The organism is Paenirhodobacter huangdaonensis (assembly GCF_004022465.1).
Classification (GTDB): domain Bacteria; phylum Pseudomonadota; class Alphaproteobacteria; order Rhodobacterales; family Rhodobacteraceae; genus Rhodobacter; species Rhodobacter huangdaonensis.
On record NZ_SAVA01000014.1, the window covers coordinates 1 to 55,174 of the forward strand.

General features: G+C 67.9%; 55 protein-coding genes and 1 tRNA gene (1 of these 56 cut by a window edge). 39 read left to right on the forward strand and 17 right to left on the reverse strand.

Annotation, left to right across the window (positions count from 1 at the left end):
* On the forward strand, positions 1-1,110 hold a 1,110-nt coding region (gene pobA, locus EOW66_RS17775; protein ID WP_128157689.1), incomplete at its 5' end, for a 4-hydroxybenzoate 3-monooxygenase.
* Positions 1,111-1,154: 44 nt separating this feature from the next.
* Here pobA and EOW66_RS17780 read toward each other — a convergent pair.
* Positions 1,155-1,604: an Lrp/AsnC family transcriptional regulator gene (locus EOW66_RS17780; protein WP_239017625.1), complete on the reverse strand. Its 450-nt coding sequence runs from the start codon at positions 1,602-1,604 to the stop codon at positions 1,155-1,157.
* Between the two features lie 123 nt (positions 1,605-1,727).
* On the opposite strand from EOW66_RS17780, the gene EOW66_RS17785 reads away from it, so the two are divergent.
* The 3 genes from EOW66_RS17785 to EOW66_RS17795 all read left to right on the forward strand — a co-directional run bounded on the left by EOW66_RS17785 (position 1,728) and on the right by EOW66_RS17795 (position 4,332).
* Complete coding sequence (locus EOW66_RS17785; protein WP_128157691.1) at positions 1,728-2,273, forward strand: RBBP9/YdeN family alpha/beta hydrolase; 546 nt, start codon at positions 1,728-1,730, stop codon at positions 2,271-2,273.
* A gap of 223 nt (positions 2,274-2,496) precedes the next feature.
* On the forward strand, positions 2,497-3,492 hold the full coding sequence (gene dusA / locus EOW66_RS17790; RefSeq protein WP_128157692.1) for a tRNA dihydrouridine(20/20a) synthase DusA: 996 nt from the start codon (positions 2,497-2,499) through the stop codon (positions 3,490-3,492).
* 24 nt (positions 3,493-3,516) lie between these two features.
* Positions 3,517-4,332 carry a sulfite exporter TauE/SafE family protein gene (locus tag EOW66_RS17795; protein ID WP_128157693.1) on the forward strand — a complete coding sequence of 272 codons (816 nt, stop codon included), beginning with the start codon at positions 3,517-3,519 and terminating at the stop codon, positions 4,330-4,332.
* 60 nt (positions 4,333-4,392) lie between these two features.
* Here the strand turns inward: EOW66_RS17795 and mazG are convergent, their stop codons facing one another.
* Positions 4,393-5,205: a nucleoside triphosphate pyrophosphohydrolase gene (gene mazG, locus EOW66_RS17800; RefSeq protein WP_380711095.1), complete on the reverse strand. Its 813-nt coding sequence runs from the start codon at positions 5,203-5,205 to the stop codon at positions 4,393-4,395.
* A gap of 83 nt (positions 5,206-5,288) precedes the next feature.
* Between mazG and EOW66_RS17805 the strand changes: the two genes are divergently transcribed.
* The 10 genes from EOW66_RS17805 to EOW66_RS17850 all read left to right on the forward strand — a co-directional run bounded on the left by EOW66_RS17805 (position 5,289) and on the right by EOW66_RS17850 (position 13,105).
* Positions 5,289-6,452 (forward strand): M20 aminoacylase family protein, encoded by a 1,164-nt coding sequence (locus EOW66_RS17805; protein WP_128157695.1) that lies wholly within the window; start codon positions 5,289-5,291, stop codon positions 6,450-6,452.
* Between the two features lie 321 nt (positions 6,453-6,773).
* Positions 6,774-7,115, forward strand: a complete 342-nt coding sequence (gene yajC / locus EOW66_RS17810) for a preprotein translocase subunit YajC (RefSeq protein WP_128157696.1) — start codon at positions 6,774-6,776, stop codon at positions 7,113-7,115.
* Positions 7,116-7,129: 14 nt separating this feature from the next.
* Positions 7,130-8,794, forward strand: coding sequence for a protein translocase subunit SecD (gene secD, locus EOW66_RS17815; RefSeq protein WP_128157697.1), 1,665 nt, complete (start codon positions 7,130-7,132; stop codon positions 8,792-8,794).
* Between the two features lie 12 nt (positions 8,795-8,806).
* Positions 8,807-9,790 carry a protein translocase subunit SecF gene (secF, locus tag EOW66_RS17820; RefSeq protein WP_128157698.1) on the forward strand — a complete coding sequence of 328 codons (984 nt, stop codon included), beginning with the start codon at positions 8,807-8,809 and terminating at the stop codon, positions 9,788-9,790.
* Complete coding sequence (locus tag EOW66_RS17825) at positions 9,777-10,145, forward strand: Mth938-like domain-containing protein (protein WP_128157699.1); 369 nt, start codon at positions 9,777-9,779, stop codon at positions 10,143-10,145. Before secF ends, EOW66_RS17825 begins: the two co-directional genes overlap by 14 nt.
* Before the next feature lie 38 nt (positions 10,146-10,183).
* On the forward strand, positions 10,184-10,816 hold the full coding sequence (ccmA, locus tag EOW66_RS17830) for a heme ABC exporter ATP-binding protein CcmA (RefSeq protein WP_128157700.1): 633 nt from the start codon (positions 10,184-10,186) through the stop codon (positions 10,814-10,816).
* 136 nt (positions 10,817-10,952) lie between these two features.
* Positions 10,953-11,615, forward strand: a complete 663-nt coding sequence (gene ccmB / locus EOW66_RS17835) for a heme exporter protein CcmB (RefSeq protein WP_113900307.1) — start codon at positions 10,953-10,955, stop codon at positions 11,613-11,615.
* Positions 11,616-11,698: 83 nt separating this feature from the next.
* Positions 11,699-12,427, forward strand: a complete 729-nt coding sequence (locus EOW66_RS17840) for a heme ABC transporter permease (protein ID WP_128157701.1) — start codon at positions 11,699-11,701, stop codon at positions 12,425-12,427.
* Entirely contained in the window at positions 12,424-12,582 is a 159-nt protein-coding gene (ccmD, locus tag EOW66_RS17845; RefSeq protein WP_113900309.1) for a heme exporter protein CcmD, read from the forward strand. Before EOW66_RS17840 ends, ccmD begins: the two co-directional genes overlap by 4 nt.
* Positions 12,575-13,105, forward strand: coding sequence for a DsbE family thiol:disulfide interchange protein (locus EOW66_RS17850; RefSeq protein ID WP_113900310.1), 531 nt, complete (start codon positions 12,575-12,577; stop codon positions 13,103-13,105). The genes ccmD and EOW66_RS17850 overlap by 8 nt, the downstream gene beginning before the upstream one ends.
* 3 nt (positions 13,106-13,108) lie before the next feature.
* Here the strand turns inward: EOW66_RS17850 and EOW66_RS17855 are convergent, their stop codons facing one another.
* Complete coding sequence (locus EOW66_RS17855; protein ID WP_113900311.1) at positions 13,109-13,288, reverse strand: hypothetical protein; 180 nt, start codon at positions 13,286-13,288, stop codon at positions 13,109-13,111.
* Positions 13,285-13,851, reverse strand: a complete 567-nt coding sequence (gene hpt / locus EOW66_RS17860) for a hypoxanthine phosphoribosyltransferase (RefSeq protein WP_113900312.1) — start codon at positions 13,849-13,851, stop codon at positions 13,285-13,287. The genes EOW66_RS17855 and hpt overlap by 4 nt, the downstream gene beginning before the upstream one ends.
* Before the next feature lie 93 nt (positions 13,852-13,944).
* Here hpt and EOW66_RS17865 point away from each other — a divergent pair, with 93 nt between their 5' ends.
* Entirely contained in the window at positions 13,945-14,406 is a 462-nt protein-coding gene (locus EOW66_RS17865) for a type II toxin-antitoxin system RatA family toxin (RefSeq protein WP_128157702.1), read from the forward strand.
* Here the strand turns inward: EOW66_RS17865 and EOW66_RS17870 are convergent.
* From EOW66_RS17870 to EOW66_RS17880, 3 genes are read right to left on the reverse strand one after another with little or no spacing between them, the layout of a single operon-like run.
* The gene (locus EOW66_RS17870; protein ID WP_128157703.1) at positions 14,403-14,885 is read right to left on the reverse strand and encodes a CinA family protein; all 483 of its coding nucleotides are present in this window, start codon (positions 14,883-14,885) and stop codon (positions 14,403-14,405) included. The two genes, EOW66_RS17865 and EOW66_RS17870, sit on opposite strands and share 4 nt — an antisense overlap.
* A complete protein-coding gene (locus EOW66_RS17875) occupies positions 14,882-15,364 on the reverse strand; it encodes a phosphatidylglycerophosphatase A family protein (RefSeq protein ID WP_128157704.1) in 483 nt (160 codons plus the stop codon). The genes EOW66_RS17870 and EOW66_RS17875 overlap by 4 nt, the downstream gene beginning before the upstream one ends.
* 2 nt (positions 15,365-15,366) lie before the next feature.
* Positions 15,367-16,506: a bifunctional 2-C-methyl-D-erythritol 4-phosphate cytidylyltransferase/2-C-methyl-D-erythritol 2,4-cyclodiphosphate synthase gene (locus tag EOW66_RS17880; protein ID WP_128157705.1), complete on the reverse strand. Its 1,140-nt coding sequence runs from the start codon at positions 16,504-16,506 to the stop codon at positions 15,367-15,369.
* Between the two features lie 282 nt (positions 16,507-16,788).
* On the opposite strand from EOW66_RS17880, the gene dusB reads away from it, so the two are divergent.
* The 9 genes from dusB (at position 16,789) to hflX (ending at position 28,669) form a co-directional block, all read left to right on the forward strand.
* Positions 16,789-17,709, forward strand: a complete 921-nt coding sequence (gene dusB, locus EOW66_RS17885; RefSeq protein ID WP_239017627.1) for a tRNA dihydrouridine synthase DusB — start codon at positions 16,789-16,791, stop codon at positions 17,707-17,709.
* Positions 17,706-18,776 carry a two-component system sensor histidine kinase NtrB gene (locus tag EOW66_RS17890; RefSeq protein WP_128157707.1) on the forward strand — a complete coding sequence of 357 codons (1,071 nt, stop codon included), beginning with the start codon at positions 17,706-17,708 and terminating at the stop codon, positions 18,774-18,776. The genes dusB and EOW66_RS17890 overlap by 4 nt, the downstream gene beginning before the upstream one ends.
* Before the next feature lie 3 nt (positions 18,777-18,779).
* Positions 18,780-20,153: a response regulator gene (locus EOW66_RS17895; RefSeq protein WP_113900319.1), complete on the forward strand. Its 1,374-nt coding sequence runs from the start codon at positions 18,780-18,782 to the stop codon at positions 20,151-20,153.
* Positions 20,154-20,224: 71 nt separating this feature from the next.
* Positions 20,225-22,489 carry a sensor histidine kinase NtrY-like gene (locus EOW66_RS17900; RefSeq protein ID WP_128157708.1) on the forward strand — a complete coding sequence of 755 codons (2,265 nt, stop codon included), beginning with the start codon at positions 20,225-20,227 and terminating at the stop codon, positions 22,487-22,489.
* On the forward strand, positions 22,482-23,897 hold the full coding sequence (ntrX, locus tag EOW66_RS17905) for a nitrogen assimilation response regulator NtrX (protein WP_128157709.1): 1,416 nt from the start codon (positions 22,482-22,484) through the stop codon (positions 23,895-23,897). Before EOW66_RS17900 ends, ntrX begins: the two co-directional genes overlap by 8 nt.
* A gap of 211 nt (positions 23,898-24,108) precedes the next feature.
* On the forward strand, positions 24,109-25,485 hold the full coding sequence (gene trkA / locus EOW66_RS17910) for a Trk system potassium transporter TrkA (protein WP_128157710.1): 1,377 nt from the start codon (positions 24,109-24,111) through the stop codon (positions 25,483-25,485).
* Between the two features lie 9 nt (positions 25,486-25,494).
* Positions 25,495-27,012 (forward strand): TrkH family potassium uptake protein, encoded by a 1,518-nt coding sequence (locus tag EOW66_RS17915; RefSeq protein WP_128157711.1) that lies wholly within the window; start codon positions 25,495-25,497, stop codon positions 27,010-27,012.
* Positions 27,013-27,155: 143 nt separating this feature from the next.
* Positions 27,156-27,389 (forward strand): RNA chaperone Hfq, encoded by a 234-nt coding sequence (gene hfq, locus EOW66_RS17920; RefSeq protein ID WP_107323454.1) that lies wholly within the window; start codon positions 27,156-27,158, stop codon positions 27,387-27,389.
* Positions 27,386-28,669 (forward strand): GTPase HflX, encoded by a 1,284-nt coding sequence (gene hflX / locus EOW66_RS17925; protein WP_128157712.1) that lies wholly within the window; start codon positions 27,386-27,388, stop codon positions 28,667-28,669. The genes hfq and hflX overlap by 4 nt, the downstream gene beginning before the upstream one ends.
* A 109-nt stretch (positions 28,670-28,778) precedes the next feature.
* Here the strand turns inward: hflX and EOW66_RS17930 are convergent, their stop codons facing one another.
* On the reverse strand, positions 28,779-31,247 hold the full coding sequence (locus tag EOW66_RS17930) for a penicillin acylase family protein (RefSeq protein WP_128157713.1): 2,469 nt from the start codon (positions 31,245-31,247) through the stop codon (positions 28,779-28,781).
* Between the two features lie 119 nt (positions 31,248-31,366).
* On the opposite strand from EOW66_RS17930, the gene EOW66_RS17935 reads away from it, so the two are divergent.
* The 3 genes from EOW66_RS17935 (at position 31,367) to EOW66_RS17945 (ending at position 34,933) form a co-directional block, all read left to right on the forward strand.
* Positions 31,367-32,239: an NAD(P)-dependent oxidoreductase gene (locus tag EOW66_RS17935; protein WP_128157714.1), complete on the forward strand. Its 873-nt coding sequence runs from the start codon at positions 31,367-31,369 to the stop codon at positions 32,237-32,239.
* Positions 32,240-32,554: 315 nt separating this feature from the next.
* Positions 32,555-32,935 (forward strand): phasin family protein, encoded by a 381-nt coding sequence (locus EOW66_RS17940; RefSeq protein WP_128157715.1) that lies wholly within the window; start codon positions 32,555-32,557, stop codon positions 32,933-32,935.
* A gap of 45 nt (positions 32,936-32,980) precedes the next feature.
* A complete protein-coding gene (locus EOW66_RS17945) occupies positions 32,981-34,933 on the forward strand; it encodes a PHA/PHB synthase family protein (protein ID WP_128157716.1) in 1,953 nt (650 codons plus the stop codon).
* An 82-nt stretch (positions 34,934-35,015) separates the two neighbouring features.
* Here EOW66_RS17945 and mnmA read toward each other — a convergent pair whose 3' ends face one another.
* Positions 35,016-36,170, reverse strand: a complete 1,155-nt coding sequence (gene mnmA, locus EOW66_RS17950; RefSeq protein ID WP_380711092.1) for a tRNA 2-thiouridine(34) synthase MnmA — start codon at positions 36,168-36,170, stop codon at positions 35,016-35,018.
* 141 nt (positions 36,171-36,311) lie between these two features.
* Between mnmA and sciP the strand changes: the two genes are divergently transcribed.
* From sciP to EOW66_RS20855, 5 genes are all read left to right on the forward strand, one after another.
* Positions 36,312-36,590: a CtrA inhibitor SciP gene (sciP, locus tag EOW66_RS17955; RefSeq protein ID WP_128151402.1), complete on the forward strand. Its 279-nt coding sequence runs from the start codon at positions 36,312-36,314 to the stop codon at positions 36,588-36,590.
* A gap of 95 nt (positions 36,591-36,685) precedes the next feature.
* A complete protein-coding gene (ctrA, locus tag EOW66_RS17960) occupies positions 36,686-37,399 on the forward strand; it encodes a response regulator transcription factor CtrA (RefSeq protein WP_113900329.1) in 714 nt (237 codons plus the stop codon).
* 58 nt (positions 37,400-37,457) lie between these two features.
* The gene (gene ligA / locus EOW66_RS17965) at positions 37,458-39,872 is read left to right on the forward strand and encodes an NAD-dependent DNA ligase LigA (protein ID WP_128157717.1); all 2,415 of its coding nucleotides are present in this window, start codon (positions 37,458-37,460) and stop codon (positions 39,870-39,872) included.
* Positions 39,869-41,959 (forward strand): ATP-dependent DNA helicase RecG, encoded by a 2,091-nt coding sequence (gene recG / locus EOW66_RS17970; RefSeq protein ID WP_128157718.1) that lies wholly within the window; start codon positions 39,869-39,871, stop codon positions 41,957-41,959. The genes ligA and recG overlap by 4 nt, the downstream gene beginning before the upstream one ends.
* Positions 41,960-42,037: 78 nt before the next feature.
* Entirely contained in the window at positions 42,038-42,160 is a 123-nt protein-coding gene (locus EOW66_RS20855; RefSeq protein WP_275402054.1) for a hypothetical protein, read from the forward strand.
* A 152-nt stretch (positions 42,161-42,312) separates the two neighbouring features.
* Here EOW66_RS20855 and EOW66_RS17975 read toward each other — a convergent pair whose 3' ends face one another.
* A complete protein-coding gene (locus tag EOW66_RS17975) occupies positions 42,313-42,753 on the reverse strand; it encodes an iron-sulfur cluster assembly scaffold protein (RefSeq protein ID WP_128157719.1) in 441 nt (146 codons plus the stop codon).
* Positions 42,754-42,813: 60 nt separating this feature from the next.
* Between EOW66_RS17975 and hisI the strand changes: the two genes are divergently transcribed.
* The gene (hisI, locus tag EOW66_RS17980) at positions 42,814-43,173 is read left to right on the forward strand and encodes a phosphoribosyl-AMP cyclohydrolase (protein ID WP_128157720.1); all 360 of its coding nucleotides are present in this window, start codon (positions 42,814-42,816) and stop codon (positions 43,171-43,173) included.
* A gap of 1 nt (position 43,174) precedes the next feature.
* Here the strand turns inward: hisI and gluQRS are convergent, their stop codons facing one another.
* The 6 genes from gluQRS to EOW66_RS18010 form a co-directional block, all read right to left on the reverse strand.
* Complete coding sequence (gene gluQRS / locus EOW66_RS17985; RefSeq protein WP_128157721.1) at positions 43,175-44,011, reverse strand: tRNA glutamyl-Q(34) synthetase GluQRS; 837 nt, start codon at positions 44,009-44,011, stop codon at positions 43,175-43,177.
* 1 nt (position 44,012) lies between these two features.
* Positions 44,013-45,356, reverse strand: a complete 1,344-nt coding sequence (gene trmFO / locus EOW66_RS17990; RefSeq protein WP_128157722.1) for a methylenetetrahydrofolate--tRNA-(uracil(54)-C(5))-methyltransferase (FADH(2)-oxidizing) TrmFO — start codon at positions 45,354-45,356, stop codon at positions 44,013-44,015.
* 93 nt (positions 45,357-45,449) lie between these two features.
* Positions 45,450-46,151: a hypothetical protein gene (locus EOW66_RS17995; RefSeq protein ID WP_128157723.1), complete on the reverse strand. Its 702-nt coding sequence runs from the start codon at positions 46,149-46,151 to the stop codon at positions 45,450-45,452.
* 35 nt (positions 46,152-46,186) lie between these two features.
* The gene (gene gyrA / locus EOW66_RS18000) at positions 46,187-48,925 is read right to left on the reverse strand and encodes a DNA gyrase subunit A (RefSeq protein WP_128157724.1); all 2,739 of its coding nucleotides are present in this window, start codon (positions 48,923-48,925) and stop codon (positions 46,187-46,189) included.
* A 157-nt stretch (positions 48,926-49,082) separates the two neighbouring features.
* The gene (locus EOW66_RS18005) at positions 49,083-49,565 is read right to left on the reverse strand and encodes a disulfide bond formation protein B (protein WP_128157725.1); all 483 of its coding nucleotides are present in this window, start codon (positions 49,563-49,565) and stop codon (positions 49,083-49,085) included.
* Positions 49,565-50,143 (reverse strand): YqaA family protein, encoded by a 579-nt coding sequence (locus EOW66_RS18010; RefSeq protein ID WP_128157726.1) that lies wholly within the window; start codon positions 50,141-50,143, stop codon positions 49,565-49,567. Before EOW66_RS18010 ends, EOW66_RS18005 begins: the two co-directional genes overlap by 1 nt.
* Positions 50,144-50,277: 134 nt before the next feature.
* Here EOW66_RS18010 and ypfJ point away from each other — a divergent pair, with 134 nt between their 5' ends.
* Both ypfJ and EOW66_RS18020 read left to right on the forward strand, forming a co-directional pair.
* Positions 50,278-51,132: a KPN_02809 family neutral zinc metallopeptidase gene (gene ypfJ, locus EOW66_RS18015; protein ID WP_128157727.1), complete on the forward strand. Its 855-nt coding sequence runs from the start codon at positions 50,278-50,280 to the stop codon at positions 51,130-51,132.
* 68 nt (positions 51,133-51,200) lie between these two features.
* Positions 51,201-51,284 (forward strand) — tRNA-Leu (locus EOW66_RS18020).
* Positions 51,285-51,503: 219 nt separating this feature from the next.
* Here the strand turns inward: EOW66_RS18020 and EOW66_RS18025 are convergent.
* Positions 51,504-52,421 carry a LysR family transcriptional regulator gene (locus EOW66_RS18025; protein WP_239017626.1) on the reverse strand — a complete coding sequence of 306 codons (918 nt, stop codon included), beginning with the start codon at positions 52,419-52,421 and terminating at the stop codon, positions 51,504-51,506.
* Positions 52,422-52,552: 131 nt separating this feature from the next.
* On the opposite strand from EOW66_RS18025, the gene EOW66_RS18030 reads away from it, so the two are divergent.
* The 4 genes from EOW66_RS18030 to EOW66_RS18045 all read left to right on the forward strand — a co-directional run.
* A complete protein-coding gene (locus tag EOW66_RS18030) occupies positions 52,553-53,302 on the forward strand; it encodes an SDR family NAD(P)-dependent oxidoreductase (protein ID WP_128157729.1) in 750 nt (249 codons plus the stop codon).
* On the forward strand, positions 53,299-53,556 hold the full coding sequence (locus tag EOW66_RS18035) for a hypothetical protein (RefSeq protein ID WP_206363735.1): 258 nt from the start codon (positions 53,299-53,301) through the stop codon (positions 53,554-53,556). Before EOW66_RS18030 ends, EOW66_RS18035 begins: the two co-directional genes overlap by 4 nt.
* A gap of 93 nt (positions 53,557-53,649) precedes the next feature.
* Complete coding sequence (locus tag EOW66_RS18040; protein ID WP_128157730.1) at positions 53,650-54,822, forward strand: low temperature requirement protein A; 1,173 nt, start codon at positions 53,650-53,652, stop codon at positions 54,820-54,822.
* Position 54,823: 1 nt separating this feature from the next.
* Positions 54,824-55,174: the 5' portion of a potassium channel family protein gene (locus tag EOW66_RS18045; RefSeq protein ID WP_128157731.1), read on the forward strand. It continues 303 nt past the right edge of the window; the window shows 351 of its 654 coding nt (coding positions 1-351); it begins with the start codon at positions 54,824-54,826; its stop codon lies off the right edge, out of view.

Here is a 55,174-nt window from a genome sequence, read left to right on the forward strand (position 1 = left end):
CTGAACCGCTCGGGGATCGAGACGATCATCCTTGAGCGCTCGAGCCGCGAGCACGTGCTCTCGCGGATCCGGGCGGGGGTGCTCGAATGGGGCACGGTCGAGGTGCTGCGCGAGGCGGGAGTGGGAGCGCGGATGGAGGCCGAGGGCTTCGTGCATGATGGCACCTGGCTCAGCGATGCCGACCGCCTGGTGCATATCGACTTCCACGCGCTCACCGGCAAGCGGGTGATGATCTATGGCCAGACCGAGGTCACGCATGACCTTTACGAGGCGCAGGACGCACTCGGCACCCGGATCATCCACGGCGTCGGGGAGGTGACAATTCACGATCTCGACGGCGCGCAGGCCGCTGTCGACTACACGCTGAACGGCACCCGCCACCGGCTGCGCTGCGCCTATGTCGCGGGCTGCGACGGCTTCCACGGTGTGTCGCGCCGCACCATCCCGGCCGGGAAACGGCGCGAGTTCGAGCGGGTCTATCCCTTCGGCTGGCTCGGCATCCTGTCGAAGACGCCGCCGGTGCAGGACGAGCTGATCTACGCAAGCTCGCCGCACGGTTTCGCGCTCGCCTCGATGCGCAACGCCAATCTCGTGCGCTGTTACGTGCAGGTGCCGCTCACCGACCGGGTCGAGGACTGGCCGGACGAGCGCTTCTGGGCCGAGTTCCGCCGCCGCCTCCCCGCCGAGGCCGCAGCAAGGCTCGTCACCGGGCCGGCGATCGAGAAATCGATCGCGCCGCTGCGCAGCTTCGTCTCCGAGCCGCTGCGCTGGGGCCGGCTGTTCCTCGTGGGCGATGCCGCCCATATCGTGCCGCCGACCGGGGCGAAGGGGCTCAACCTCGCGGTGTCCGACGTCTTCTACCTGCATCAGGCGCTGATCGACGCGCTTAAGCATGGCAAGGAGGCCGGGATCGACGGCTATTCGCAGCGGGCGCTCGCGCGGATCTGGCAGGCGATGCGCTTCTCCTGGCAGATGACGACGATGCTGCACCGTTTCGACGACGAGGACAGCTTTGCCGCACAGATGCGCCGCGCCGCGCTCGACCATCTCGCCCTGTCCGAGACCGCCCGGCGCGAGTTGGCGGAGAACTACGTCGGGCTGCCGTTCTAGCCGCCCGTGACTGCCGGCGGGCGGCCACGCCGGCCGGGGCCGGGTCAGCCGAGAAGCGCCTTGCCAAGCGGTTTCACGGGCTCCGAGCGCAGGACGAGAGATGTGGTGATCGCCCCGAACCGGGCGATGGTGTCGACGATGGTTTCGAGCTGTCCCGGGGTCGGGACGAGAACCTTGAGCAGGAAACAGTCCTCTCCGGTCAGACGGTGGACCTCGATCACATGCGGCATCTCGGCGAAGGCGCGCAGCGCCGGCTTGATGTGCTCATGCGTGGTCTTCAGGCGAATGATCGCCATCATGCCAAGCCCCAGCGCGGCCGGGTCCAGACGCACGGCATAGCCCGCAATGATGCCGCGATCCTCGAGGCGTTTGACCCGCTCCGAGGTCGCCGGCTGCGAAAGCCCGACACGTCGTCCGACCTCTGAAAGCGGGGTGCGGGCGTTGTCCTGAAGCGCCTCCAGGATTGCGATATCAAGGCGGTCGAGGTCACTCATCGGCATGCTGTGTTATCGCTTCCGTTAATTCATCGGAAGTTTGACCCAAAATCCGATGAGTTGCCATTCCCGGATCGTGTGCCGGGCACGAAACTCCGGGATTGTGAAAATCAGGAGTGAATCATGGGATCTCGTTTCGTCATGGTGCCGGGGATCGGCGGGTCTGGCCCGGAGCATTGGCAAAGCCATTGGCAAGACCTTGACCCCGGTGCCACCCGGATCGCGCCGGGCTCGTGGAAAGAGCCGGAACTCGCGGATTGGATCGCCGCGCTGGAGCGGGCGGTTGCCGCGCATCCTCAGCCGCCGGTGCTTGTCTGCCATTCGCTCGGCTGCCTTCTCTTCGCCCATTGGCGCGCGGCGTCTTCCGGTGCGATCGCGGCGGCCTTTCTGGTTGCGGTGCCGGACCCGCTCGGGCCGGTCTTCCCGGCGCGGGCAAGGGAATTCGGGGCGCTGCCGGCATCGGGGTTCGGCGATCGCCCGGTGCTTGCCGTGGCCAGCGAAGACGATCCCTATGATCCGGAGGTAAGGGCGATCGCCTGGGCCGCAGGGCAGGGCGCAAGGCCCCGCCTTCTGGGGCGCCGCGGTCATCTGAACGGGGCATCGGGTCTTGGGGCCTGGCCGGAAGGGCAGGCGCTTTTGGCCGAATTCCTGGACGAGATCGGGGGATAGGCGAGGGGTACCCCCGGGGCGCCGCGGGCCTCATCGCGGCGTCGCATGCTCCGCGGCCATTTGCCGCCCCGTGGCGAACCGCGGCCGGCCCCGGCGAGGTGAAGGACCAACGCCTTTGCCGGGTGCGGCGGGAAAAGGGCGGGCCCGCCTGCTCTCCTCTTTGCGCGACACCGCCCTTTTGCTACAGAGCGGCGGAAACGCGACGGATAGAGGGGGCCTGCAAATGGTGGAACAAGCGAATTGGCCGGCCGCCGCCCGTCTGTCCGTTGCGCCGATGATGGACTGGACCGACCGGCACTGCCGTGTCTTTCACCGCCAGATCTCGCGCCACGCGCTGCTTTACACCGAGATGGTGACCGCCCCGGCGGTGGTGCATGGCAAGCGCGCCCAGCTGCTCGACTTCTCGCCCGCGGAACATCCGGTCGCGCTGCAGCTGGGCGGCTCGGACCCGGCCGAGCTCGCCCTGGCCACGCGGATCGCGGCCGACTGGGGCTATGACGAGATCAACCTCAACTGCGGTTGCCCCTCGGACCGGGTGCAGTCGGGCGCCTTCGGGGCGGTGCTGATGAAGACCCCGGAACTGGTGGCGCGCTGCGTGAGCGCGATGATCGCCGCAAGCCCGGTCGAGGTCACGGTGAAATGCCGCATCGGTGTCGACGACCAGATCCCCGAAGAGGTGCTGCCCGACTTCCTGCGCCGGGTCTCGGCGGCGGGCGTGCGCCGCTTCACCATCCATGCCCGCAAGGCCTGGCTGCAGGGGCTGAGCCCGAAGGACAACCGCGAGATCCCGCCGCTCGACTATCCGCTCGTGCATGCGATGAAGGCGGAATTCCCGGATCTGCACCTCTCGATCAACGGCGGCATCGCGACCCTTGCCGAGGCCGAGGCGCAGCTCGCCGCCGGAATCGACGGGGTGATGGTCGGCCGCGCCGCCTATCACCAGCCGATGGAGGTGCTGGGGGGTGCCGATGCCGCGATCTGGGGCGAGGGGGCGCCGGCCGATCCCTTCGCCGTGGCCGAGGCGATGACGCCCTATATCGCCGATCATCTCGCCGCGGGCGGGCGGCTGCATCAGATCACCCGCCACATGCTGGGCCTGTTCCACGGTCGCCCGGGGGCGCGCGGCTGGCGCCGGGTGCTGTCGGAAGGGGCGACGCGCGAGGGCGCGGGGCTTGCGCTTTATGCGGCGGCTCTGGCAGAAGTGGCGCGACCCGCATAAGCGCCGGGGGCGCAGGAGGACCGCATGACCCATCTCGACACGCTTTTGCCGCTGCTGCTGATCCTGATGGCGGTCGGCGCCTTTGCCGGCATCCTTGCCGGCCTTCTCGGCGTGGGCGGCGGCATCGTGCTGGTGCCGGCCTTCTATTACCTCTTCGCCGGGCTCGGCTATGGCTCGGACAACCTGATGCAGGTCTGCGTCGCGACCTCGCTTGCCACGATCATCGTCACCTCGATCCGCTCGGTGCTGGCGCATAACCGCCGCGGCGCCGTCGACTGGACGATCCTGAAGCAATGGGCGCCGCCGATCGCCATCGGCGCGGTCGCGGGCGTGCTGGTCGTCGCACAGCTGCGCACGCAGACGCTGCAGCTGATCTTCGGCGTGCTGGTGTTCTGCATTGCCTGCTACATGGCCTTCGGCAAGGCGAGCTGGCGGATCTCGGACCATCTTCCGGGCGGCATCTTCCGCGCCTGGTTCGGGCCGCTGATGGGCTTTGCCTCGGTGCTCCTTGGCATCGGCGGCGGCTCGATCGGCACGCCGATGCTGACCCTGCACGGGGTGCCGATCCACCGCGCGGTGGCGACGGCGGCGGGCTTTGGCGTCACCATCGCCGCGCCCTCGGCGGTGGCCTTCCTGCTGACCCGCGTGCCCGATGCGCCGCCCTATACGATCGGCGCGATCAACGTGCCCGCCTTCCTCGTGGTGATCGCGATGACGATGATCACCGCGCCCTGGGGCGCGGCGCTCGCCCACCGGCTCGACCCGAAGAAGCTCAAGCGTGTCTTCGCGGGCTTCCTGATGCTCGTCGCGCTGAACATGCTGCGCAAGGCGCTGTTCTGAGCCCCCCGGCTTTTTCTTGGCGCAAATACTCTGGGGGTCCGGGGGTGAAACCCCCGGCGCCTATTTCACCCCATGCGCCTTCGCCGCATTCCAAAGCGCATCCATCTCGGCCAGATCGCTGTCCGCCGGCACCTTGCCGCGCCCCTTCAGCGCGTCCTCGATATAGGCGAACCGACGGGTGAATTTCCCGTTTGCCGCGCGCAGGCAGGCCTCGGGGTCAAGCCCCAGATGGCGGCCGAGGTTCACCATCACGAACAGCAGATCGCCATATTCCTCGGCGATCTCCTCGGCGCCGAGGAGATCGCGCGCCTCGGTCAGCTCGCGCGCCTCCTCGGCGATCTTGTCGACCACCTCGGCGGTCGAGGGCCAGTCGAAGCCCACCCGCGCGGCGCGGTTTTGCAGCTTCAGCGCCCGGCTCAGCGCCGGCAGGCCAAGCGCCACACCATCGAGCACGCCGCGCTCGGCCCGGCCCGCGCGCTCGGCCGCCTTGATCTTCTCCCAGTCGACGGTCTGCTCGGCCGCCGACTTGTCGCGGCTTTCGTCGCCGAAGACATGCGGATGGCGCGAGATCATCTTGGCGTTGATCGCGCGCAACACGCCCGCCAGATCGAACAGGTCCTTCTCGGCTGCCATCCGGGCGTGGAACACCACCTGCAGCGCAAGGTCGCCCAGCTCGCTTTCCAGCTCGTCCCAGGCGCCGCGCTCGATCGCGTCGGCGACCTCATGCGCTTCCTCGATGGTATAGGGCACGATCGAGGCGAAATCCTGCTCGAGATCCCAGGGACAGCCCGTCTCCGGATCGCGCAGACAGTCCATGATCGCCGCCAGCCGGCGCATCTGCACGCCCGCATCGCCGGCCTCGTCGAACAGCATCGGATCGCTCGGTTTCGCCATTGCCCTTGCCTCCTGAAAGGATCATCTAGGTCAGTATCCCTTCCCGGAGATCAGAGTCCACCATGCCCGTCATCAACCGCATCGCCGCCCTTGCCCCGGAGATGGCCGAATGGCGACACTGGCTGCACCGCCACCCCGAGCTCGAATTCGACCTGCCGAAGACCTCGGCTTTCGTCGCGGCGAAACTGCGCAGCTTCGGTGTCGACGAGATCCACGAGGGGGTGGCGCGCTCGGGCATCGTCGCGGTGATCCGCGGCCGCATGGCCGGCCCGGCGATCGGGCTGCGCGCCGACATGGATGCGCTGCCGATCGAGGAGATCACCGGCAAGGATTATGCCTCCGAGCACCCCGGGCGGATGCACGCCTGCGGCCATGACGGGCACACCACGATGCTGCTGGGCGCGGCGCGCTATCTCAGCGAGACGCGCAATTTCGCGGGCTCGGTCGTGCTGCTCTTCCAGCCCGCCGAGGAAGAGGGCGGCGGCGGCGAGGTGATGGTGCGCGAGGGCGTGATGGAGCGCTTCGCCATCACCGAGGTCTATGGCATCCACAACGCGCCGAACCTGCCGCTCGGCCATTTCCAGACCACGCCCGGGCCGCTGATGGCGGCGGTCGACACCGCCTGGATCACCGTCACCGGCCGCGGCGGCCATGGCGCGACGCCGCAGGTCTGCGCCGATCCGGTCGTCGCCATCGCCGGCATGGTCGGCGCGCTGCAGACGATCGTCAGCCGCAATGTCGCCGCGCTCGAACAGGCGGTGGTCTCGGTGACCGAGATCCACGTCGGCACGGCGAACAACATCATCCCGGAAAGCGGCTGGTTCGCGGCGACGATCCGCTCCTTCTCGCCCGCGGTGCGCGACCTGCTCGAGGACCGCTTCCGTGCCATCGTCGCGGGTCAGGCCGAGGCCTATGGCGTGCGCGCCGAGATCACCTATGAACGCGGCTATCCGCCGACAGTGAACGATGCCGGAAAGGCGCGCTTTGCTGCCGATGTCGCGGCCGAGGTCTCGGGCGCGGCCGCGGTCGAGGCCGAGGCCGAGCGCGACATGGGGGCGGAGGATTTCGCCTATATGCTCGCCGCGCGGCCCGGCGCCTATCTCTTCCTCGGCACCGGCCCGGGGGCGGGGCTGCACCACCCGGCCTATGACTTCAACGACGCGGCGGCGCCGATCGGCGCGAGCTTCTTCGCGCGCCTCGTCGAACGCGCCCTGCCGGTCGGCTGAGCCCGGGGCGGGGAGGGGCGCTGCCGCTCCTTGTGCGGTGGCGCAAACTCACCCCGAGGCCTTTTCGGCAAGGAGAAATCCGCAAGACCCCGCGGCCCCTGCTTTCATCTTGGCAAAAATACCTCGGGGGTGAGGCGCGGCACGCGCCGAGGGGGCAGCGCCCCCTTTCTGTTTGCTCGCTCCGTCCGGTCTGACGTGACCGTGAGTCGGCGGCGGGACGGGCCGTCGCGCCTTGCCATTGCGGGGGGCGGCGGCTAGGGTGCGCGCCGAAAACCGGGCGCGGGGAAGCCGCGTCCAAGGCCCGAACGAAAGGACCAGACCATGTTCATCTCCCCCGCCTTCGCCCAGGCCGCCGGTGGCGCCGCCCCGTCGGGCATTGCCGCCTTCGGCCAGTTCCTGCCGCTCGTCCTGATCTTCGTGATCATGTATTTCCTGCTGATCCGTCCGCAGCAGAAGAAGGCGAAAGAGCACCGCTCGATGGTCGAGTCGCTGCGTCGCGGTGATCAGGTCGTCACCCAGGGCGGCATCATCGGCAAGGTGGCCCATGTGCGCGAGGATGGCGAGCTCGAGATCGAGATCGCGCCGGGCGTCAAGGTGCGCGTCGTGAAGGCGACCGTGACCCAGGTGCTCACCAAGACCGAACCGGCCGCCAGCGCCGAATAAGGACCATCGCCGTCATGCTGCAGATCCCGCTCTGGAAGCGTGTCGTCATCATCGGCCTGTGCGTGATCGGGCTGGGCATGGCGGCGCCGAACCTTTTCTACAACCGCGTCGAGGGGCACAACGATGCCCTGCGCACGCTCGAGCGCAGCGGTGCGCTGAGCGACGCGCAGGCGGCGGCCAAGGCCGCCTGGCCCGACTGGCTGCCCTCGGGGCTCGTCAACCTCGGGCTCGACCTGCGCGGTGGCGCGCATCTCCTTGCCGAGGTCCATCTCGACGAGGTCTACAAGGCGCGGATGGATGCGCTCTGGCCCGAGGCGCGCAAGGCGCTGGCGGCCGAGCGGGCGACCATCGGCTCGATCCGCCGCGTGCCCTCGCCGGGCGGCGAGCTGCGGATCCAGATCGGCAATGCCGAGCAGATCGCGGCCGCCGTTGCGGCGGTCAAGGCGCTCGCCACCCCGGTCGTCACCCTGACCGGCGTCGGGCAGAACGACATCGAGGTGACCGGGCAGGGCGACACGCTCACGATCCGTCTGAGCGAGGCCGAACAGGCCGCGACCGATGACCGCACGATGCAGCAGTCGCTTGAAATCGTGCGCCGCCGCGTCGATGCGGCCGGCACCCGCGAGCCGACGATCATGCGTCAGGGCTCGGACCGGATCCTGATCGAGGTGCCCGGCATCGGCTCGGCCGCCGAGCTGAAATCGCTGATCGGCACCACCGCGAAGCTGACCTTCCATCAGGTCGTCGGCCGCAGCTCGAACCCGGACCAGCCCGCGGGCACCGGCAACGAGATCCTGCCCGACGCCAACACCCAGGGGATCTATTACATCCTCGACCAGGTGCCGGTGGTCTCGGGCGACGAGCTGACCGATGCCCGCCCCGAAACCGACCAGAACGGCTATCCGGCCGTCGGCTTCCGCTTCAACCCGACCGGCGCGCGCGCCTTCGGCGACTTCACCCAGAACCATATCGGCGAACCCTTCGCCATCGTGCTCGACGGCAAGGTGATCTCGGCGCCGGTGATCCAGAGCCATATCGCCGGAGGCTCCGGCATCATCACCGGCCATTTCACCTCGCAGGAGGCGACCGACCTTGCGCTTCTGCTGCGCGCAGGCGCGCTGCCCGCGGGCATGACCTTCCTCGAGGAGCGCACGATCGGGCCCGAGCTCGGCGCCGACTCGATCGCCGCGGGCCGCGTCGCCGCCGCCGTCGGCTTCGTTGCCGTGGTGGCGCTGATCATCGCCTCCTATGGCCTCTTCGGGGTCTTCGCCACGGTTGCACTGGTGGTCAACATCGGCCTGATCTTCGGCGTCATGTCGATGATCGGCTCGACGCTGACGCTGCCCGGCATCGCCGGCATCGTGCTGACCATGGGCACCGCGGTCGACGCCAACGTGCTGATCTTCGAGCGCATCCGCGAGGAGCTGCGCACTGCCAAGGGGCCGGCACGGGCGATCGAGCTCGGCTTCGAGAAGGCGATGTCGGCGATCGTCGATGCGAACGTGACCACCTTCATCACCGGGGTGATCCTGTTCGTGCTTGGCGCCGGCCCGGTGCGGGGCTTTGCCGTGACGCTGATCATCGGCATCCTCACCTCGGTCTTCACCGCCATCTATGTCACCCGTCTGATGGTGAGCGCCTGGTTCAGCTGGCGCCGTCCGAAGACGATCGTGCTTTAAGGAGGGAACGCCATGGCATTCCGGCTCAAACTCGTTCCCGAACACACGACGTTCGACTTCTTCAAGCACGCCTGGCTGACCTTCGGCGCCTCGGCAGTGGCGGTGGTGATCTCGCTGATCCTGCCGGTGGTGATGGGGCTGAACTTCGGCATCGACTTCCGCGGCGGCACCACGATCCGCACGGAATCGACGCAGGTCCTCGATGTCGGCGCCTATCGCAAGGCGATGGCCCCGCTCGGGCTTGGCGATGTGGCGATCACCGAGGTCTTCGACCCGAACTTCCGTGCCGACCAGCATGTCGCGATGATCCGCATCCAGGCGCAGGGTGACACCGAGGCGATCACCCCCGAGACGATCGGCACGATCGAGGCGGCGCTGAAGACCGTCGACCCGGCGGTGACTTTCGTGTCGACCGAATCCGTCGGTCCGAAAGTCTCGGGCGAGCTGATCTGGACCGCGATCTGGTCGGTTCTGGCCGCCACCGCAGCGATCGTCGTCTATGTCTGGGTCCGCTTCGAATGGCAGTATTCGATCGGCGCGCTGGCCGCGCTTGTCCATGACGTGGCGCTGACCGTCGGGCTCTTCGCGCTGTTCCAGCTCAAGTTCGACCTGACGATCATCGCCGCGCTGCTGACCATCCTCGGCTATTCGATCAACGACACCGTCGTCGTCTTCGACCGGCTGCGCGAGAACCTGGTCAAGTACAAGACGATGCCGCTCAAGGACGTGATGAACATCTCGGTCAACGAGACGCTGTCGCGCACCGTGATGACCTCGGGCACGACGCTGATAGCGCTGATCTCGCTTCTGGTGCTGGGCGGCGACGTGATCCGCAACTTCGTCTTCGCGATGACCTGGGGCGTGGTGGTCGGCACCTATTCCTCGGTCTTCGTGGCGAAGAACATCGTGCTCTTCATCGGTCTCGACCGGAACAAGAAACCGGGCGATCCGTCGGACAAGTTCTTCACCGAGGGGGCGGCGAATGCCGATCACTGAGGCCGAATTCGGCGCCTCGCTGCCGGTCGATTCCTACGGCCCGGGGTTCTTCCGGGTCGCGGGGGTGGTGCATCGCGGCGGGCTGCTGGTGCGGGCCGAGGCGGCGGGCCCCTGGGGCGGCTATGACGACCTCGCGCCGCTGCTGGCGCTTGCGGGGGCGATCGACGTGCTTTTCCTCGGCACCGGGGCGCAGATCGCCTATCTGCCGAAACCCTTCGTCGCCGCGCTCGAGGCGGCGGGGGTGATGTGCGAGGGCATGTCCACGCCTTCGGCTGCGCGCACCTACAACGTGCTGCTGAGCGAGGGGCGTCGCGTTGCCGCGGCACTGCTGCCGATGCCGGGGGAGGCACCGTGACGCTTTCCCGGCCCGGCCGGATCGGTTAAGGCTCGGCCATGACCATGTTGAGCGTCGACAATCTGAGTGTGACACGCGGCGGGCTGCCGGTGCTCGAGGGGGTGAGTTTCACCCTCGAGGCGGGCCGTGCGCTGGTGCTGCGTGGCCCGAACGGGATCGGCAAGACGACGCTCTTGCGCACCCTTGCCGGGCTGCAGCCGGCGCTGGTGGGCACCGTCTCGATGCCGGCCGAGACGATGGCCTATGCGGGCCATGCCGACGGGCTGAAGGCGATGCTGAGCGTGCGCGAGAACCTGCGGTTCTGGGCCGATGTCTACGCGACGCCCGACATCGCCCCGGCGATCGAGCGGATGAACCTGCGCGCATTGGCCGACCGGGCGGCGCACAGCCTGTCGGCCGGGCAGAAGCGCCGGCTCGGCCTCGCGCGGCTTCTGGTCACCGGCCGCCCGATCTGGGTGCTCGACGAGCCCACCGTCTCGCTCGACGCGGCCTCGGTCGCGCTCTTCGGGGCGGCGGTGCGGGCACATCTCGCGACCGGCGGCGCCGCGCTGATGGCCACCCATATCGACCTCGGCATCCCCGAGGCCGAGGTGCTCGACCTCGCCCCCTTCAAGGCCCGCCCGCCCGAACAGGGCGGCTTCCGCGGCAGTTTCGACGAGGCTTTCGGATGACCCGCCGCGGCACCTGTGACATCTGCCGGACGCTCCGCGGGGAGTATTTGGGCCAAGAAAAAGGCCCCTCGTTTTTTCTTGGCCCAAATACTCCCGCCGGAGGCGTCCGACCTCTGCGCCCAGGCGGAGGCCGGGCATGATCGCGCTGCTGCTTCGTGACCTGCGGCTTGCGGTGCGGGCGGGCGGCGGCTTCGGCCTCGGCCTTGCCTTCTTCCTGATCGTGGTGACGCTTGTCCCCTTCGGCGTCGGGCCCGAGGGCGGGGTGCTCTCGCGCATTGCCTCGGGCGTGCTCTGGCTTGGCGCGCTGCTCGCCTGTCTGCTCTCGCTCGACCGGATCTTCGCGCTCGATTACGAGGACGGCACGCTCGATCTGCTGGTGACGGCGCCGATCCCGCTCGAGGGCGCGGTGTCGATGAAGGCCGCGGCGCATTGGATCACCACCGGGCTGCCCTTGGTGCTGGCGGCGCCGGTCTTCGGCGTGCTGCTGCACCTGCCCGCGCCGGCCTATCTGTGGCTGGTGGTGTCGCTGCTGCTCGGCACGCCGGCGCTTTCGGTGCTGGGCACCTTCGGCGCGGCGCTGACCGTGGGGCTGAAGCGCGGCGGGTTGCTGCTCTCGCTTCTGGTGTTGCCGCTTTACGTGCCGACGCTGATCTTCGGGGCCGAGCTCGTGCGCCGCGGTGCTGCGGGGATGGAGGTGCGGGTGCCGCTTTTGATGCTCGCGGGGATCACCGCCGCCACCATCGCCCTTGTGCCCTTCGCCTCGGCCGCGGCGATCCGGGTGAACCTGCGGCAGGCTTGACGCGCGGCAAGCCGTCGCATCGAATGTCGGGCCATACGCGATAGTGAGTTGAGCGCGAAAGAACAGGAAGGTAGCCAGAGCCCATGTCGATCTGGGAATATGCGAACCCCGTCAAGTTCATGAAGACCTCCTCGCTCGTCCTGCCCTGGGCGACGGGGCTGGCGGCGGTCTGCCTGCTCGGCGGGCTGATCTGGGGCTTCTTCCTGACCCCCGAGGCCGACAATTTCGGCTCGACGGTGAAGGTGATCTACGTCCATGTGCCGGCGGCGATGATGGCGATCAACATCTGGGCGATGATGCTCGTCACCTCGCTGATCTGGCTCATTCGCCGCCATCACGTCTCGGCGCTGGCCGCCAAGGCCGCGGCGCCGATTGGCATGGTGATGACGCTGATCGCGCTGATCACCGGGGCGATCTGGGGCCAGCCGATGTGGGGCACCTGGTGGGAGTGGGACCCGCGGCTGACCTCGTTCCTGATCCTGTTCCTGTTCTATCTGGGCTACATGGCGCTGTGGGAGGCGATCGACAACCCGGACACCGCGGCCGATCTCACCGGCGTGCTGTGCCTGGTGGGCTCGGTCTTCGCGCTGCTCAGCCGCTATGCGGTGCTGTTCTGGAACCAGGGGCTGCATCAGGGCGCGACGCTGAGCATGGATTCGGCGCAGCATATCTCGGATGTCTACTGGTTCCCGCTGCTGCTGTGCATCGCGGGCTTCATCCTGTTCTTCATCGCGCTGGTGCTTTTGCGCACCCGCACCGAGATCCGCCTGCGCCGGCTCAAGGCGCTCGAGCAGAGGGAGCGCATGGCATGATGCCGGAACTCGGAAAATACGCGGTCACCGTGCTCGGCTCCTATGTCGCGACCGTCGGGCTTCTGGCGGGGCTCGTTGCGGTCTCGCTGTGGAAGGGCGCGAAAGTGAAACGGGCGCTCGCGCGCCAGGAAGAACGGATGGGAAAGAATGGTTAAGCCGCTCGTGCTGCTGCCCCCGGTCGCCTTTGCGGCGCTGGCGGGGCTGTTCCTGTGGGGGATGAACCGCACCGATCCGACGGCGCTGCCCTCGGCGCTGATCGGCAAGGCGGCCCCGCCGGTCGAGACCGTGCCGCTTGGCGAGGCGCAGATGTTCACCGATGCCGATCTGCGCGATGGCAAGATCAAGCTCGTCAACTTCTGGGCCTCGTGGTGCGCGCCCTGCCGGGTCGAGCATCCGACGCTGAAGGCAATGGCCGAGGACGGGGTCGAGATCTACGGCGTGAACTGGAAGGACAAGCCGGCGCAGGCGCTGTCGTTCCTTGCCGATCTTGGCGATCCCTTCGCGCGGATCGGCGCCGACCCGAAGAACACCATGGGCCTCGACTGGGGTGTTGCGGGCGTGCCCGAGACCTTCGTGATCGACGGCGAGGGCACGGTCTTGATGCGCTATGCCGGGCCGATCACCCAGAAGGTCCTGGACGAGCAGATCGCGCCGCTGCTGGCGGGCGAGGGCGAGTAACCCTCAGTGCAGGCGCGGACGCGCGGCGCGGTCGAGCCGCGCCCAGTCCGGCCAGAAGCCGAGCTTGTCGGCCAGCACGATCGCCACGGCGATCGCGAGCACCGCGCCCACGATCTTCACCTGCGTCATCGAGGGCGGCCGGCGCGCCCATTTCGCCATTCGCATGAACCACAGCGGGTTCACTTTGCCGCCTCGCCGGTGAAGCGCACGGTGCCGATGAAGGGCAGGTTGCGGTGCGTCTGCGCGAAGTCGAGCCCATAGCCCACGACGAATTCATCGGGGATCTCGAAGCCGGTCCAGGTCGCGTGCACGTCGACCTCGCGGCGCGAGGGCTTGTCGAGCATCGCACAGCATTCGATCCGCCGCGGGTGGCGGTCGCGCAGGATGTCCATCACCTTCGAAATCGTGTGGCCGGTGTCGACGATATCCTCGACCACCAGCACGTCGCGCCCGCCGATGCTGCCGCGCAGGTCCTTCAGGATGCGGACCTCGCGGGTCGAGGTGGTGTCGTTGCCGTAAGATGAGGCCTCGAGGAAATCGACCTCGCAGGGCAGGTCGATCTCGCGGATCAGGTCGGCGATGAACACGAAGGATCCACGCAGCAGCCCCACCACGACGAGCCGGTCGGTGCCGCGGAAGCTTTCCGAGATCTCGGCGCCAAGCGCCTCGACCCGCGCGGCGATGCGTTTGGCGGAAATCATCTGGTCGATCTCGTAGGGGCGACCATCCGCGGTGCGCTGCGTCATCCTGTTCTCCTGAACCCGCCCGGGGGGCCTTGCATTTCCCTGCCGGTTTATCGCAACAAGGGGGCGAAGGGAACGGCGCACGGACAGGAGCAGATGCCGACACATTCCGAAAAGCGCGTCATGCCCTATTCGGCACGGCAGATGTATGACCTTGTTGCCGATGTCGCGAAATACCCGCAGTTCCTGCCCTGGAACTCGGCGGCGCGGATCCGTGCGCGCCGGCCGGGCGAGGAGCCCGGCTCCGAGGTGCTCGAGGCCGATCTGGTGATCTCGTTCAAGGTCTTCCGCGAACGCTTCGGCTCGCGCGTGACCCTGTTCCCACAGCGGCTGCGCGTCGATACCGAATATCTCGACGGCCCGTTCCGCTATCTGAAAAGCTGGTGGCAGTTCACCGACCGGGAAGAGGGCGGCTGCAACGTCGACTTCTTCGTGGATTTCGAGTTCAAGAACGCGATCTTGCAGGGCGTGATCGGCGTCGTCTTCGATCAGGCGATGCGCAAGATCGTCAAGGCCTTCGAGGATCGCGCCGCGGCGCTTTACGGGCCTGTCGCCTAGACGAGGGGCGCCGAAGCGAGGGCCTGCGCCAGAAGTGCCAGCGCATGATCGCGGGCGGCAAGGCGCACCCGGTCGCGGCCAAGGGCGCCGAACTCGACCGTTTCGGTGGTGGTCGGGCGGCCGGTGCCGGCCAGACCGAAGCAGACCCGGCCCTCGGGCTTGAATTCCGATCCGCCGGGGCCGGCGATGCCGGTGATCGAGACCGCGAGATCGGTGGCGGAATGGGCAAGCGCGCCCTCGGCCATCTCGCGCGCCACCTCCTCGGACACCGCGCCATGGGCGGCAAGCGTCTCGGGCCGGACCGCGATCATCTGTTCCTTGGCGAGGTTCGAATAGGTGACGAAGCCGCGCTCGAACACGTCGGAGCTGCCCGGAATGTCGGTCAGCGCGGCGGCGACCATGCCGCCGGTGCAGCTTTCGGCGGTGGCGATGCGCAGGCCCCGGGCGCGGGCGGCGGCGAGGATCTCGGCCGGGGTCATCGCATCATCACCCCGTGATAGAGCCCGGCCAGGATCACCGTCACGATGCCCGCGAAGACACCCGCGATCAGGTCGTCCAGCATCACGCCCGCGGGGTCGTTGCGGCGGTCGGCGGTGCCGACGGGGCCGGGTTTCCAGATGTCGAAGAGGCGGAACAGCAGGAAGGCCGCGACCGGGCCGGGCCAGACCATCGGCACATCGCGCAGCCAGAACCCCATCGCCGGGAAAAGGAGCGCGAGCCATTGCCCCGCAACCTCGTCGATCACCACCTCGGACGGGTCCTCGCCCGGTTTCAGCGCGGCATTGACCGCCCAGAAGCCGAGGAGCGTGACCGCGACGGTGGCAATCACCAGCGGGAGGAAGCCGAGCCAATGCTCGATCGCCCAGCCGAGGGCGACCGCGACGAGCGAGCCCCAGGTGCCCGGGGCGGGGCGCAGCAGGCCGACGAAACCGAAGGTGGTGATGGCACGCAGCGACATGGTCAGTCTCCGATCAGGGTGGCGGTGGCGAGGGCGGCGATGCCCTCTTCGCGGCCGGTGAAGCCAAGCCGCTCCGAGGTGGTCGCCTTGACCGAGACCCGGTTCGGCGAGATCCCGAGGATGCGGGCCAGTTCCGCCATCATCGCCGCGGCATGCGGGCCGACCTTCGGCCGCTCGCACACGATCGTCACGTCGACGTTCGAAATGCGATAGCCCTTGTCGGTGGCGAGCTTCGCGGCATGGGCAAGGAAGATCTCGCTTGCCGCGCCCTTCCACTGCGGGTCGGAGGGCGGGAAGTGGCGGCCGATGTCGCCCTCGGCGAGCGCGCCATAGATCGCATCGGTCAGCGCATGCATGCCGACGTCGGCGTCGGAATGGCCCAGAAGCGCCTTCGTGTGCGGCACCTTCACCCCGCACAGGATGACGCCGTCGCCCTCGCAAAAGGCGTGCACGTCATAGCCGTTGCCCGTTCTCACATCCATGCCTCTGTCCTTTCGTGCGGCGAGGATCGCGCCTGCGCGGGCGAAGTCCTCGGCGAAGGTGATCTTCAGATTGTCTTCCGAGCCGGGGGTGATGTCCACCGTCAGCCCCGCGGCGCGGGCGACCTCGACGTCATCGGCGGCGCCGCCCGGATGGGCGCGATGCGCGGCAAGGATCTGCGCAAAGCGGAACCCCTGCGGCGTCTGCGCGCGATAGAGGCCCTCGCGGTTCTCGGTGCCGCTGACCCGGCCCCCGGTGCCGCGCCAGAGCGCATCGGTGACGGCAAGCGCCGGCGCGGCAGCCGGCGCGGTGTCGAGGGCGGCAAGAACCCCCGCGATCACCGCACGCGGCACCAAGGGGCGCGCGCCGTCATGGATCAGCACCTTCTCGACGCCGCTGCCGGTGAGGCTTTCGAGCGCCGCCCGCACCGAGGCGTCGCGCGTCGCGCCGCCTGCGACCAGCGTCACCGTGCCGCCGAAAAGGGCGACGCCGCGCACCATGTCATCGGGGTGCAGCACCACGGTGATGCGGCCGAGGCCGCGAAAGGCCGACACGGTGCGCGCCAGCACCGGCACGCCCGCCAGGTCGCGCCATTGCTTCGGCGTGCCGCCGCCCGCCCGGCTGCCGCGCCCCGCCGCCACGATGATCACCGCAACCGTCATGTCCTCTCCTCCGGTTCCGGCGAAAGGCTTAGGCCAAGCCCGCGCCTGGTGCAATCGGGACCAGAGCAGGGCGATTCCGGCTGTGAGCGGTAACTCCGGGCCGAAATCGCCGGGGATGTGCGTAAAGTTTAGGCAAGTGCTGATTTTTCCCGCCGAAACTGCCGCGTTTCAATTGTGATTCCCGAACTCAGCCGCTACCTCAAGTGCAGCAACAATCTGGAATGCCAAGTGACCCTCACGCTCGACACTTTCCGGCTGGAGCCCCCGGTGCTGCTTGCACCCATGGCCGGTATCACCGATCTGCCGTTCCGGCGGATCGTGGCGCGTTTCGGCGCCGGGCTTGTGGTCTCCGAAATGGTGGCCTCGGGCGAGATGCTGACGGCCAAGCCCTCGGTGCGGGCGAAGGCGCGCAGCGAGCTTGGCCTCGACATGGCCTCCTCGGTGCAGCTTGCCGGGCGCGAGGCGGGCGCGATGGCCGAGGCGGCGAAGGTCGTGGCCGACATGGGCGCGAAGATCATCGACATCAACATGGGCTGCCCGGCGAAGAAGGTGACGGGCGGCTATTCCGGCGCGGCGCTGATGCGCGACCCCGATCACGCACTGACGCTGATCGAGGCGGTGACCGGTGCGGTCGACGTGCCGGTGACGCTGAAGATGCGGCTTGGCTGGGACACGGACTGCCTGAACGCGCCCGAGATCGCGCGCCGCGCCGAGGCGGCCGGCGTGCGGATGATCGTCATCCACGGTCGCACCCGGATGCAGTTCTACAAGGGCGCGGCCGACTGGGCGGCGATCCGGCCGGTGGTGCAGGCGGTCTCGGTGCCGGTGATCGCGAATGGCGACATCACCGACGCGGCCTCGGCGCGCCGCGCGCTGGCGGAAAGCGGCGCGGCCGGGGTGATGGTCGGGCGCGGCGCGCAGGGAAGGCCCTGGGCGCTGGCCGAGATCGGCGCGGCGCTCTTCGGCACGCCCGCACCGCGGCTGCCTGCGGGCGACGCGCTCGCCGCACTGGTGGCCGAGCATTACGAGGCGATCCTGTCCTTCTACGGCATCGAGGTCGGTCTGCGCCTCGCACGCAAGCATCTGGGCTGGTATGCCGAGGCCGCAGGCGCCCCCCTGCGCGCCGAGATGATGGTCTCGCAGACCCCGGCGGCGACGCTTGCGCTGATCGGCGCGGCTTTCGGCGAAAGGATGGCGGCATGACCCTTCCCGCACCCGGCATCATCTGGAGCTCGTTGCCGATCCCGGCGCTTCTGATCGGCGAGGATGACCGGATGATCGAGGTCAACCCGGCGGCCGAGCTGTTCCTCAACATTTCTGCGCGGATGCTGAAGGGGCAGTCGGTGCTCGAGCGGCTGGCGATTTCGGCCCCGCTCGAGGAGATCTTCGCCCGCGTCCGCAAGAACCGCTCGGCGCTTTTCGTCAACGACGTCGAGGTGACGACGGGCGAGAAGGCCCCGGTGCAGTGCAACCTGCAGGCGGCGCCGCTGGGCGAGGATGCCTCGACGATCCTGTTCCTGATCTCGCCGCGCGAGCTCGCCGACCGGCTCGGCCGGGCGAGCATGGTGAAATCGGCGGCACGCTCGGCGATCGGCATGGCCGAGATGCTGGCGCACGAGATCAAGAACCCGCTTGCGGGCATCGCCGGGGCGGCGCAGCTGCTGAGCATGAGCCTTGCGGGCGACGATCTCGAGCTGACCGATCTGATCGTCGACGAGACCCGGCGGATCGTGAAGCTGCTCGAACAGGTCGAGCAGTTCGGCAATGTCCGTCCGCCCGAGAAGAAGCCGGTCAACATCCATGATGTGCTCGACCGGGCGCGGAAGTCGGCGCTGGTCGGCTTTGGCGCGCATATGACGATCATCGAGGATTACGACCCCTCGCTGCCGCCGACGCTGGGCGATGCCGATCAGCTCACCCAGGTTTTCCTGAACCTGCTGAAGAACGCATCGGAGGCCTCGAAGGGCCAGCCCGGCACGATCCGGCTGCACACCTTCTACGAACATTCGCTGCGGCTGCGCCGCGCGGACGGGCTCGGGCAGGCGCTGCCCCTGCAGATCGAGATCGTCGACGACGGCCCGGGCATTCCGCCCGACATCGCCTCGTCGATCTTCGAACCCTTCGTCTCCGGCCGCGAGAACGGCACCGGGCTCGGCCTTGCGCTGGTGTCGAAGATCATCTCGGAACACGACGGCTGGATCTCCGTCGATTCCGTTCCGGGAAAGACCGTGTTCCGGATTTCCCTGCCTGTCGCCCCGAAGGAGAGCTGACCGATGGACGGCACCGTACTTGTCGCCGATGATGACCGCACGATCCGCACCGTGCTCACCCAGGCCCTGACCCGGGCCGGGTGCAAGGTTCATGCCACCGCCTCGCTGATGACGCTGATGCGATGGGTCGAGGAGGGCAAGGGCGATCTCGTGATCTCCGATGTCGTCATGCCCGACGGCAACGGGCTCGAGGCCCTGCCGCGCATCGCGCAGGAACGCCCCGGCCTGCCGGTGATCGTGATCTCGGCGCAGAACACGATCATGACCGCGATCCAGGCTGCGGAGGCGGATGCCTACGATTATCTGCCGAAGCCCTTCGATCTGCCCGATCTGATGAAGCGCGCCGCCCGCGCGCTCGAGCAAAAGCGCAAGGCACAGGTCGTGCAGAAAACGATCGAGCCGCGCACCGAGGGCGGCACCGACCTGCCGCTGGTCGGCCGCACCGCGGCGATGCAGGCGCTCTACCGCCTTGTGGCGCGGGTGATGAACGCCGATCTGCCGGTGCTGATCTTGGGCGAATCCGGCACCGGCAAGTCGCTGATCGCCCGCGCGATCCACGACTTCTCGGATCGCCGCACGCTGCCCTTCGTGGTGGCGCAGGCGGCCGACCTGCAGGGCGCCGACGGCCCCTCGACGCTGCTGGCGAAGGCCAAGGGCGGCTCGCTCGTCTTCGACGAGGTCGGCGATTACGACGACGAGACCCAGGGCCGCATCGTGCGCATGCTCGACGCCTTGCCCGATCCCGCCCCGCGGATCATGGCGACGACCCAGGTCGACCTGTCGGCGCTGATGGAGGCGGGCAAGTTCCGCCAGGACCTGTTCTACCGCCTCGGGGGTGTCACCATCGCAGTGCCCGCGCTGCGCGAGCGCGTCGAGGATATCCCGCTGCTCGCCGACCACTTCCTGACCCGGGCCGAGCGCGACGGGCTTGGCACCCGCCGCTTCTCGGCCGAGGCGCTGGCGCTGGTGCGCGCCTATGCCTGGCCGGGCAACGTGCGCCAGCTCGAGAACACCGTGCGCCGGCTGGTGGTGACCTCGTCCGAAGAGGAAATCACCCGTGCCGAGGTGGAATTCGTGCTCGGCAATCAGCCGGCGATCGAGCCGCTGCGCTCGGGCGGCGAGGGCGAGAAGCTCTCGGCCTCGATCGCACGCCACCTGCGGCGCTATTTCGACCTGCACGGCGGCAACCTGCCTGCGCCCGGCCTCTATGACCGGATCCTGCGCGAGATGGAGGCGCCGCTGATCGAGATTGCGCTCGACGCCACCGGCGGCAATCAGGCGAGATGTGCCGACCTGCTTGGAATCAACCGCAATACCTTGCGCAAGAAGATCACCGATCTGGATATTCAGGTGACACGGCGCCGGAAACTGATGTAAACCCGCAACAGGGGGTTGTGGCAATTTCGCCTCGGCGGATTCGCCCGGCCCCGGAGAGCGGGAGAGGCATCTTGCACGGCACGGTCGATCGCAGCGCGTGGGACAAGCTTGTTCGTTTGCGCCGCCAGCGCCGGGTGCAGAACGGCTTTGCGCTCGGGCTCACGGTGTTGGGCCCGGTGCTCGCGCTTGGCACCTTCGTGGTGCTCGGGCCGATGGGGCAGGGCGCCGATTCGAATGCGCTGCGCCTGACGCTGCTTGCCGATTTCGTCTATTTCCTGCTGCTCGCCGGGCTGATCGTGATGCGCCTGACGCAGATGATCGCGGCGCGGCGCGCCCGCGCCTCGGGCTCGCGGCTGACGCTGCGGCTCACCGGGGTCTTCGCCGGCATCGCGCTGGTGCCGACGATCCTCGTCGCGCTGTTCGCCGGGCTCACCGTGAACATCGGCCTCGAGGGCTGGTTCTCCGACCGGGTGCGCTCGGTCGTCGGCACTTCGCTCGCTGCGGCCGAGGCCTATCAGGACGAGCACAAGCGCGACATCGTCGCCGATGCCGAGGCGCTTGCGGGCTTTCTGAACCTGCGCCGGCAGGCCGCCACCTTCATGTCGGACGGCGATCTGCGCGAGCTGCTGGTCGCCGGGCAGGCGGGCATCCAGCGCGGGCTGAAGGAAGCCTATGTGATCGACGGCACCGGCGAGATCGTCGCCCGCGGCGAGCGCAGCTATCTCTTCGATTTCGAGAAACCCGCGCCCGAGAAGATCGTCGAGGCGCAGAAGGGCGGCACCGTCCTGATCGAGGACTGGCCGAATTCGGAACTGCGTGCCCTCGTCCGCCTCGATGCCTTCGTCGACCGCTACCTCTATGTCTCGCGCACCGTCGACGGCCAGATCCTGTCGCTGCTCGACAACACGCGCGAGACCGTGCACCTCTATCAGCAGCTCGAGACCACCCGTGGCCGGGTGCTGTTCGAGTTCGGTCTCGTCTACATCGGTTTTGCGCTGATCCTGATCCTCGCCGCGGTCTGGGTCGGGCTGTGGTTCGCCGAGCGGCTGTCGCGCCCGATCGGCCGGCTCGCCTCGGCCGCCGAGCGGGTCGGCGCAGGCGATCTCGATGCCCGGGTGATCGAGGATGAGGGCGATGACGAGATTGCCACGCTCGGCATCGTGTTCAACCGGATGACGCGCGAGCTGAAAGGCCAGCGCGAAGCGCTGATCGCCTCGCACCGCAAGACCGAAGAGCGCCGGCGGCTGTTCGATTCGGTGCTGAGTTCGGTCACCTCGGGGGTGATCGGCCTCGATGCCGAGGGCCGGCTCGATTTTCTCAACCGCTCGGCGATGCGTCTGCTGGAGCTTGCCCCGGGCCAGGATCACGACCTTTCCCTTGCCGAGGCTGTCCCTGAATTCTCAAGCCTTTTCCATCGCTTGCAGGATGGTTTTCATCCTGTCGTGCAAGAAGAGGTGCGGATCTCGCGCGGCGGGCGGCTGGAAAGCCTTCTGGTGCGGATGGCGGTGCGCAGCGGCGAGGACGGCCGGCGCGAGGGCTATGTGGTGGCCTTCGACGATGTGACCGAGCTGGTCTCGGCGCAGCGCATGGCCGCCTGGGGCGACGTCGCGCGCCGCATCGCGCATGAGATCAAGAACCCGCTCACCCCGATCCAGCTCTCGGCCGAGCGCATCAAGCGCAAGTATTCGCGCCTCGTCTCGGGCGAGGATCTGGAAACGCTCGAGCAGCTCACCGGGGTGATCGTGCGGCAGACGAATGACCTGCGCCGCATCGTCGACGAGTTCTCGCGCTTTGCCCGGATGCCCGAACCCGACCGGCGCGACCATGACCTCGCGCGGCTGATGCGCGACGCGGTGCTGTTGCAGGACGGCGCGCTGCACGGGGCGAAGCTGGTCTCCGACCTGCCGGCCGAGCCGGTGGTGGTGGAACTCGACGCGACGATGATCTCGCAGGCGGTGACCAATCTCATCAAGAACGCCGGCGAGGCGATCGAGAGCCTTGCCGAGAAGGGCGCGCCCGAGGGCTGGGTGCCCGAGGTGCGGGTCGCGATGGAGGCCACGCCCGACGCCGTCACCATCCGCATCATGGACAACGGCATCGGCCTGCCGCCCGACCGCTCGCGGCTGTTCGAGCCCTATGTGACGACGCGGGCGAAGGGCACCGGGCTTGGCCTGCCGATCGTGAAGAAGATCATCGAGGAACATGGCGGGACGCTGGTGCTGACCGATGCACCGGCCTTCGCCGAGGGCGCGCATCGCGGCGCGCTCGCCGAAATCAGACTGCCGCGGGCCCGGGCGGGCCAGCGCGCCATCAAGGACAGTGGGACCCATGAGTGACATTCTGATCGTCGACGACGAGAAGGACATCCGCGAACTGATCGCCGACATCCTGAAGGACGAGGGCTATGCCACTCGTCTGGCGGCGAATTCCGACGAGTGCATGGAGCAGATCAACGCCGAGGCGCCGGCGCTGATGATCCTCGACATCTGGCTGAAGGACAGCCGGATGGACGGCATCGACATCCTGAAGACGGTGAAGCGCGACAACCCGGACATCCCGATCATCATCATCTCGGGGCACGGCAACATCGAGATCGCCGTCGCCGCGATCAAGCAGGGCGCCTATGACTTCATCGAGAAGCCGTTCAACATCGACCAGCTGATGGTGGTGATCGGCCGCGCGATGGAGACCGCCCGGCTGCGGCGCGAAAACTCCTCGCTGCGCCGGCGCGACCTGCATTCGGGCGAGATGCTCGGCGCCTCGGCCGCCTTCCGCAAGCTCAAGGACCAGCTCGACAAGGTGACGAAGTCGAACGGCCGGGTGATGCTGACCGGCGAGCCGGGATCGGGCAAGGAGACCGCGGCGCGCTTCGTGCATCAGCATTCGAACCGCGCCGCGGCACCCTTCGTCACGGTGAACTCGGCCTCGATCGCACCCGAGCGGATGGAAGAGGTGCTGTTCGGCCGCGAGACCTCCGAGCGCGGCATCGAGAAGGGGCTGCTTGAGCAGGCGCATGGCGGGGTGATCTATTTCGACGAGGTCGCCGAGATGCCCTCGGGCACGCAGTCGAAGATCCTGCGGGTGCTGACCGAGCAGCAATTCACCCGGGTGGGCGGCGCCGACAAGGTGCGGGTCGATCTGCGGGTGATCTCCTCGACGACGCGCGATCTGGCCGCCGAGATCGCTGCCGGCCGCTTCCGCCAGGAGCTGTTCGACCGGCTCAACGTGGTGCCGATCGCGGTGCCGCCGCTGAGCGAGCGGCGCGAGGACATCCCGCTGCTCGCCCGCCATTTCATCGAGGCCTTCAACCGCACCCAGGGCCTGCCCGCGCGCGAGATCTCGGACGAGGCGGGGGCGGCGCTGCAGACGATGGACTGGCCGGGCAACATCCGCCAGCTGCGCAACATCGTCGAGCGGGTGCTGATCCTTGGCGAGAGCACCGGCCCGATCGAGGCGCGCGAGCTGCCGGGCGAGGGCGGCCCGGCCGAGGAGGGGCGGATCGTGCTCGGCGGCGCGCTGGCGACGCTGCCGCTGCGCGAGGCGCGCGAGCTGTTCGAACGCGAATACCTGCTCACCCAGATCAACCGCTTCGGCGGCAACATCTCGCGCACCGCGGCCTTCGTCGGCATGGAACGCTCGGCGCTGCACCGCAAGCTGAAGTCTCTGGGCGTCGTCACCTCGGCCAAGGCGGGCGGCCGTGTCGCCCATCTCGAGGATGCCGACGAGGACGAGGACGACCTCTGAGCGGCGCCTGCGCCACCGGCGGCAATCGCCTCCGGCGGGAGTATTTGGGCCAGGAAAAACAGCGGCAAGGTCTTTCGGACCTGCGGTTTTCCTTGTGCAAATACTCCCCGCGGAGCGGCCGCAGCCGGGGCAGGGTGCGGCGCCCGGGCGCTGTGATTGACCGTGGGGGGCTGTGCGCATACAACAGCCAGACGGCCAGTCGGAGGACGGAATGAAGGTCATCATCTGCGGCGCAGGACAGGTCGGCTGGCAGATCGCGCGCCATCTGGCGGGCGAGCGCAACGACGTCACCATCGTCGACAGCAATGCCGAGCTGGTGCGCCGCGCCTCGGACACGCTTGACGTGCAGGGGGTGGCGGGCTTTGCCTCGCACCCCGACGTGCTGGAAAAGGCGGGCGCGCGCGATTGCGACCTGATCATCGCCGCCACCCATTCGGACGAGGTCAACATGGTGACCTGTCAGGTGGCGCAATCGGTCTTCGGCGTCACCCGCAAGATCGCCCGGATCCGCGCGCAGACCTATCTCGCGCCGCAATACGCCGATCTCTACCGCCGCGACCATCTGCCGATCGACGTGGTCATCAGCCCCGAACGCGAGGTGGCGGAAGCCGCCCTGCAGCGGCTGAACGCGCCGGCGACCTTCGACACCGAGAGCTTCCTCAACGGCGGGGTGCAGCTTCTGGGCATCGTCCTCGAGGAGGACTGCCCGGTGCTGAACACGCCGCTGCGCCAGCTCACCGACCTCTTTTCGACGCTGCGCGCGCTGGTCGTCGGCGTGCGGCGCGAGGGGCGCCTCTTCGCTCCCGAGCCGGGCGATCAGCTTTTCGCCGAGGACCAGATCTATGTCTTCGCCTTCACCGAGGATGTGAACCGCACCCTCGAGATTTTCGGCAAGGCGACGAAGAAGCAGGAACGCATCGTCATCATCGGCGGCGGCAATGTCGGGCTTGGCGTTGCCCGCGCGCTCGAGGCGCGCTCGGACCGGGTGCGGGCGAAGATCATCGAGAAGAACCGCGCCAATGCCGAACGCGCCGCCGACATGCTCGAACGGACGATCGTGCTCAATGGCGACGGGATGAGCGCCGAGCTGCTCGAGGAAGCGAACATCGACCGCGCCGACGCGGTGCTGGTGGTGACGGACGACGACAAGACCAACATCCTGGCCGCGGTGCGGGCGAAGCAGGCGGGCTGCAAGATGGCGATCTCGCTGGTCAACGACCCGACGATGGTGCCGCTGATGGCGCCGCTCGACATCGACGCCTACATCAACCCGCGCGCCACCACGGTCAGCTCGATCCTGCGCCACATCCGCCACGGCCGGGTGCGGGCGATCTACTCGATCGGCGATGCCGAGGCCGAGGTGATCGAGGCGCAGGTGCTGGGCACCTCGCCGATCGCAGGCCGGCTGCTGCGCGACATCGACTTCCCCGAGGGCGTGCTGATGGGGGCGCTGATGAAGGGCGACCGCATCGTCAAGCCGGGCGGCGACACCAAGGTCGACGAGGGCGATGTCATCGTGCTCTTCGCGCTTGCGGCGGACGTTCCGGTGGTGGAGCGCTTGCTGCAGGTGTCGATCGACTTCTTCTGAGGCGGCGCGATGCTGCAGAAGCTGCGCCATGTTCCGCTTTTCGTCTTCCTGATCGCGATCGCGGCAGCGGCGATGCTGGTGCCGGCCGCGCATGCCTTCGTGCTGCGCAACTACGCGGTGTCGCGCGCCTTCTTCTACTCGGGCGTGCTGTTTCTGATGCTGAGTGCGTTGCTCGCCCTCGCCACCGCCTCGAACCCGAAGGGGCATCAGGGGCGCACGCATCTGCTGACCATGTTCGCGGCCTTCGTGCTGCTGCCGGTGGTGCTGGCGGTGCCGTTCAACGAATCGGTGCGCGACACCGGGCTCTACAATTCCTGGTGGGAGATGGTCTCGTCGCTGACGACGACCGGCGCCACGCTCTACGTCCCCGACCGGCTGGCGCCGAGCCTGCACCTGTGGCGCGCGCTCGTGGGCTGGATGGGCGGCTTCTTCATGCTGGTGATGGCGATCGCGGTGCTTGCCCCGCTGCGTCTTGGCGGCTTCGAGATTTTCGTTGCCGGCAACAGCACCGGCGGCGAGGCGCCCTCCTTGCTGCGCGACGGTGCGGCCGAGCCGGGCGAGCGCGTGGTGCATTACGCGGGCGTGCTGCTGCCCGCCTATGCCGGGCTCACCGCGCTGTTGTGGCTGCTGCTGATGATGGCGGGCGATGATTCCCTCGTCGCGCTCTGCCATGCGATGTCGACGCTGGCGACCTCGGGGATCTCGCCGCTCACCGGCGTTGCGGGCGCGCCCGCGGGGCTGGTGGGCGAGATGCTGATCTTTCTCTTCCTGATCCCCGCGCTGTCGCGCCGGCTCTGGCCGGGCGGCGGCGAGCTGCGCGCCTCGGAAAAGCTGCGCGACGACCCCGAGCTGTGGCTTGCCGCGGTGCTGGTGGGCATGGTCGCGGCCTTCCTGCTGATGCGCCACTGGATCGCCGCGCTCGACGTCGAGACGCCCGCGGCCTTCGGTCCGGTGCTGCATTCGCTCTGGGGCAGCCTGTTCACCGCGCTTTCCTTCCTCACCACCACGGGCTTCGAGAGCGCGAGCTGGGACGATGCGCGGCACTGGTCGGGGCTCGGCACGCCCGGTCTGATCCTCGCCGGGCTGGCGATCACCGGCGGCGGCATCGCCACCACGGCGGGGGGGGTGCGGCTGCTGCGCGTCTACGCGCTGCTGCGCCACGGCGAGCGCGAGCTGAACAAGCTCGTCCATCCGGCCTCGATCGCCGGCGGCGGCCCGACCGCGCGCAAGCTGCGCCGCGAGGGCGCCTATATCGCCTGGATCTTCTTCATGCTCTTCGCGATGTCGATCGCGGTGGTGATGATGGCGGTGTCGCTGACCGGGCTGGCCTTCGAACCGGCGACGATCATGTCGATCGCGGCGCTGTCGAACACCGGCCCGCTTGCCGCCTTTGCCGCGGACACGCCGCTGAGCTGGGCGGACCTCGGCGACGCGACAAAATTTGTGCTGGCCGCGGCGATGGTGCTCGGCCGGCTCGAAACCCTCGCGATCATTGCGCTTTTCAACCCCGAGTTCTGGCGCGGCTGACCGGGCTGCGAGTGCTATCTTTGCCGCGCATGAGATAACGGGCTGTTTTTGGGGGTGGAATCTCCCCCACTCTTGCGCATACTGATTCCAACGGACGCAGCAACGCGGCCGGCGCGCGACAAAAACACGAAGGCATAATAAAAATGGCTGCCGACAAACAGAACCTGCAGGACGCATTCCTCAACCACGTCCGCAAGACGAAGGTTCCGGTCACGATCTTCCTCATCAACGGGGTCAAACTGCAGGGCGTGATCACCTGGTTCGACAACTTCTGCGTGCTGCTGCGCCGGGATGGCCAGAGCCAGCTTGTCTACAAGCATGCGATCTCGACGATCATGCCGGGTCAGCCGATTTCTCTGTACGAGGGCGAAGACTGAGCGATCCCGTCCTGTCGCAGGCGAGGCCCACACGGGCCTGGGTCCTGCATCCCGATCTGAAGACGGCCGATGCCCGCCGTCTGCCGGAGCACCGCCTCGCCGAGGCGGTTTCGCTTGCGGCGGCGCTGCCGAACCTCGAGGTTGTCGGCGCCGAGGTTGTGCGCCTGCCGAAACCCAATCCGGGCCATCTGTTCGGCACCGGCAAGCTTGCCGAGCTGAAGGAGCGCCTGCACGAGGTCGAGGTCGATCTCGTCCTCGTCGACGGGCCGGTGACGCCGGTGCAGCAGCGCAACCTGGAGAAGGACTGGGGGGTGAAGCTCCTCGACCGCACCGGGCTGATCCTCGAGATCTTCGCCGACCGTGCGCGCACCCGTGAAGGCGTGCTGCAGGTCGAGCTTGCCGCGCTCAGCTATCAGCGCACGCGGCTGGTGCGCGCCTGGACCCACCTCGAGCGCCAGCGCGGCGGTTTCGGTTTCGTCGGCGGCCCCGGCGAGACGCAGATCGAGGCCGACCGGCGCGCGATCGACGAGCAGGTGATCAAGATCCGTCGCCAGCTTGCCAAGGTGGTGAAGACACGCGAGCTGCACCGCGCCGCGCGGCGCAAGGTGCCGTTCCCGATCGTGGCGCTCGTTGGCTATACCAACGCCGGGAAGTCGACGCTCTTCAACCGGATGACCGGGGCCGATGTGCTGGCGAAGGACATGCTCTTCGCCACGCTCGATCCGACGATGCGCGGCATCACGCTGCCCTCCGGCCGCAAGGTGATCCTGTCGGACACGGTGGGTTTCATCTCCGACCTGCCGCACGAGCTGGTCGCGGCCTTCCGCGCCACGCTCGAGGAGGTGCTCGAGGCCGATCTGATCTTGCACGTGCGCGACATCGCGCATCCCGAGACCGAGGAACAGGCGGCTGACGTCGGCGAGATCCTCGAAAGCCTCGGCGTGTCCGAGGACGTGCCGCTGATCGAGGTCTGGAACAAGATCGATGCGCTTTCCGAGGAGACCCGCGCGGCGCTTCTGGTGCAGGATGCGCGGCGCGGCGACGTGCAGGCGGTTTCGGCGCTGACCGGCGACGGCTTCGAGCCGCTGCTTGCGGCGATCGAGGCGCGGCTTGGCGAGGAGCGCCACGACGAGACGCTGACGCTGCACTTCGACCAGGGCCGCGCCCGCGCCTGGCTGCATGCGCAGAACGTGGTGCGGGGCGAGCGCGAGACGAAGGACGGCTGGGAGCTCGAGGTGAACTGGTCGACGAGCCAGCGGCACCGCTTCCGCGCGCTCTGAGGGCGGGGTCTGCCCCCGGCCGGGGCCTCCGGCGGGAGTATTTGGACAAGGAAAAGCCGCGGCACGGGACCCCTGTGCCGCGGCTTTTGTCTTCTGCGCCGAGGCGGGACTACTTGTCGTCGGGGGCGGCCGGTTCGAGCCGGGTGATGCCGGCGGCGGCGGCGCGGGCGAGCTCGGGGTCGAGCGACATCGGGATGTATTCGCCGCGCCGCCACAGCTCGGACAGGTCGTCGTAATGGCGGCTGAGCGGGTGGCCCGACTGACCCGTGGCGATGATGAAGACCGAGCTATCGGGGTCGGCGAAGTCATAGACGCCGCGATAGCCCGCGCCGTTCACATTGGCGAAGGGGTTCGCGCCGGTGCCCGAGGTCAGGCCCCGGTTCAGGGTGAAATCGCCGCCCGAGGTCGATTGCCGGATGTTCATCAGCCAGTTCAGGATCGGCGTCTTGCCGAGCACGGCATGGTCGTGCAGCGCCTCATGCGCGTCGCCCCAGCGCCAGCTTTCGATATTGGGCCCGTATTTCGCCTTCAGTTCCAGGAGCGCCTCGTCGAGCGAGATCCGCGCGATGTCGGTGCAGGTCTCGACCGGGGCCGATTGCATCACGTCGCACCAGCGGCTGGCGCCCTCGGTGTTGCGGAACACGCGCTCGATGAAGAGCGGCTCGAGATGGGTGAATTCCGTGGCGAGCGGGCCGAGCTCGTCGCGGATCAGCCGGTTCTGCAGGTGCCGCATCCAGGCGGCATAGATCAGCGGCTCGGGCAGGTGCTCGTTCATGTCGCCATCCCAGGCGGCGAGCAGTTCGAGCGCGCGCTGGCGCAGCCGTTCGGGGGTGCCCTCGGGCGCCGCCTCGCCGGTGAACCACAGGTCCTTGCCGACGAGCGGCAGCAGGTTGCGCGCGGCGGGCGAGACGGTGTCGAGCTGGGCCGAGATGAAGCTTTCGCGCGAATGCACCTCGCGCTCGCCCATCAGCCGGGTCAGGCGCAGCACGCGCTGGCTGTCGCCCCAGTCGAAGCTGACATTGTAGGGGAAGGGGCGGTCGATCATCTTGTTGTTGGTGTTGATGACGATGCCGCCCTCGGGGTCCAGGAAGCGCGGGTTGTCGGCATAGGGCAGCCGGCCCTGCCAGCGGTTCACCGTCTCCCAGCCCGGCGAGGGCATCCGTCCTTGCGTGACATGGCCCGGATCGCGCGCCGGGATCGCCCCGATCGTCACCATGCCGACGCCGGTTTCGTCGGCGAGGATCAGGTTCTCGGCGGGCGCGATGTAGCGCTCGCCCGCCGCCACTGCCGCCGCGACCGACCCCGCCTGCATCAGCGCGAGCCCGGCGCTCATCGAGGTGTCGGCAGGGTCGAGCGCGGTCCAGTTCAGCGAGACGACATCGCCCGGGGGGGTGATCGCGGCGAGGTTGAAATGCCCCGCCGGCAGCACCGGGCCGTTGTCGGTCCAGCGCAGGGTGATGGTGACGGGCTGGGCGTCCTTCACCTCGATGATCGCGCGGCGGGTGTCGAAGGCCTTCCAGCCGTCGGGCGTGCGGTAGCGCTCGGGATCGGCGGGGTTCAGCTCTTCGATGTGCAGGTCCTGGTCGTCGACATGGGCCGAGGTGATGCCCCAGCCGAGCCGCGCGTTGCGCCCGCTCAGCACCAGCGGGAGGCCCGGGATGGTGGCGCCGATGACGCCGCCGGTGCCGAGCTCGAGCCGGGCGAGATACCACCAGGACGGCGCGGTGAAGGCCATGTGCGGATCGTTCGCGAGCAGCGAGCCACCGGCCGCCGAGCGGCGCGGTGCGGCGGCGACGGCATTCGAGGCGCCGGCGAAATCGCGCGGCGGGAAGGGCGACATCTCCCCTTCGGCATCGGCCATCTTCACCCCGGGGGGGAGGCCCGGGAAAAGGCTCGCGTAATCGGGCAGCGCGGCGATGCCGGCACCCGGCACGTCGGGCAGGATATCCTTCACCCAGTCCTGGCCCAGCATCGAGACGCGCGCCCGCAGCACCTCGGTCTGCACCTGGCTTGCGGTTTCGGCGGCCAGAAGCTTGAGGATGGCGATGGAATCGGCGGGCGTCCAATAGGCGATATCGGCCTTGAACAGGAAGAACTCGGGTGCGCCGCGGCCAAGCGCGCCCTTGTTCACCTGTTCGATCCAGGCGTTGACGCCGCGGGCATAGGCCTCGAGCGCGGCCTTCGTCTCTTCGTCCTGCGCCGCCACCGATTTCACCGCCGCGCCGTAAAGGTCGAGGCGGCGCATCAGCTCGTCGGTCTTCAGCGTCTCGGCGCCGAAGACCTCGCTCAGCCGGCCCTGCACGGTGCGGCGCAGCACGGTCATCTGCCACAGCCGGTCCTGCGCATGGGCAAGGCCGAGGGCGAAGAACACATCGGCATCGGTCTTGCCGAAGATATGCGGCACGTCCTCGGTCGAGCGCACGATCTCGACCGGGGCCGAGATGCCGGTGACGCTGTAGCTCGCGTTGTAATCGGGCAGCGAGCGCGAGGCGAAATACCACGCCCCGAGCCCGGCCAGAACCAGCACCACGAGCGCCAGCGTGACAAGGCGGACCATCCAGCGAAACAGGGTGAACATCGGCGGGCTCGGCGGCTGAGGGAGGGAGGCGTCGGTTGACGGGGCGGGTCGAGAGGTTACTAAGTCAGGCAGGACCAATGATCAACGCGCGTTTCGCGCAAGAAAGCGGGAGCAGGCCCATGGCGAAGGTGGCATTTCTGGGGCTCGGGGTGATGGGCTTTCCGATGGCGGGGCATCTGGCGGCGAAGGGGCATGAGGTGACGGTCTACAACCGCACCCCGGCCAAGGCCGAGGCCTGGGTCGCGCGCCATGGCGGGCGCGCCGCGGCCACGCCGGCCGCCGCCGCCGCGGGTGCCGATTTCGTGATGGCCTGCGTCGGCAATGACGACGACCTGCGCGCCGTCTGTCTCGGCGACGAGGGCGCCTTCGCCGGCATGGGCGCGGAGGCGATCTTCGTCGATCACACCACCGTCTCGGCCAAGGTCACCCGCGAGCTGGCCGCGGTCGCCGCGCAGATGGGGCTCGGCTTCGTCGATGCGCCGGTCTCGGGCGGGCAGGCGGGGGCCGAGAACGGCGTGCTGACGGTGATGTGCGGCGGCTCCGAGGCGGATTATGCCGCGGCCGAGCCGGTGATTGCGTCCTATGCCAAGGCCTGCCGGCGGATGGGCGAGACCGGCGCCGGCCAGCTGACCAAGATGTGCAACCAGATCGCCATCGCCGGGCTGGTGCAGGGCCTCTCCGAGGCGCTGCATTTCGCCGAGAAGGCGGGGCTGTCGATCTCGGATGTGGTCGAGGCGATCAGTCAGGGCGCGGCGGGCAGCTGGCAGATGTCGAACCGCTACCAGACGATGGAGGCGGGCACTTTCGACTTCGGTTTCGCCGTCGACTGGATGCGCAAGGATCTGGGGATCTGCCTCGCCACCGCGAACGAGACCGGGGCGAGCCTGCCGGTCACCGCGCTGGTCGACCAGTTCTACAAGGAGGTGCAGGCCATGGGCGGCGCCCGCTGGGACACCTCGAGCCTGATCGCGCGGCTGCGCAAGCTGGGCTGAGGCCGCACCGCGGGGCCCGGCGGGACGAATCGCCTGCGCCCGGTGTCCGCCGTCCGGGCGCGGGCGGGAACGGGGCGCGCCCGTTGCTCGTTGCCCGCCGGGCGATCTTGTCGCGGGGCCAGACTGTCAACATGCTGATATGATGTGCGGCGATAACAGGGGAGGGAAGCGGCCCTCCCTCGAATCGTGTGCGCCCATCACGCGGCGCCCGGCGGTGACGGTGCGTCCGGTCGCGCAAAGGTTGTCACAGATCAATTCTGCACCTGCAAAAACGTGCTAGAGTTCCTGCATTGGAAAGCCTGAAGGAGGACAGTCATGCCAACGAAGACCCCGCCGTCGACGATCACCTTCGCCTCCATGATGAAGGCACCGTCGGCCGAGACCTGGACGATGTTCATGAAGCCGCAGGCCCGCATGGCCGAGTCGTTGCTGAAACACAACATCGAGATGCTGGAATTTCTCAAGGCCCGCTTCGAGCGCGACCGTGAGATGCTGGATGAACTCGCCGATGCCGGCAGCCCTGCCGAGGCCATGGCGATGTGGCAGGGATTCTGGCAGAAGATGCTGACCGATTATTCGGTCGAGACGAACAAGCTGGCCGCTTCGGCCACCGAAATCGCCGAGCAGGCGATCCGCGCCGCGACTGAGGAGGGCGAGGCGATGGTGACGGCTGCAGGCGGCAAGAGCAAGGACTGACGCAGCGGGCGGGCGCTCTGCCCGCCCCGAGAATGAGGAAACGCGATGACGACTACCCTCCGCAAGACGCGCGGCCGGCGCGTCAAATCCGACGCCCCGGCGTCGGATGAGATCCTGAGCGCTGATGAAATGCCGGCGGCGAAGCCTGCCGTGCGGGCGAGGGCGAAGGTGGCCAAGCCCGCCCCCGTGGCCGAGGCCCCGCGGGCGCAGCTGCCGGTTCCCTTCGTGACGAATGCCGGCATCGTGGGCGATACGCCCGAGAAACGTGCGGCCGAGGAGTCCTTCCGCCAGCTTGACCATTATGTGCATGCGCTGATGGGCAAGGCCGAGGGCGGTCTGTCGCCGCTTGCGCTGTCGCTCGCCTGGGCCGACTGGGCGGCACATCTCGCGATCAGCCCCGGCAAGCAGGCCGAGTTGGCGTGGAAATCGGCCCGCAAGGCGCAGCGTCTGGCCGCCGAGGTGATGTGCCAGGTCGGCGGCGTCGGCACGGAAGCCGCCCCCTGCATCGAACCGCTGAAGCAGGACCGGCGTTTTGCCGGGCCGGAATGGTCGAAGCTGCCCTTCTCCTACTGGTCGCAAAGCTTCCTGCTTGCCCAGCAATGGTGGGCGAAGGCGACGACCGACGTTCCCGGCGTCGAGAAGAAGCACGAGAAGCTGGTCGAATTCTACGGCCGGCAGATGCTCGACATGTTCTCGCCCTCGAACTTCCTCGCCACCAACCCGCAGCTGATCTCGCGCACGATCGAGGAGGGCGGGCGCAATCTGGTGCGCGGCGCGCAGTATTTCGCCGAGGACCTGCTGAAGAAGGCGACCGGCCAGGAAGAGATGGCCGATGTCTTCGTGCCGGGGCGCGAGGTCGCGGTGACGCCGGGCAAGGTGGTGTTCCGCAACCGGCTGATCGAGCTGTTGCAATATTCGCCGACCACCGAGGTCACGCATCCAGTGCCGCTGCTGATCGTGCCGGCCTGGATCATGAAATATTACATCCTCGACCTGACGAAGCAGGAATCGCTGATCAACTGGCTGGTGGGTCAGGGCTTCACCGTCTTCTGCATCAGCTGGAAGAACCCCGACGAGGAAGACCGCGATCTCGGCTTCGACGATTACCGCACCCTCGGGGTGATGGCGGCGATCGATGCGGTGACGGCGATCACCGGCTCGGAGAAGGTGCACGGGCTCGGCTATTGTCTCGGCGGCACGCTGTTCTCGGTGACCGCGGCGACGATGGCGCGCGACGGCGACGAGCGGCTGGCGACGCTGACGATGCTGGCGGCGCAGGTCGACTTCACCGAGGCGGGCGAGCTGAGCCTGTTCACCAGCGAGGACCAGCTCGCGCTTCTTGAAGACATGATGTGGGAGGAGGGCTATCTCGACAAGGAAGCGATGGCCGGCACCTTCTCGATGCTGAAGTCGCAAGACCTCGTGTGGTCGCACATGGTGCGCGAATACATGATGGGCGAGCGCGAGACGGCCTCGTCGCTTGGCGCCTGGTCGAAGGACGCCACCCGGATGCCCTACAAGATGCATTCGGAATACCTGCGCAAGCTGTTCCTGAACAACGATCTGGCTGATGGCCGGATGGAATCGGGCGGCGGGCACATCTTCTTGCAGGACATCAAGGCGCCGATCTTCGCCGTAGCGACCGAGCATGACCACATCGCGCCCTGGAACTCGGTGTTCAAGCTGACCTACCTGATGCATGGCAGCGTGACCTTCGCGCTGGTCTCGGGCGGGCACAACACCGGCATCGTCGCTCCTCCGGGCAGCCCGCGGGCGAAATACCGGATGATGACGCACGAGCCGGGCCGGGCGCATCCCGGGCCGAAGGAATGGGCGGCGAGCGTGCCGAAGGTTCCGGGTTCGTGGTGGCAGCCCTGGGCCGACTGGCTGCGCGAGACGCAGGGGCTCGAGGATGGCGCGCCGCCGCCGATGGGCAACGAAGAGGCGGGCTATGCCCCGCTCGCCGACGCCCCCGGCAGCTACGTGCTGGTGCGCTGAGGCCTATCTGAAATGGAAAACCCCTCGCCACGGCGAGGGGTTTTTCTTTGCCCGGTTCTTTTGCCCGAGGGGGGCAGGGCGGTCAGGCGGCGCGGCCCTTCCAGATCCAGCCGCCGCCAAGGATGCGCGTGCCGCCGGTCTCGTAGAAGACACAGGCCTGACCGGGGCTGACGCCTTCCTCGGGGTCGAGCAGCTCGACCTCGGCCTCGGTCGCGCTCAGCGGCCGCAAGATCGCCTCGCGCGGCGGGCGGGTCGAGCGGACCTTGACCGAGACATGCCATTCTGGCCGCGCGGCGAGCGCCTCGTCGCCAAGCCAGTTGATCTCGCGCACCGGGATGATGCGGGTGGCGAGCGCCTCCTTCGGGCCGACGATCACCCGCCGCGTCCCGGGATCGAGCCTGACGACGTAAAGCGGCTCGCCGCCGCCGATGCCAAGCCCGCGGCGCTGGCCGATGGTGTAATGGATCACGCCGCGATGCGTGCCCAGCACCCGGCCCGACAGATCGACGATCTCGCCCGGATCGGCGGCGCCCGGGCGCAGCTTCTCGATCACGCTCGCGTAGCTGCCGTTCGGCACGAAGCAGATGTCCTGGCTGTCGGGCTTGTCGGCGACCGGCAGGCCGTATTTCGCGGCAAGCGCCCGGGTCTCGGCCTTCGAGGCGAGGTGGCCGAGCGGGAAGCGCAGGAAGGTCAGCTGCTCGGGCGTGGTCGAGAACAGGAAATAGCTCTGGTCGCGGTTCGGATCGGCGGCGCAATGAAGCTCCGGCCCGGTCGGCCCGATCCGGCGCTGGATGTAATGGCCGGTCGCCATGCAATCGGCCTCGAGATCCTTCGCGGTCTCGAGCAGGTCCTTGAACTTCACCCGCTCGTTGCAGCGGATGCAGGGCACGGGGGTGGCGCCGGCCAGATAGGCATCGGCGAATTCCTCGATCACCGCCTCGCGGAAGGTATTCTCGTAATCGAGCACGTAATGCGGAAAGCCCATCGTCTCGGCGACGCGGCGGGCGTCGTGGATGTCCTGGCCCGCACAGCACGCGCCCTTTTTCGCCAGTGCCGCGCCATGGTCGTAAAGCTGCAGCGTCACGCCGACGACATCATAGCCTTCCTCGGCCAGCATCGCCGCCACCACCGAGCTGTCGACGCCGCCCGACATCGCCACCACGACTCGCGTCTCGGCCGGCGGTTTCGGCAGGCCGAGCGAGTTCAGGGGCATGTCGTCAGGCAAATCCTTGCTCATTTCGAGGGTCCTTTAACCAGACCCGCAGGAATATAGGAAAAACCCCGCCGCTCACAACCCTTTGCTTCACGCGGCGTTAAGACCGACAGGGCATGGTGGGGGCCGCAGATCTCGGGGAACGGAAGGTCGGAGGGGAGAGCTATGTATCTGAAGAAAGTCGATGGTCCGCGCTCGGTCACCCTGCCTGATGGCACGATTCTGACGCGCGCGGACTTGCCGCCGAAGGACACGCGCCGTTGGGTTGCGTCGCGCAAGGCGGTGCTGGTGCAGGCCGTTGCCTGTGGGTTGATTCCCCGGGCGGAGGTTTTGCAACGCTACGAACTTTCCGACGAGGAATTCGATCTCTGGACGGAGGCGGTGGAAAAACACGGGATTGCCGGGCTGAAAGTGACCGCGATTCAGAAATTCAGACAACTTTAAGTTGCGTAACGTTAAAAATATGCAACATTAAGGAGGTGTTAACCACTTGATGCGAGTCTCGAGAGCGATCGAGGGACGAATGCGGAGGACTGACGATGCGGATCTTGCTGGTGGAGGATGACCCCACGACCTCGCGCAGCATCGAGCTCATGCTGACCCATGCGAACCTGAATGTCTATTGCACGGATCTGGGCGAGGAGGGGATCGATCTCGCCAAGCTCTATGACTACGATCTGATCCTGCTCGATCTGAACCTGCCCGACATCAACGGGCTCGAGGTGCTGCGCCAGCTGCGCCTTGCCCGCGTCGACACGCCGATCCTGATCCTCACCGGCGCCGATGACACCGAGAACAAGATCAAGGGCTTCGGTTTCGGCGCCGACGATTACATGACGAAACCCTTCCACCGCGAGGAGCTGATCGCCCGCATCCACGCGATCATCCGCCGCTCCAAGGGCCATTCGCAATCGGTGATCCGCACCGGCAAGATCGCGGTCAACCTCGATGCGAAGACGGTCGAGGCGGGCGGGCGCCCGGTGCATCTGACCGGCAAGGAATACCAGATGCTCGAACTGCTCAGCCTGCGCAAGGGCACCACCCTGACCAAGGAGATGTTCCTCAACCATCTCTACGGCGGCATGGACGAGCCGGAGCTGAAGATCATCGACGTCTTCATCTGCAAGCTGCGCAAGAAACTGTCGGAAGTGACCGAGGGCGAGAACTATATCGAGACGGTCTGGGGCCGCGGCTATGTGCTGCGCGACCCCGATCACAGCGCGCTTGGCGGTCGTGTCGCGATGGGCGCCTGAAGCTCTGGACGACCCTGCCGGCTGACCCTATGGATTGGGGCAGCCGAAAGGGACGAAGATGACGGACGACAAGCCCGCGATCGAAGAACTGACCCATGCGCAGGCCGCCGCCGAGCTGCCTGCGCTCGTTGCCGGCATCGAGGCCGCGAATACTGCCTATCACACGCTCGACGCGCCCGAGATTTCGGATGCGGATTATGACGCGCTGAAGCAGCGCCTGCGTGCGATCGAGCGGCGATTCCCCGATCTCGCCCGCCCCGACAGCCCGACCCAGCAGGTCGGCGGCGCGGTGGCCGAGGGCTTTGGCAAGGTCACCCATGCGGTGCCGATGCTCAGCCTCGAGAACGGCTTCACCGACGAGGACATCCGCGATTTCGACGGTCGGGTGCGCACCTATCTGGGCCTCGGCCCGGAAGCGCCGCTGACCTATACCGCCGAGCCGAAGATCGACGGGCTGTCGCTTGCCCTGCTCTATGAGAAGGGCGTGCTGGTGCAGGCCGCGACCCGCGGCGACGGCGAGGTCGGCGAGAATGTCACCGAGAACGCCCGCACCATCGCCGATATCCCGCAGCAGCTCGAGAACGCCCCCGAGGTGCTCGAGGTGCGCGGCGAGGTCTACATGAGCCATGCCGATTTCGAGGCGCTGAATGCGCGCCAGGAGGCGGCGGGAGAGAAGCCTTTCGCCAATCCGCGCAACGCCGCCGCGGGCTCGCTGCGCCAGCTTGACGCGCGCATCACCGCGGCGCGCTCGCTGCATTTCTTTGCCTATGCCTGGGGCGCGCATTCCGAACCCGTGGCCGAGACGCAAATGGCGGCGATGGAGCGCTTCCGCGCACTTGGCTTCACCGTCAACCCGCTCACCGTGCTGTGCGACGGACCGGGCGAGATGCTCGCCCATTACCGCGCCATCGAGGCGCAGCGCGCCACGCTCGGCTATGACATCGACGGCGTCGTCTACAAGGTGAACGACCTCGCGTTGCAGCGCCGGCTTGGCTATCGCTCGACCACGCCGCGCTGGGCGATCGCGCACAAGTTCCCGGCGCAGACTGCCTGGACGCTGCTGGAACGGATCGAGATTCAGGTCGGCCGCACCGGCGCGCTCAGCCCGGTGGCGCGGCTGATGCCGGTCACCGTCGGCGGTGTCGTGGTCTCGAACGCGACGCTGCACAACGAGGATTACATCGCCGGCCGCAACTCCTTCGGCGAGGAGATCCGCGGCGGCAAGGACATCCGCGAGGGGGACTGGGTGCAGGTCTATCGCGCCGGCGACGTGATCCCGAAGGTGGCCGATGTCGACCTGAGCCGTCGGCCCGAAGGCGCCGCGCCCTATGTCTTCCCGGCGATCTGCCCGGAATGCGGCTCGCCCGCGATCCGCGAGGAGGGCGATGCGGTGCGCCGCTGCACCGGCGGGCTGATCTGCCCGGCGCAGGCGGTGGAGAAGCTGCGCCACTTCGTCTCGCGCGCGGCCTTCGACATCGAGGGGCTCGGCGCGAAGCAGATCGAGTTCTTCTATGAGCTGTGCCGGATCTCGGAACCCGCCGACATTTTCACCCTGGCGGCCCGCGATGGTCAGCCCGGGGCGCTGGTCGCCCGGCCGCGCGAGCGGCTGGCCCATCAGCTCGCCTTGCCAGACCGGGTGCCGGACCTGCTCGCAGGGCTGGCCGAGATGTTGCGGGCCGCGGGCGTGCCGGTCAATGAGGCCGACCCCGACCATGTCATCGCCGGCATCGAGTATCTGGCGGCGAAGCCGCTGGCCCGGGTCAAGGGCTGGGGCGAGAAATCGGCGCAGAACCTGTTTGCGGCGATCGAGCTGCGGCGCGAGATCGGGCTCGACCGGCTGATCTTCGCGCTTGGCATCCGCCATTGCGGCGAGGCGGCGGCGAAGGACGTGGCGCAGCATTACGGCAGCTGGGCGGCGATGGCCGAGGCGCTCGACCGCGCCCGCCCGGCGGCGCTGGCGCAGCGCGCGGCCGATGCGGCCGAAGAGGCCGAGCGGGCCGCGGCCCAGACCGAGGGCCGCCGCGCCCGCATCACCGAGGCGCGCAACGCGGCGATCGCCGCCCTTGATGTGCCGGCCGAGGCCACCGCCGCCTGGGCTGATCTTGTCGCCACCGACGGCATCGGCCCGGTGCTGGCACTGTCGCTCTCGGACGCTTTCGCGAACCCCGAGGAGCGCTCGGCCATCGACCGGCTGGTGGCGCAGCTCACCATCCTGCCGCCGCCGGCCAAGGCCGCAAGCGGCGCGATCGCCGGCAAGACGCTCGTCTTCACCGGCACGCTCGAGAAGATGACGCGGGCCGAGGCGAAGGCGCGGGCCGAGGCGCTTGGCGCCAAGGTGGCGGGCTCGGTCTCGGCGAAGACCGATCTGGTCATCGCCGGCCCGGGCGCCGGCTCGAAGGCCGCGAAGGCCGCCGAGCTTGGCATCGAGGTGATCGACGAGGACGCCTGGCTCGCGCTGGCGCAGGGCACATGAGCGGCCGCCCCGCGGGTCTCTTTCCGCTGTTTGCCGGGCTCGAGACCTTGCCCGGCATCGGCGCCAAGACCGCGGCGGCGCTCGCGCAGCTCGACATTGCGCGGCCGCGCGACGTGCTTTTCGCGCTGCCGCATTCGGTCATCGACCGCACGCCCTTGCGCACGATCCGCGAGGCGGTGCCGCCCGCCATCGTCACCGTCGAAGTCACCATCGACGCCCATGTGCCGGCACGGCGCAAGGGCGGGCCGTCGCGGGTGCTGGTGCATGACGCAGAAGCCGAGTTCGCGCTGGTCTTCTTCCACGCCCGCGGCGATTTTCTGGAACGGCAGCTGCCCATCGGCGCGCGGCGTCTCGTCTCGGGCAAGCTCGAACTCTTCGACGGCACCGCGCAGATGGTCCACCCCGATCACCTGTTGCCGCCCGAAGAGGCGGACAAGCTGCCGCGTTTCGAGCCGGTCTATCCGCTTGGGGCCGGGGTGACGCAGCGGGTGATGGCGAAGGCGGCCGAGGGGGCGCTGGCCCGTCTGCCCGATCTGGCCGAATGGATCGACCCGGCGCTGCGGGCGCGCGAGGGCTGGCCGGGCTGGGCCGAGGCGCTGCGCACGGCCCATGCGCCCACGTCGCTTGCCGACACCGCGCCCACCACGCCCGCGCGCACCCGTCTCGCCTATGACGAGTTCTTCGCCCATCAGATGACGCTGGCGCTCGCCCGCCGGATGCAGCGGCGCGGCAAGGGCCGGGCAAGCCTTGGCGACGGCCGGCTGCGGGCGCGGGTGCTCGCCGCGCTGCCGTACCGGCCGACCGGCGCCCAGACCCGCGCGGTCGAGGAAATCAGCGCCGACATGGCCGCCGAGCGACGGATGAACCGGCTGCTGCAGGGCGATGTCGGCTCCGGCAAGACGCTCGTGGCGCTGCTCGCGCTGCTCGCCGCGGTCGAGGCGGGCGGGCAGGGGGTGATGATGGCCCCGACCGAGATCCTCGCCCGTCAGCACCACGAAGGGCTGGTCGAGCTGGCCGAGGCCGCGGGGGTGCGCCTTGCGCTGCTCACCGGCCGCGACAAGGGGGCAGAGCGGGCGGCAAAGCTGACTGATCTCGCCGAGGGCCGCATCCATATCCTGATCGGCACCCATGCGGTCTTTCAGAAGGACGTGGTCTTTCACGACCTGCGCCTTGTGATCGTCGACGAGCAGCACCGCTTCGGCGTTGCGCAGCGGATGGAGCTGGGCGCCAAGGGGCGGGCGGCGGATGTGCTGGTGATGACCGCAACGCCGATCCCGCGCTCGCTGGCGCTTGCCCAATACGGCGACATGGACGTCAGCCTGCTCGACGAGAAGCCGCCCGGGCGCAAGCCGGTGCAGACCGCGCTGATCTCGACCGCGCGGCTGGACGAGGTGGTCGCGCATCTGCGCCGTGCGGTGGCCGAGGGGCGGCAGGCCTATTGGGTCTGCCCGCTGGTCGAGGAGAGTGAGCGCGTCGATCTGACCGCCGCCGAGGACCGCTTCCTTGCCCTGCGTGCGGCGCTTGGCGAGGGCGTGGTGGGGCTCGTCCACGGCCAGATGCCGCCCGCCGAGAAGGACGCCGCAATGGCCGATTTCGTCGCCGGCCGCACCCGGGTTCTGGTCGCGACCACGGTGATCGAGGTCGGCGTGAACGTGCCCGCGGCCTCGATCATGGTGATCGAGCGGGCCGAGACCTTCGGCCTGGCACAGCTGCATCAGCTGCGCGGGCGCGTCGGGAGGGGGACGGCCGCATCGACCTGCCTGCTGCTCTATCAGCCGCCGCTCTCCGAAAGCGGCGAGCGGCGGCTGGCGATCCTGCGCGAGAGCGAGGATGGCTTCCGCATCGCCGAGGAAGACCTTGCGATGCGCGGTGCGGGCGACGTGATCGGCACCGCGCAATCGGGCCTGCCGCGCTTCCGCATCGCCGATTTCGAACGTCAGGCCGGGCTGATGGCGCTCGCCCAAAGCGACGCGCGCACGCTTCTGGCCCGCGACCCGGACCTTGCCAGCGACCGCGGCCAGGCGGTGCGGGTCTTCCTGTGGCTGATGGAACAGGACCGCGCGATCCGGCTGATCGACGTCGGCTGAGCGATGTTCTCAAAAAGTTCTTTACTTGCGAAACGGGATATGAGAACAAAATAGCAACTGGAACGAAAGGAGTACGGAATGCGCAAGGATCTGAACGCCACCCTCGGCCGGTCGCCGAACACTCTGATGCACGACGCCCTGGGCGCTCTTTCGCTGTGCGTCACTTTCGTTGCGGTTCTCTATCTGCCCGGGCTGTTCTGAGCCCGGCCCCGTTCACTGCCTCGCGCTTTCGCTGCCGCCTCTGTCCCCGATGCGCGGCCGCCTGTCCAAAGAGGGGTTCCGCCCCCCGAAAGCGCTCCTGCGCCGCCATCTTCGGATGGCGGCGTTTTTTTTGTCCTGACAGCGGGGAGAGATCAGGCGGCGGAGGCGGCGGCGTCGAGCGCCGCAAGCGTCGCCTCGGGGGCAAGCAGGATCGAGGCGTGGCGGTTCGGATAGTCGCGCGCCGCCTGCAGCACCTCATAGTCGCCGAAGGGGGCGGCGGGCACCGGCCCGCCTTTCAGCATCGCGGCGAGCGCGTCGCGCAGCGCCGCCACCTCGTCGGGCGTGCGCCCGATCACCGCCGCGCCGAAGATCGCCGCCGAGGCCTGACCAAGCGCGCAGGCATGCACCTGCTGGCTGTAGCCGGTGATCCGCCCGTCCTGCAGCGTCAGCGAAACGGCAACGGTCGAGCCACAGAGCGGCGCGCGTTTGCGCGCGCTGGCATCCGGGGCGGCCAGCGGCTCGGTGAACGGGATGTCCGCGGCGAGCGCCAGGATGCGCTGCGAATAGAGCTTGAACAGATCGGCGTCGCTCATGGCTTTTCCCCCGGGGTTGCGCAGGGTAGATAGGACGGCACAACGCGCAAGGAAAGCCCGATGAGTTTCGACCCCGCCACACTGAAATACGACGCCAACGGCCTGATCCCGGCAATCGCGCAGGACGCGGCGACCGGGGATGTGCTGATGATGGCCTGGATGAATGCCGAAAGCCTCGCGCGCACGCTCGAGACCGGGCAGGTGACCTATTGGTCGCGCTCGCGCCAGAGCTTCTGGGCGAAGGGCGAAAGCTCGGGCCATGTGCAGCGGCTGGTCGAGCTGCGCATCGACTGCGATCGCGACTGTCTGCTGCTGCTCGTCGATCAGACCGGCCCGGCCTGTCACACCAACCGCCGCTCGTGCTTCTACACCGCGCTGCGGCAGGGCGACGAGGTCGAGATCCTGAAGCCGATGGAGTGAGCTACAGCCCGACCATGCGGCGGATATCGGCCGGGGTCGCGCCCTCGGCCCGATATTTCGCCAGCGCCCTTGCATCGTCGCGCTTCGCCAGCCTCTTGCCGACCTCATCCCGGATCAGCCTGTGATGGCAATAGGTTGGCGTTGGAAGCTCAAGTAGTTTCTGAAGCGTGACATGGATCGCCGTCGCCTCGAACAGGTCTTCGCCGCGGGTCACGAGCGTCACCCCCTGCGCCGCATCATCGAGCACCACCGAGAGATGGTAGGAGGTGCCCATGTCGCGCCGCGAAAGCACCACATCGCCGACCTCGCGGATCATCCGCTCGCGCGTGATCGCATGGATGCCGCGGTATTTCTCGCCGATTTCGGTGAAGGAACAGGCGGTTGCAGCGCGATCCATATACAGCCGCAGGGCCGCGTCGGGCAGCGGTTCGCCGGGTTTCGGTGCGCCCGTCAGCCGGCAGGTGCCGGGATAGATGATGCCGTCGGGGCCAAGCGGCACGCCTTCCTGCGGCGCCGAAGCGGCGGCCTCGATATCGCGGCGGCTGCAGCTGCAGGCGAAGAGGAATCCGGAATTCCACAGCTTTTCAAGGCAGTCTCGATAGATCTTCAGGCGCTCTGACTGCCGCATCACCGGCCCGTCCCAGCTCAGCCCGAGCCAGCGCAGGTCGTCCTGGATCTGCGCTTCCCATTCGGGTTTCGAACGCTGCCGGTCGATGTCCTCGATCCGCAGTAGGAACCGCCCGCCCGCCGCGCGCGCCATGTCATGGGCGAGGATCGCGCTATAGGCATGGCCCAGATGCAGCGGCCCGGTCGGCGAAGGCGCGAACCGGGTGATCATCTCAGCTTTGCGCCGCAAGCCATTGCGTGAACAGCTCTTTCGCCCGGTCTGTATATCCCTTGTAGCGGTCCTTGCGGCCCTTGCGGCCGCCGCGGGCTTCCTCGAGCGGCGGGAACAGGCCGAAGTTCACGTTCATCGGCTGGAAGCTTTTCGCCTCGGCGCCGCCGGTGATGTGGTTCACCAGACTGCCCATCGCGGTCTCGGGCGCGGGCGGCGGCAGGCTCTCGCCCCTGATCTCGGCCGCGGCCATGCGGCCCGCCAAAAGCCCCATCGCCGCGCTTTCGACATAGCCCTCGACGCCGGTGATCTGCCCGGCAAAGCGCAGGTTCGGCCGCAGTTTCAGCCGCATCTGGTCATCGAGCAGCGTCGGCGAGTTGATGAAGGTGTTGCGATGGATCCCGCCAAGACGCGCGAAGCTGGCGTTCTGAAGGGCTGGAATCATCTTGAAAACAGATGTTTGCGCGCCATACTTCATCTTCGTCTGGAAGCCGACGATATTGTAGAGCGTGCCAAGCGCATTGTCGCGGCGCAGCTGCACCACGGCATAGGCCTTTTCCTCGGGCTTGTGCGCATTGGTGAGCCCCACCGGCTTCATCGGTCCGTGGCGCAGCGTCTCGCGGCCGCGCTCGGCCATCACCTCGATCGGCAGGCAGCCGTCGAAATAGCCCGCGGTCTCGCCTTCGTGGAACTCGGTCTTCTCGGCCGCCAGCAGCGCGTCGATGAAGGCCTCGTACTCCGCCTTGGTCATCGGGCAGTTGATATAGGCGGTGCGCTCTTCCTCGGTCTCGCCCTTGTCGTAGCGGCTTTGCCGCCAGGCGATGTCCATTTCGATCGTCTCGGCATAGACGATCGGCGCGATCGCGTCGAAGAAGGCGAGGCTCTCGGCGCCGGTCACGGTGCGGATGCTTTGCGCGAGCGCGCCCGAGGTCAGCGGCCCGGTGGCAACGATCCAGTGCCCCGAGGTGGGCAGTTCGGTGATTTCCTCGTCGGCGAAGGAGATCAGCGGGTGCGACCGCAGCGCCGCCGTCACCGCCTGCGAGAACGCCTCGCGGTCGACGGCAAGGGCGCCGCCGGCGGGCAGCGAATGGCGGTCGGCGGTGCCCATGATCAGCCCGCCCGCGGCGCGCATTTCCCAATGCAGCAGGCCCACGGCGTTGCGCTCGTCATCGTCCGAGCGGAACGAGTTCGAACAGACCATTTCGGCGAAATCGCCACTTTGATGCGCGAAGGTGGCGACCTTCGGCCGCATCTCGTGCAGCACGACGGCGATGCCCGCCTGCGCGGCCTGCCAGGCGGCTTCCGATCCGGCCATGCCGCCGCCGATGATGTGAAGTGTCTCGCTCATGGGGTCCGTTTACGGTGGGTTGCGGAAAAAGGAAAGCGCCCTCACGGGGAGGGCGCCGGGGACGCCCCCGAAGGGGCGCCGAAGGGCAAGGGCTCAGAGCCCGGGCAGGAAGTCCTGGATGCCGCGGCCGCCGAAGGTCACGCCATTGTTGTTGCCGAAGGTGGCCTTCACGCCGACGCCGACAAAGCTTTCGGCCGCCATGCCGTCGCCGTCGTAGAAGCCGAGCTCGCCGGTGGCCTGAATGCCGGGGGTGATTTCGTAGCCGGCGGTGCCGCTGATGCGGTAGTTGTTGTCGCCCTCGCCATGGACGATGTCGACCCGGCCGCCGAGGTCGAGCTGCTGGTTCACCGCATAGCCGCCGCGCAGGGTCAGACCGTTGGCGTTCTTGCCCATGCTGTCGAAGTGGGTGAACGCCGCCTCATAGGAGATCTGATTGACCTTGTTGGCGAATTCGAGGCCGTAATAGATCACGTCCTGATTGTCGAGCCAGTCATGGCCGACGAAGGCGCCGGCGGCCATGGTGTCGGTCGGACGATAGCTGCCGTGCAGGGTGAAGGTGGTGCCGTCCCAGTTGGTCAGCCCGTAGTAGCGCTGCGCGAGATCGCCCTGCACCGAGAACTGCGGCCCGATGCCATATTCGAGCGCACCGCCGAGCGTGGCCTTGTTCAGGTCACGCGCATCGGCGTCGGCCAGCGTCGAGTAGTGGAAACCGACCTCGGCGCCGGTCACTTCGGCGATCCCGGTCTGCGGCAGCAGCCCGGCCGCGCAAAGCGCGAGAAGAAGTTTTTTCTGCATCATGCACCTCATCAACTGCCCTCCTTCACGGAAGGTCATGCTTCACTGTCTTCATCGCCCTGGTCGGCGACGCGCGCCACCGTGACGACTTCTTCTTCGGCTCCGGTGTTGAACACCTTCACCCCGCCCGCCGAGCGCGAGCGGAAAGAGATCCCCGCCACCGGGCAGCGGATCGACTGGCCCGTCGAGGTGGCCAGCATGATCTGGTCCTCGTCCTCGACCGGGAAGGAGGCGACGAGCGCGCCACCGGGCATGCGCTTGTCGAAGGCGGTGACGCCCTGGCCGCCACGGCCGCGCACCGGGTAATCGTGGCTCGACGAGATCTTGCCCAGCCCCTTGGCGGTGACGGTCAGGATCAGGTCCTGTGCCGCGAGCATCTCGGCATAGCGCGCCTCGGACAGCGTGCCCTCGGCCACGGACTCGTCCTCGTCGGTCTCGACTTCGGTATCCTCGGTCTGGTCCTCGGCGCCATGTTCCGCGCGGTAGCGGCGGATGAAGGCGGCGCGTTCCCAGGGCTCGGCCTCGAAGTGGCGGATCACCGACATCGAGACGACCTTGTCGCCCCCGGCGAGGCGCACGCCGCGCACGCCGGTGGAGGAACGGCCCTTGAACACGCGCACCTCGGGGACGGGGAAGCGGATCGCCCGCCCGCCCGCCATCACCAGCATGATGTCATCCTCTTCGGTGCACATGCGGGTATCGACCAGCGTCACGCCCTCGGGCAGTTCCATCGCCCGCTTGCCGTTGCGCATCACCTTGGCAAAGTCGCTCAGCGCGTTGCGGCGCACGTCGCCGTCGGAGGTGGCGAAGAACACCTGATAGTTCCCCCATTCCTCCTCGGGCGCATCGACCGGCATCAGCGAGGCGACGGAGACGCCCTGCGGGATCGGCAGGATGTTGACGATCGCCTTGCCCTTCGAGGTGCGGCCCGCCAGCGGCAGGCGCCAGCACTTCAGGCTGTAGACCATGCCGTCGGTGGTGAAGAACAGAAGCTGCGTATGGGTGTTGGCGACGAAGAGGGTGGTGACGACATCGTCTTCCTTCGTCGCCATCGAGGCGAGCCCCTTGCCGCCGCGGCGCTGCGCGCGGAACTCGGCCAGCGGCGTGCGCTTGATGTAGCCGCCCGAGGTGATGGTGACGACCATGTCCTCGCGCTCGATCAGATCCTCGTCGTCAAGGTCGCCCGCCCAGTCGATGATCTCGGTGCGGCGCGGCACGGCGAATTGCTCCTTCACCTCGCGCAGCTCGGCCGAGATGATCGCCATGATCCGTTCGCGCGAGCCGAGGATCTCGAGGTAATCGCGGATTTTCGCGGCGAGATCGGCGAGTTCGTCGGTGACTTCCTTGACGCCGAGCTGGGTCAGGCGCTGCAGCCGCAGGTCGAGAATGGCGCGGGCCTGAATCTCGGAGAGGTTGTAGGTGCCGTCCTCGTTCATCTCGTGCAGCGGATCGTCGATCAGCCGGATATATCCGGCGATCTCATGCGCCGGCCAGCGCCGGGTCATCAGCTTTTCACGCGCTTCGGCGGCATCAACCGAGGCGCGGATCGTCGCGACGACCTCGTCGACGTTCGACACGGCAACGGCGAGACCGCACAGGATATGGCTGCGCTCGCGTGCCTTGCGCAGCTCCCAGGCCGTGCGGCGCGCCACCACTTCCTCGCGGAAGGTGATGAAATGGGTGAGGAAATCGCGCAGCGTCAGCTGTTCGGGCTTGCCGCCGTTCAGCGCCAGCATGTTGCAGCCGAAGGAGGTCTGCAGCGGCGTGAAGCGGTAAAGCTGGTTCAGCACCACGTCGGGGGTTGCGTCGCGCTTCAGCTCGATCACCACGCGCACGCCGACCCGGTCGGATTCATCGGCGATGTTCGAGATCCCCTCGAGCCGCTTGTCGCGCACGAGCTCGGCCATCTTCTCGATCATCGCCGCCTTGTTCACCTGGTAGGGGATGTCGTCGACGATGATCGCGTGGCGGTCCTTGCGGATCTCCTCGATCCGGGTCTTGGCGCGGATGATGACCGAACCGCGGCCCTCGAGATAGGCCTTGCGGATGCCGCCGCGGCCCATGATCTGCGCCCCGGTCGGGAAGTCGGGGCCGGGCACGATCTGCATCAGCGCCTCGGTCGACATGTCGGGCGTGTCGATCAGGGCGAGGGTCGCGTCGATCACCTCGCCGAGGTTGTGCGGCGGGATGTTGGTCGCCATGCCGACCGCGATGCCGCCCGCGCCGTTCACCAGCATGTTCGGGAAGCGCGCCGGAAGGACGGTGGGTTCCTTGTCCTTGCCGTCGTAGTTGTCCTGGAAGTCGACGGTGTCCTTTTCGATGTCGGCAAGCATGAAGGCCGAGGGCTTGTCCATGCGCACTTCGGTGTAGCGCATCGCCGCGGCGCTGTCGCCGTCCATCGAGCCGAAGTTGCCCTGACCGTCGAGCAGCGGCAGCGACATCGAGAAGTCCTGCGCCATGCGCACCAGCGCGTCATAGATCGCCGCGTCGCCATGCGGGTGATACTTACCCATGACGTCGCCGACCGGGCGGGCCGATTTGCGATAGGGCTTGTCCGCGGTGTTCCCGGTTTCGTGCATCGCGTAGAGGATGCGCCGGTGCACGGGCTTCAGACCGTCGCGCAGATCGGGGATCGCGCGGGACACGATCACGCTCATCGCGTAATCGAGATAGGCGGTCTTCATCTCCTCGGCGATCGAGACGGTGGGGCCGTCATAGACAGGCCGCTTCGGGCCTTCGTCGAGAGTTTCCGGCGTTTCGGGAGTATCGGTCACGCGCGTCTTCTTTTTCTAGATCTTGTTGGCCGTCTTATAGCCGATCCAACGGTTTGGGTGCAATCTCGAAGCGTCGTGCCGGGCGGCGACCGGCGGATTCGAGTATTTTTGCCAAGAAAAAACCATCGGCCGGCCCCCGGTGGCGCCGCCCTGCGGCTCAGGCGGTGGCGCGGGCTTTGAGAAAGGCCCAGACCCAGATCCCGGCGAAGACGAGCGAGCCGATCGCGTTCAGGTTCGCCATGGTGATGCCGAAGATCTCCCAGCTGATCTCGTCGCAGCGCACCAGCGGCGCGGCCTGGATCTGCGCGAGCAGGTCCTGTGCCGACAGTCCCGCGACCGGGTTCGAGGTGCAGGCATCGGGGCCGGCGAAGATGTGGCGCTCGACCCCCGAGTGGTAGAAGCCCAGCACCGAGGTGGTGAGGGCGGCGAGCGCGCCGAGAAGCGACAGCCCGATCGGCAGCCGGAACAGCAGCATCGCCGCGCCGAGAAGGGCGGCGAAGAGATGCGGCCAGCGCTGCTCGATGCAGAGCTCGCAGGGCGCGTAGCCGATCGCCTGGAAGATCAGCGCACCGACCAGCACCGCGGCCGAGCCGGCCGCGGCAAGGCCGACGAGGCGGCGGGGGGTGAGAAGGTCGAGCATCACAGATACCTCAACGCATAGAAGCCGCCGATCAGCAGCACCACGAAGGCAGAGAAGAGCGGGCCGAGCCAGCGCTCGATGAAGTCGCGGATCGGCGCGCCGAAGCGCCACAGCAGCCCCGCCACCACGAAGAAGCGCAGCGCGCGGGCGAGCACCGAGACGGCGAGGAAGAGCGGCAGCGACAGCTGCGTCGCCCCCGAGAAGATGGTGATCACCTTGTAGGGGAAGGGCGTGACGCCCGCGACCAGCACCGCCCAGCCGCCATAGTCGTTGAAGCGCAGGGCAAGCTCGTCGAACTTGTCGGCCTTGCCGTAGAATTCGAGGATCGGCTTGCCGATCGCATCCATGAAGCCGTAGCCGATCGCATAGCCGAGGCAGCCGCCGAGCACCGAGGCAAGGGTTGCGACGAAGGCGATCTTCCAGGCCTTCTCGCGCGCCGCCAGAACCATCGGGATCATCAGCACGTCGGGCGGAATCGGGAAGACCGAGCTTTCCACGAAGGCCACGACCGCCAGGGCCCAGATCGCGCGCGGATGGCAGGCAAGGCTCATCGTCCAGTCGTAAAGCCGTCGGATCATCTGCGCCCCATCTCCGGTTTCGCCTGATGTCTCGCCGCTCTGCGCTGCAAGGTCAAGCAGCGGCGCAAGCTTTTGCGTTGTGCGGGGGGAGGCGGAACCGTTAATCTCGCGCTTGTGACCAGTGGAGGTGTGCAATGAAATGGCAGGGACGGCGCGGCAGCCGCTACATCGAGGATCGGCGCGGGGCGTCGGGCAGCCCGCTGGGCCTGCGCGGGGCAGGCGGGCTCGGTGTGCTCGCGGTCGTCCTTGTCGGCTGGTATTTCGGCGTCGACCTGACGCCGCTGCTCGACCAGGGCGGGCAGGGGCCGTCGGTGCAGACCTCGGGCACGCTCAGCGAGGAAGACCAGCAGATGGGGGATTTCGTCTCGGTGACGCTCGCCGATACCGAGGAGGTCTGGGCGAAGATCTTCACCGACGAGCTCGGCCGCACCTATCACCCGGCGACGCTGGTGCTTTACAGCCAGGTGACGCAATCGCCCTGCGGCACGGCCTCGGGGGCGACGGGGCCGTTCTATTGCCCGAGCGACAAGAAGGTTTACCTCGACACCGATTTCTTCACCACGCTGTCGCGCGAGCTTGGCGCCTCGGGCGATTTCGCCGCCGCCTATGTCGTGGCGCATGAGATCGGCCACCATGTGCAGGACGAGCTGGGCGTGCTGTCGAAGGTGAACGCGCTGCGCGCGAAGGCGGGCGCGGCGGAGAGCAATGCGCTGTCCGTGCGCACCGAGCTGCAGGCCGATTGCCTGGCGGGGATCTGGGCCTTCCATGCCGAGGAGCAGTTCGGCACGATCGAGCGCGGCGACATCGCCGAGGCGATGAATGCGGCCGCGCGGATCGGCGACGACACGCTTCAGCGCAACGCCGGGCGCCGGCCGATGCCCGACAGCTTCACCCATGGCACCTCCGAACAGCGCCAGCGCTGGTTCGAGACCGGCTACGAGAGTGGCAATATCGGGCATTGCGACACCTTCTCGGTGGCCGAGCCCTGAGCCGGCGGCGGGCGGTGCGGCAAGCCTCTTGTCAGCCGCCCGGCCGCCCGCTACATGGGCAGGAACTGGCCCGAGTGGCGGAATGGTAGACGCAGGGGATTCAAAATCCTCCGCCGCAAGGCGTGCGAGTTCGAGTCTCGCCTCGGGCACCAGTTTGAAATCATTATAAAAGTCGTTCCGTCATCCCCTCGCGCGCAAGTCGCTTGCGGGGGGATTGCTGCATGTGCTCCCAAAGCCCTGTGTCGGTCTTGTGTCGTGCGACCAACGTCAGCGTCGATTTCGACAGCCGCTTTCGATTCGCCCTGGCGCGGAGGTGGGAGACCATCCCCGGCGACTGGCGGGCGGACCTGCGGAACGGCAGAGCTCCCGTTTCAGGAGCCGTGTCGCTCACCTCGCGCCTGCGGGGCGACGAACCCCTCGCGGCGCAGCAGCTCTTCCAGCCAGTCCATGAAGACCTTCAGCCGCGGTGCGAGGTGGCGTCTGCGGGCATAGAGGACCGAGATCGGAACCGGGGCGGGGCGGAAATCGGCCAGCACCTCGAGCAGCCGTCCGGCGGCGATATCCTCGGCCACGTCGCGCGCCGGCACCTGAATCAGCCCATGCCCGTGCAGCGCGCCGGCGACATAGCTCTCGGCGTTGTCGACGCAGAGATAGCTCTGCATCGGCACCGAGATGGCCCGGCCGTTCTCCTGCCCGTCCCATTCGGCCGCGGCGGCCGGCATCCTCAGCGCGTAATTGACCAGCACGTGCCGGCACAGCTCCTCGGGGCGGGCCGGAATCCCGTGCCGGGCGACATAGCCCGCCCCGGCGCAGGTCAGGATCGGCACATCGCCGAGCTTGCGGCAGATCAGCTCGCTGTCTTCGAGGTCGGCCATCCGCACCACGGCATCGACGCCTTCGGACACGAGGTCGACCATCCGGTCGGTCGCGCTGATATCGAGTGTCACCGCCGGATAGAGGGCGCGAAATTCGTGCAGGTGCGGGATCACCATGCGCCGGGCCATCCGGCTTGGCATGTCGACACGCAGCCGTCCTGAAATCTGCCCCGGGCGATGGCGGAACTGCCCTTCGGCCTGTGCCAGCGCATCGACGAGGTCGCGGGCGGTCTCGGCGAAGTGCAGCCCTTCCTGCGTCGGTCGCACCACCCGGGTCGTGCGCTGCAGGAGCTGCACGCCAAGCCGGTCCTCGAGCGCCTGCACCGTGGCCGAGACGGTCGAGCGCGGCAGGCCGAGCGCCGCCGCCGCGCGGGTGAAATTCCCGCTCTCGACGACCTGCACGAAGACTTGCATCTGCTGAATCCGATCCATGGGCATTGTTCGGCATTTCTGGCGAATGATGTCAAGATGTGGCTGTTTATCCAGAACAGGCCAATGTCTACCCTGTCCTGAACCGGGTCGTCCCGACCCGCAGGAGAGATGAGATGACGATCGCACTTGTAACGGGCGGAAGCCGGGGCCTTGGCCGTGACATGGCGCTTGCGCTTGCACAGGCGGGCACCGATGTGGTGCTGACCTATCTGGGCAATCGCGACAAGGCCGAGGCGGTGGTCGCCGAGATCAAGGCCAAGGGCCGAAAGGCCGCCGCGCTGCAGCTCGATGTGACCGACAGCGCAAGCTACGACGGTTTCTTCGCCACGCTCGGCGGGGTGCTCGGGGGCCTCGGCGCGGACCGGCTCGACTATCTGGTGAACAACGCGGGCGTCGGCATCCACGCGGCCTTTGACGAGACCACCGAGGCGCAGTTCGAGCAGATGGTGGCGACCCACCTGAAGCCGGCTTTCCTGCTCACGCAAAGGGCGCTGCCGCTGCTGCGCGACGGCGGCGGGGTGGTCAATGTCTCGAGCGGGCTCACCCGGTTCTCGCTTCCGGGCTATGCCGCCTATGCCGCGGTGAAGGGCGGGATCGAGGTGCTGACCCGCTATCAGGCGAAGGAGCTTGGCGCGCGCGGCATCCGGGTGAATGTCGTGGCGCCCGGCGCGATCGAGACCGATTTCGGCGGCGGCGCCGTGCGCGACAATGCCGGGATCAACGCCTTCATCGCCGCGCAGACGGCGCTTGGCCGGGCCGGCCGGCCCGATGACCTCGGCGGGGTCGTGGCCTTCCTGTGCTCGGAGGCGGCGAAATGGGTGACCGGCCAGCGGATCGAGGTTTCGGGGGGCATGTTCCTGTGAGCCATACGGCGCAGATGCTCCTCGGCGGTCTGGTCCTGCTGGCAGGGATCTATGGCATCGCGCATCTGCGCAGATGGCCGATGCGCCGGGCCTTTGCGGTTTTCGCGGCGCTCTGGGCGCTGGTCGCGGCGGTCAACCTCTGGGTCGGCGTCGCCCATGCGGGCTATGCGCTGGCCGAGGAGCTGCCGATCTTCGGGCTGGTCTTCGCGGTGCCCACCGCGCTTGCCTGGCTCGCCCTGCGGGGCCGGGCATGAGCGCAGGGCCCAGCGCCGGCCGCGGTCGGATTCGGGCTCTTTGATCTTCGGGAAAATTCGGGGATGATGCCGCATCTCCCTCAGGAAAGTTTCATGTCCAGCCTGTTCCAACGTCTCGCCCCGCCGGGCGCCCTGCGCAACCTCGGCCCCGAAGAAACGCCCCGTGTCACCACGATGGAGCTGTTCTTCGATCTGGTCTATGTCTTCACCATCATCCAGCTTTCGCATTACCTGCTCGAGCACGCGAGCGCGCTCGGCGCGCTCGAATATGCGACGCTTTTCGCCGCGGTCTGGTGGGCGTGGAACTATACCGCCTGGGCGGCGAACTGGCTCAATCCCGATCATCCGAGCGGGCGGGTGCTGATGATCGTGCTGATGGGCTGCGCGCTGGTGATGGCCATCGCCGCGCCACAGGCCTTCGGGGCGCGGGCGGGGCTTTTCGTGCTGGCCTATGTCGCGATGGCGCTGATCCGGGCGGGCTATATGGCCGTCGTCTTCCGCGGTCAGGTGATGGGGCGCAACTACGCCCAGCTTGGCGCCTGGAGCGCGATCTCGGGCGTCTTCTGGATTGCCGGGGCGCTGAGCGAACCCATGCGGCTCGGGCTCTGGATCCTTGCCGTCGCGATCGACTATGCCGCACCCTATCTGGGCTACTGGCTGCCCGGTAAGGGCGCGACGCCGATGTCGAGCTGGACGCTGAAGGGGCTGCACCTGTTCGAGCGCAACCAGCTGATCTTCATCATCGCACTCGGCGAGTCGATCCTGCTGCTTGGCGGCTATCTTGCGGGCCACGAGATCCATGCCGACACCGCCCTTGCCGCGCTGATCGGCTTCTTGCTGATCGTCACGCTGTGGTGGATCTATTTCGTCGATCTTGCCGAGCCGGGCGAACACCGCTTTCAGCACGAGACGGATCACACCAGCCTTGCGCGCGCGGGTCTGGCCTATGCCCATGGCGTGGCGGTCTGCGGCGCGATCGTCACCGCCGTCGCGATCGAGATGATCGTCGCGCATCCGCATGATCCGGTGCATGCCGAAACGGCGCTCATCGCCTTTGCCGGGCCGTCGCTGTTCCTGCTGGGCTGCACGATCTTCCATCGGGTCACTGCCGAGCGGCTGCGCGGGCTCTACCTGCTGGCGGTGGCGGCGCTGGCCGTCTGGAGCTGGGGCGCTCTCGGCCTGCATCTGAACGGGCTCTGGCTCGGGGCCGGGGTGCTGGCGATCCTGATGCTCATGGCCGGCCTCGCGCGTCGGAAGGCGGCCTGAGATGCTGTCGCTGCCCGTCGCGCGAAACCGGGTTCTCGCGAGTGGCGCATTGCTCGCCGCGATCCTGATCCACAACCTGACCTACCCGCTCTCGGCCGCGGGCGGGGCATGGCCTGCGCTGTTCTACGGCTTTTACGCCTCGATCTTCGTCGTGGCGACATGGGCGCTGAGCGCGTCGAAGGGCATGCGGGCGGCGATGGCCGGTATCGGCCTTGTGACCCTCGTCGCGGGGCTGATGAATTCTTACGCTCCGACCGGGGGCACGGCGCTCGCGGTCTTTCTGAGCTCTATCGCGTATCACATCGGAATGATTGTGGTTCTGGCGCGCTACACATTCGGCGCGCGCACCGTG

Bases quoted from the DNA above. Each gene is read 5' to 3' on its own strand.
- EOW66_RS17780 (WP_239017625.1), bottom strand. From the start codon at position 1,604: ATGAGTGACCTCGACCGCCTTGATATCGCAATCCTGGAGGCGCTTCAG.
- EOW66_RS17785 (WP_128157691.1), top strand. From the start codon at position 1,728: ATGGGATCTCGTTTCGTCATGGTGCCGGGGATCGGCGGGTCTGGCCCG.
- dusA (WP_128157692.1), top strand. From the start codon at position 2,497: ATGGTGGAACAAGCGAATTGGCCGGCCGCCGCCCGTCTGTCCGTTGCG.
- EOW66_RS17795 (WP_128157693.1), top strand. From the start codon at position 3,517: ATGACCCATCTCGACACGCTTTTGCCGCTGCTGCTGATCCTGATGGCG.
- mazG (WP_380711095.1), bottom strand. From the start codon at position 5,205: ATGCTGTTCGACGAGGCCGGCGATGCGGGCGTGCAGATGCGCCGGCTG.
- EOW66_RS17805 (WP_128157695.1), top strand. From the start codon at position 5,289: ATGCCCGTCATCAACCGCATCGCCGCCCTTGCCCCGGAGATGGCCGAA.
- yajC (WP_128157696.1), top strand. From the start codon at position 6,774: ATGTTCATCTCCCCCGCCTTCGCCCAGGCCGCCGGTGGCGCCGCCCCG.
- secD (WP_128157697.1), top strand. From the start codon at position 7,130: ATGCTGCAGATCCCGCTCTGGAAGCGTGTCGTCATCATCGGCCTGTGC.
- secF (WP_128157698.1), top strand. From the start codon at position 8,807: ATGGCATTCCGGCTCAAACTCGTTCCCGAACACACGACGTTCGACTTC.
- EOW66_RS17825 (WP_128157699.1), top strand. From the start codon at position 9,777: ATGCCGATCACTGAGGCCGAATTCGGCGCCTCGCTGCCGGTCGATTCC.
- ccmA (WP_128157700.1), top strand. From the start codon at position 10,184: ATGACCATGTTGAGCGTCGACAATCTGAGTGTGACACGCGGCGGGCTG.
- ccmB (WP_113900307.1), top strand. From the start codon at position 10,953: ATGATCGCGCTGCTGCTTCGTGACCTGCGGCTTGCGGTGCGGGCGGGC.
- EOW66_RS17840 (WP_128157701.1), top strand. From the start codon at position 11,699: ATGTCGATCTGGGAATATGCGAACCCCGTCAAGTTCATGAAGACCTCC.
- ccmD (WP_113900309.1), top strand. From the start codon at position 12,424: ATGATGCCGGAACTCGGAAAATACGCGGTCACCGTGCTCGGCTCCTAT.
- EOW66_RS17850 (WP_113900310.1), top strand. From the start codon at position 12,575: ATGGTTAAGCCGCTCGTGCTGCTGCCCCCGGTCGCCTTTGCGGCGCTG.
- hpt (WP_113900312.1), bottom strand. From the start codon at position 13,851: ATGACGCAGCGCACCGCGGATGGTCGCCCCTACGAGATCGACCAGATG.
- EOW66_RS17865 (WP_128157702.1), top strand. From the start codon at position 13,945: ATGCCGACACATTCCGAAAAGCGCGTCATGCCCTATTCGGCACGGCAG.
- EOW66_RS17870 (WP_128157703.1), bottom strand. From the start codon at position 14,885: ATGACCCCGGCCGAGATCCTCGCCGCCGCCCGCGCCCGGGGCCTGCGC.
- EOW66_RS17875 (WP_128157704.1), bottom strand. From the start codon at position 15,364: ATGTCGCTGCGTGCCATCACCACCTTCGGTTTCGTCGGCCTGCTGCGC.
- EOW66_RS17880 (WP_128157705.1), bottom strand. From the start codon at position 16,506: ATGACGGTTGCGGTGATCATCGTGGCGGCGGGGCGCGGCAGCCGGGCG.
- dusB (WP_239017627.1), top strand. From the start codon at position 16,789: ATGGCCGGTATCACCGATCTGCCGTTCCGGCGGATCGTGGCGCGTTTC.
- EOW66_RS17890 (WP_128157707.1), top strand. From the start codon at position 17,706: ATGACCCTTCCCGCACCCGGCATCATCTGGAGCTCGTTGCCGATCCCG.
- EOW66_RS17895 (WP_113900319.1), top strand. From the start codon at position 18,780: ATGGACGGCACCGTACTTGTCGCCGATGATGACCGCACGATCCGCACC.
- ntrX (WP_128157709.1), top strand. From the start codon at position 22,482: ATGAGTGACATTCTGATCGTCGACGACGAGAAGGACATCCGCGAACTG.
- trkA (WP_128157710.1), top strand. From the start codon at position 24,109: ATGAAGGTCATCATCTGCGGCGCAGGACAGGTCGGCTGGCAGATCGCG.
- EOW66_RS17915 (WP_128157711.1), top strand. From the start codon at position 25,495: ATGCTGCAGAAGCTGCGCCATGTTCCGCTTTTCGTCTTCCTGATCGCG.
- hfq (WP_107323454.1), top strand. From the start codon at position 27,156: ATGGCTGCCGACAAACAGAACCTGCAGGACGCATTCCTCAACCACGTC.
- EOW66_RS17930 (WP_128157713.1), bottom strand. From the start codon at position 31,247: ATGTTCACCCTGTTTCGCTGGATGGTCCGCCTTGTCACGCTGGCGCTC.
- EOW66_RS17935 (WP_128157714.1), top strand. From the start codon at position 31,367: ATGGCGAAGGTGGCATTTCTGGGGCTCGGGGTGATGGGCTTTCCGATG.
- EOW66_RS17940 (WP_128157715.1), top strand. From the start codon at position 32,555: ATGCCAACGAAGACCCCGCCGTCGACGATCACCTTCGCCTCCATGATG.
- EOW66_RS17945 (WP_128157716.1), top strand. From the start codon at position 32,981: ATGACGACTACCCTCCGCAAGACGCGCGGCCGGCGCGTCAAATCCGAC.
- mnmA (WP_380711092.1), bottom strand. From the start codon at position 36,170: ATGAGCAAGGATTTGCCTGACGACATGCCCCTGAACTCGCTCGGCCTG.
- sciP (WP_128151402.1), top strand. From the start codon at position 36,312: ATGTATCTGAAGAAAGTCGATGGTCCGCGCTCGGTCACCCTGCCTGAT.
- ctrA (WP_113900329.1), top strand. From the start codon at position 36,686: ATGCGGATCTTGCTGGTGGAGGATGACCCCACGACCTCGCGCAGCATC.
- ligA (WP_128157717.1), top strand. From the start codon at position 37,458: ATGACGGACGACAAGCCCGCGATCGAAGAACTGACCCATGCGCAGGCC.
- recG (WP_128157718.1), top strand. From the start codon at position 39,869: ATGAGCGGCCGCCCCGCGGGTCTCTTTCCGCTGTTTGCCGGGCTCGAG.
- EOW66_RS20855 (WP_275402054.1), top strand. From the start codon at position 42,038: ATGCGCAAGGATCTGAACGCCACCCTCGGCCGGTCGCCGAACACTCTG.
- EOW66_RS17975 (WP_128157719.1), bottom strand. From the start codon at position 42,753: ATGAGCGACGCCGATCTGTTCAAGCTCTATTCGCAGCGCATCCTGGCG.
- hisI (WP_128157720.1), top strand. From the start codon at position 42,814: ATGAGTTTCGACCCCGCCACACTGAAATACGACGCCAACGGCCTGATC.
- gluQRS (WP_128157721.1), bottom strand. From the start codon at position 44,011: ATGATCACCCGGTTCGCGCCTTCGCCGACCGGGCCGCTGCATCTGGGC.
- trmFO (WP_128157722.1), bottom strand. From the start codon at position 45,356: ATGAGCGAGACACTTCACATCATCGGCGGCGGCATGGCCGGATCGGAA.
- EOW66_RS17995 (WP_128157723.1), bottom strand. From the start codon at position 46,151: ATGCAGAAAAAACTTCTTCTCGCGCTTTGCGCGGCCGGGCTGCTGCCG.
- EOW66_RS18005 (WP_128157725.1), bottom strand. From the start codon at position 49,565: ATGCTCGACCTTCTCACCCCCCGCCGCCTCGTCGGCCTTGCCGCGGCC.
- EOW66_RS18010 (WP_128157726.1), bottom strand. From the start codon at position 50,143: ATGATCCGACGGCTTTACGACTGGACGATGAGCCTTGCCTGCCATCCG.
- ypfJ (WP_128157727.1), top strand. From the start codon at position 50,278: ATGAAATGGCAGGGACGGCGCGGCAGCCGCTACATCGAGGATCGGCGC.
- EOW66_RS18025 (WP_239017626.1), bottom strand. From the start codon at position 52,421: ATGCAAGTCTTCGTGCAGGTCGTCGAGAGCGGGAATTTCACCCGCGCG.
- EOW66_RS18030 (WP_128157729.1), top strand. From the start codon at position 52,553: ATGACGATCGCACTTGTAACGGGCGGAAGCCGGGGCCTTGGCCGTGAC.
- EOW66_RS18040 (WP_128157730.1), top strand. From the start codon at position 53,650: ATGTCCAGCCTGTTCCAACGTCTCGCCCCGCCGGGCGCCCTGCGCAAC.